We start from the raw sequence: 57,671 nt of genomic DNA, 5'->3' as shown, positions 1-57,671 counted from the left end.
TGTTCGCGCCGGTCAGGGCCTTGGGCCTGGTCGTCATCTGGGACGACGGCGACGACAGCCACAGCGAGCTGCACGCCCCCCAGCCGCATGCCCGCGAGGTGCTGCTGACCCGCGCGGCACAGCACGGCTGCGGGTTCCTGCTGGGCGCCTGGGGATGCACGGTGGAGGCCGCCCAGCTGGTGGCGAGCGGCTGGGCCAGGCCGTTGGTGGCCGACCGGGAGCGCGCCCGCCGCGCCGCGCCGCTGGTGCGCACCGTCCAGGACACCGACCTCGCCCGCGACGAGGCGGCCCGGGTGGCCCGGCTGCCCACCCTCGCCTGGCAGGTCGCCCGGGACGGTCTGACCCGGGGCCCGGTGCTGGTGCAGGTGCCCCGACGGGGGTACGTGCCGCGACTGGCCTGCGAGCGCTGCCGCACACCGGCCCGCTGCGTGCACTGTGCGGGTCCGCTGGAGGCGCAGCAGGGAAGTGGCCCCACGGGCGCGGGCGGGGGCGGTGGTGTCCCGCAGGCGGGGGCGCTGCGGTGCGGCTGGTGTGGGCGGGCTGAAGGTGCCTGGCACTGCCAGGAGTGTGGCGCGGTCCGGTTGCGCGCGCAGGTCGTCGGCGCGCGGCGCACGGCTGAGGAGCTGGGGCGGGCGTTTCCGACGGTGCCGGTGCGCACGTCGGGGCGTGAGCAGGTGCTGGACACGGTGCCCGACACGCCCGCGCTGGTCGTCAGCACCCCGGGTGCGGAGCCTGTCGCCGACGGCGGGTATGCGGCGGCGCTGCTGCTGGACGGCTGGGCCATGCTGGGCCGCCCCGACCTGCGGGCGGGCGAGGACGCGCTGCGCCGTTGGATCGCGGCCGGCGCGCTGGTGCGCGGCCAGGAGGCGGACGGCACGCTCGTGATCGTTGCCGAGGCCACCGCGGCCCCGGTGCAGGCGCTGGTGCGCTGGGACCCGGTCGGCTACGCGGTACGGGAGCGTGCGGAGCGCGCGGAGCTGGGTTTTCCGCCGGTGTCCCGGATGGCGTCGGTGACGGGCCCGATGGCGGCGGTGTCGGCGTTCCTCGCCGAGGTGGAGCTGCCGGCGGAGGCGGAGGTCCTCGGCCCGGTCCTGCTGCCGCCGACCGAACCGGGCCGGCCGCGCCGCACCGGCGCCCCGCCGCCGGGGGAGCAGTGGGAGCGTGCCCTGGTCCGGGTGCCGCAGGGCAGGGGTGCCGCACTGGCCGCCGCCCTGAAGTCGGCCCAGGTGGCCCGGCTGACGAAGACGGCCCGCACGGCGGCGGACACGGTACGGATCCGTGTTGATCCGCCGGACATCGGCTGAGGCGCCGGGTCGGCGTGCTCCTGCCAGGAGGTGCCGGGGTTCACGTCCACCGCCCGGCAAGCCGAGGAGCGCGCGGCGGCCGGCACCGGGAAGGAGCGGAGCGTTGGCGATCCGCGTTCACCCGCTCACCCGCTCACCGGGCCGGCATCCGTCACCGACCGCCTGACCATCCGGCCGACTGCCCGACTGCCCGACTGCCCGACTGCCCGACTGCCCGACTGCCCGACTGCCCGACTGCCCGACGGTCGACCACTTGGCTGGCTGGCCCGCCCGATCAGCCGTTTCGCGGGCCGGGGAAGACGCCGGGTCGGGCCTCGTCGCGCGTTCCGGGGTTGCCGGTGCCCGGGGTGCCCGTTCCGGGACCGCTGGGGCCGGGGAGGCCGGGCGGCCGGGTGCGGGCCGCGGGAACGGCCGGCAGACCGCTGCCCACGGGGAGCGGATGAGTGGCCGAGCCCGGGGTCTGGGTGCCGCGCTCGGCCTCGGCGGCGGCCTGGGCGGCCGTGGCCCTGCGGGCGCCGTAGCGGCGGTGCACGGCCTGCTTCGTCACCCCCAGCGCCGATCCGACCGCGTCCCACGAGAAACCGAGCGAGCGGTCGAAGTCCACGGCGGCCGTGACCAGGGTCTCGACGCTGTCCCGCAGCTCCTGGGCGAGCCGGACGGTGGGGGCGGGGGCTCGTCCGTAGACGACGAATCCGGTGGCGGGACCCGAACGCCGTGGACGGTAGACGTTGCCCAACTGGGCGGTGAGCGTGCGCAGGGCGTCCACCTGGCGGCGCACCCGCTCGATGTCCCGCACCAGCAGATGAAGGCTGGCCCGGGCCTGGGCGTCGTGAGTTGCGTGGTCGGCCATGAACAAGCCTCTCAAAGCAGGCGTGGAAAAACGTGGGGCTAGGAGCAGGGCCGCCGGACGGCTCGCGGTCAACTCCGTCTTGACCAACGCGCCACCGCGTGAGTGGTCACGCTGTCGGCGCAAGACAGTGCGGTTCGGCTGGTCGGACCGACACGACCGGGTCGGCGGACCGGTGCGTCTCGCGGGCCGGACGTCCGCGGCCCGCGCGCAGGGGTGCGGCGTGCCGAGACGCCCAAGTTCCCGCAGGACGGCGCCCTCTAGACTGGTGCGCTGCTTCGGTGCTTCCCATCCGACCGACGCCCGCCCACGATCCCCGCCCGAGAGGCGACAGCCACTGATGAAGCTCGTCTTCGCCGGCACCCCCGAGGTCGCCGTTCCCGCTCTGGACGCCCTGATCGCTTCGGAACTGCACGAGGTGGCGGCGGTCGTCACCCGTCCCGACGCGCCCGCGGGGCGTGGCCGGAGGCTGGTGCCCAGCCCCGTCGCCGAGCGTGCCGAAGAGGCCGGGATCGAGGTGCTGAAGCCGCACAGGCCGCGTGACGAGGACTTCCTGGCGCGGCTGCGGGAGATCGGGCCGGACTGCTGCCCGGTCGTCGCCTACGGCGCCCTCCTGCCGCGGGTCGCGCTGGACGTTCCCGTGCACGGCTGGGTCAATCTGCACTTCTCGCTGCTGCCCGCGTGGCGTGGCGCGGCACCCGTGCAGCACGCCGTCATGGCGGGCGACGACATCACCGGCGCGGCCACCTTCCTCATCGAGGAGGGCCTGGACTCCGGCCCGGTGTACGGCACCATCACCGAGCAGGTGAGGCCCACCGACACCAGCGGCGACCTGCTCACCCGGCTCTCGCTGGCCGGCGCCGGGCTGTTGGTGGCCACCATGGACGGCATCGAGGACGGCAGCCTGAAGCCGCTGCCCCAGCCCGGTGAGGGCATCAGCCTCGCACCGAAGGTCACCGTCGAGGACGCCCGGGTGGACTTCGACGCACCGGCACTGCGGGTGGACCGGGTGGTGCGCGGGTGCACGCCGGCGCCCGGCGCGTGGACCGTCTTCCGCGGCGAGCGGCTCAAGCTGGTGCAGGTCACCCCGGCACCGGACCGTACCGACCTCGCTCCGGGGGAGCTGGCGCCCGGCAAACAACACGTGTACGCGGGCACCGGCTCGCACGCGGTGGAACTGCTGTGGGTGCAGGCGCAGGGCAAGAAGCCGATGCGCGGTGCCGACTGGGCCCGCGGGGTGCGCATCGCCCCCGGCGAGCGGCTCGGCACCGGCGACGTAGGCTGAACGCGGCCACCGGGAGAACGCAGCCACCGGCCGCTCGCCCGCGCTCCCCCCACTGCCCGAGGGGCCCACTGCCGTGAAGGGCATGGGTGGCACCCCGTGACGGCCGTGGGCGGCACCCGGAGCACCCCAAGCCGCACAAGCAGAGCACCCCGAGCAGCACCCCAAGCAGCGGAGCACCTTTGAACGACCAGCCACGCCGGCGCCCCCACACCGCGCGCCCGTCCTCGAAGCCGTACCGCCGTCCGAAGAAGGACCCCGTACGGATCCTCGCCTTCGAGGCGCTGCGGGCCGTCGACGAGCGGGACGCGTACGCGAACCTCGTGCTGCCCCCGCTGCTGCGCAGGGCGCGCGAGAAGGGCGATCTGGACGGGCGGGACGCGGCCCTCGCCACCGAACTGGTCTACGGCACGCTGCGCCGGCAGGGCACCTACGACGCGATCATCGCGGACTGCATCGACCGGCCGCTGCGCGAGGTCGACCCGCCGGTGCTCGACGTCCTCTCGCTCGGCGTCCACCAGCTGCTCAGCACCCGCATCCCCACCCATGCCGCGGTCTCCGCCTCCGTGGAGCTGGCACGCGTGGTGCTCGGCGACGGGCGCGCCAAGTTCGTCAACGCCGTGCTGCGCAAGGTCGCCCAGGACGACCTGGCGGGCTGGCTCCAGCGGGTGGCGCCCCCGTACGAGGACGATCCCGAGGAGCACCTCGCGGTCGTGCACGCCCACCCCCGGTGGGTGGTCTCGGCCCTGTGGGACGCGCTCGGTGGCCCTCGTGCGGGCATCGAGGAACTCCTCGAAGCCGACAACGAACGGCCCGAGGTGACGCTCGTCGCCCGCCCCGGGCGGGCCACCACGCAGGAACTGCTGGCACCCGACGAGCAGGCGGCGCAGCCGGGCCGCTGGTCGCCGTACGCCGTCCGGCTCACCGAAGGCGGCGATCCGGGCGCGCTGGACGCGGTCCGTGAGGGGCGCGCCGGCGTCCAGGACGAGGGCAGCCAGCTGGTGGCGCTGGCCCTGGCGGCGGCGCCGCTGGAAGGACCTGACCGGCGCTGGCTGGACGGTTGCGCGGGCCCCGGCGGCAAGGCCGGCCTGCTCGCGGCGCTGGCCGCGGAACGCGGTGCCGCCCTGGTCGCCGCCGAGCGGCAGCCGCACCGCGCCGGCCTGGTGGCACGGGCGCTGGCCGGCAACCCCGGCCCGTACCAGGTGGTCACCGCCGACACCACCCGCCCGCCGTGGCAGCCCGGCACGTTCGACCGCGTGCTGGTGGACGTGCCGTGCTCGGGCCTCGGCGCGCTGCGCCGCCGACCCGAGGCCCGCTGGCGCCGCCGCCCAGCGGACCTGGAGAGCTTCGCCCCCCTCCAGCGCGCCCTGCTGCGTACCGCACTGACGTCCGTACGCATCGGGGGCGTCGTCGCCTACGCGACCTGCTCACCCCACCTGGCCGAGACCCGGGCCGTGGTCGACGACGTCCTCAGGCACCACGCCACCGCCGAGCCCATCGACGCCCGCCCCTTCCTGCCCGAAGTCCCCTCCCTGGGCAACGGCCCCGACATCCAACTCTGGCCCCACCTCCACGGCACCGACGCGATGTACCTGTCCCTCCTACGCCGCACGTCCTAACCCCCGCCCCCGCCGCCCCGGCAGCGCGGTTGCGTCCGAAGGACGCGGTGGTGGTGGGGGGCGCGGGGAACTGCGCGACAAGCCACGACGGGTCCGTGGTCGTGGGCCACTGTCCTCAGGGGCTGCCTCGGCCGTGTCCACCCACCGGCAGGTGGTGGCGTGGCCCGCGCCGGCACGGGGTGGTTGCGTCCGAAGGACGCGGTGGTGGTGGGGGGTGCGGGGAACTGCGCGACAAGCCACGACGGGTCCGTGGTCGTGGGCCACTGTCCTCAGGGGCTGCCTCGGCCGTGTCCACCCACCGGCAGGTGGTGGCGTGGCCCGCGCCGGCACGGGGTGGTTGCGTCCGAAGGACGCGGTGGTGGTGGGGGGTGCGGGGAACTGCGCGACAAGCCACGACGGGTCCGTGGTCGTGGGCCACCGTCCTAAGGCGGCTGCCCCGGTCATGCCCCCCACCGGCAGGTGGTGGCGTGGCCCGCGCCGGCACGGGGTGGTTGCGTCCGAAGGACACGGTGGTGGGGGGCGCGGGGAACTGCGCGACAAGCCACGACGAGTCCGTTGCCGTGGGCCACCGTCCTCAGGGGGCTGCCCCAATCATGCCCCCACCGGCAGGTGGCGACCGCGCCCGCCCAGCCACGCCCCACCCGACGGCCGCACCCCGAGCCAGCAGCCCCGACGCCAGCCCGGCCCCCCCCAGCCGGGACCGCCGCCAAGCAGGCGGTCACGGCATGGCAGGCTTGAGCCATGGACGCCCCGCAGATCAACCCCAGCATTCTGTCCGCCGACTTCGCGCGCCTCGCCGACGAGGCGCGCGCCGTGCAGGGTGCCGACTGGCTTCACGTCGACGTGATGGACAACCATTTCGTGCCCAACCTGACCCTGGGCGTCCCCATCGTGGAATCGCTGGCCCGGGCCACGGACACCCCCCTCGACTGCCACCTGATGATCGAGGACGCCGACCGCTGGGCGCCGCAGTACGTCGAGGCGGGCGCATCCTCCGTCACCTTCCACGTGGAGGCGGCCGCCGCGCCCGTGCGCCTGGCGCGCGAGATCCGTGCCAAGGGCGCACGCGCCGCCATGGCGCTCAAGCCCGCCACACCCGTCGAGCCGTACGAGGACCTGTTCCCGGAGCTCGACATGCTGCTGATCATGACGGTGGAGCCGGGCTTCGGTGGCCAGGCCTTCCTGGACATCATGTTGCCGAAGATCCGCCGCGCCCGTCAGCTGATCGGCAAGCACGGGCTCGACCTGTGGCTCCAGGTGGACGGTGGTGTCTCGGCGAGCACCATTGAGCGGTGTGCGGAGGCCGGCGCCGACGTCTTCGTCGCAGGCTCTGCCGTCTACGGCGCGCAGGATCCGGCGGACGCGGTGCGGGCGCTGCGCGACCAGGCCGCCGGTGCGATGTCCACGGCATCCTGGGCATGTGGCCACTGAAGCGTACGGTGCGCACCGCGCACCGTGACGCGGCCACCTGGACAAGGGAACGTGAACGCCACACGTCAAGGCTGATCGACTGCTGCGGATCTGGAAGGATGAACGGCGAATCCAGGGTGTGAAGACGTTGAGAGCAGTTGTCAGCAGTAAGGAGATCGCCGTGTCCGGCATGTCGGCAGGGCGGCCGGCTCTGCGGATGGGACCCGCGGAGCTGGTACAGGCGGCGGCCATGGCCCGCCGTTTCTATCTCGAGGGCAAATCCAAGATCCAGATCGCCGAGGAGTTCGGTGTGAGCCGCTTCAAGGTGGCGCGGGTCCTGGAGACCGCTCTCGAGCGTGATCTCGTACGGATCGAGATCAGGGTGCCCGCGGAACTCGACGCGGAGCGCTCCGACGCGCTGCGCGCCCGCTACGGCCTGCGGCACGCCGTGGTCGTCGAGTCCCCGGCGGAAGCCGACGAGTCGCCCGACCCGGAGAACCTGGGCGAGGTCGCCGCCGACCTGATGGTGGAGCTGGTCACCGAGGGCGATGTGCTGGGCCTGGCCTGGGGCAGGTCGACCATTCACATGGCCGCGGCGCTGGACCGGCTGCCGCCGTGCACCGTCGTGCAGCTCACCGGGGTCTACGACGCGGGGACCGCGGAGCGCGGCTCCGTGGAGGCCGTGCGCCGTGCCGCGCAGGTCTCCGGCGGCGAGGCCCACCCCATCTACGCGCCGATGCTGCTGCCCGACTCGGCCACCGCCGACGCGCTGCGGCACCAGACGGGCATCGCCCGCGCCTTCGAGTACTTCGACAAGGTGACCGTCGCCTGCGTGTCGATCGGTTCCTGGGAGGCCGGCATCTCGACCGTGCACGACATGCTCAGCGAGGAGGAGCGCGCCCACTACGCCTCACTCGGGGTCGCGGCGGAGATGTCGGCCCACCTCTTCGACGCCCAGGGCCGCCGGGTCGGCCGGGACCTGGGTGAGCGGTGCATCACGGTGGAGGCGGACCGGCTGCGGCGCATCCCCGAAGTGGTCGCCATCGCGGGCGGCCACCGCAAGGGTGCCGCCATCGACGCGGTGCTCCGCTCCGGCCTGGTCACCAGCCTCGTCACGGACACCACGGCGGCGGACTATCTGATGACCACCGGCGAGGTGCCGCAGCCCGCGCTGGACCGCACGGACCCGGACAGCGACGCCGCCTGACCCCGCACACCCCGGGCGGTACATCACGCCGCCTCGGGGTGGGCAGGTGCCGACAGCCAGCCAGCCAGCCACGGACGACGGACGAGGCTGTCACGACACCGACACCGACACCGACGACGGACGACGGACGACGGACGAGATGATGCACAGATGACCGACGTGGCGTTCACCCCGGTTCTCGAGGCGGTCCGGGCCACCGGCTGGACCAGTACCGTTCTGGACCTCGACGCGGTCACCGGCAAGGCCGCCTTCCTGGACCGGTGTGCCCGCGCCCTGGAACTACCCGACTGGTTCGGGCACAACTGGGACGCCCTCGCCGACTGCCTGCGGGACCTGTCCTGGCTCCCCGTGGCACGCGGACGGCTCCTGCTGGTCTCCGGCTGGCAGGCGTACGCCGCGGCACGGCCCGACGAGTGGGCCACCGCCCAGCAGGTGTTCGCGGAGGCGGAGGCCTACTGGAACGGGCGTGCCGAGGGGTTCGCGGTGCTGCTCACGGTGGCGGGCGGGCCCGCTTAGAGCTCGCCGCTGCTCCCGGCCGGGCCGCGGCCACGGCGGGTGCCGGTGGCCACGACCCGGGTCGGACGAGACATGTGGTGCACGGTGCGGTTCCGAGCGTCTCCCGTCAGGGGTTCTGCGTGATCAGGTGCGCCTTGAAGCCCTCGCCGTAGCTCGACGTCGGGGTGCCGCTCCAGTCGTCGATGAGCACGTTGCCGCCACTGCACCCCCACGGGTTCCAGGTCCAGGCGGTGTAGCCGACCCCGTTGGTGTCCGCCCAGTCCGTCACCTTGTCGATGTAGTCGTGGGCGCAGCTGTCCTGGCCGATCTCACCGGCCTGCACCGGCACCTGCGCCCCGACCGTGCCGATGGTGCTGTCCCAGCACGAGGCGGTCACACAGGCGTTGAAGTTGTACGAGTGCCAGGAGGCCATCACGTTGCCGGCGGGGTCGTCGGGCTGGTAGGCCAGCCACTGGCTGAGGTCGTTGGTCCAGGTCAGACCGCCCACCATGATCACGTTGGTGGCGCCGGTGGCGCGTACCGTGTCGACCAGGGTCTGCATGCCGGCCACCTGGTAGTCGATGCCGGTGCACGTGCCGCCGTCCCGCAGGCAGGTCCATGCCTCGGTGGCATCGGCCCAGTTGTTGGCCGCGTCCGGGTACGGCTCGTTGAACAGGTCGAAGACGACCGCGTCGTTCCCCCGGAACATGCCAGCCACCTGGGACCAGAAGTCCGGCGTGTACTGCATGTCCGGCATCGGCTTCTGGCAGGTGGCCTTGACGTCCGAACAGCCCGCGCCGTTGCCGGTGTACTGGCCGTAGGTCCAGTGCAGATCGAGGATGACGTTCATGCCGTTGGACACCAGCAGGTCCACGTAGTCGTGGACCGCCTGCTGGTAGGCCGTGCCGCTGGTGTCGGACGACGGGGCGTCCGAGGTGCCCAGCCAGCACTCCTCGTTCAACGGAATCCGGACCGTGTTGATGTGCCAGGGCTTCATCGCCTCGACGGCGGCCTGGTCCACCGGTCCGTCGAAGATCTCCTTGCCCTGCATGCAGCCGAACTCGCCACCGGACCGGTTAACTCCCAGCAGGCGGGTGGTGGCGTTCGCCGAGGTGACCAGATGGTTGCCCGACACCTTCAGCGCGGGCGCAGCGGTGACGGCCTCGGCCCGCTGGGACGCCGCCCCGGACAGCGGCGAACCGGCCGCCGTGGCCGGTAGTGCCGCCCCGATCGCCCAGCTCAGCAGCAGTACTCCGACGGTGCTCAAGGCCGTTAAGGCCTTTCGATGATTCATCGCGTCTCCATCGCGTTGACTCGTGATCATGGGCCCGCCCCGGGATGTACTGGCGGGCACAGTGCCGGACTTAACCGTTTAAGTCAAGGGGTCGCGTCATCGGGGTGGAGAGGTGGTTCGGATCGGCGGGAAGGTGGTGGGGGCGGCGGGGCGGTGCCGAGCGCCCCCGATCCGGGGGTTGCCGGCGGCCTGGAGCGGTGAAATTTCCCGGGACTGGTGATTCGCCCGGACCTTCATGTTCGGGTAATGTCTTGATGTAAGGCAGGTTTTCTGCCCCGACACCGGCAGGAGAGCCCCCGTACCTCAGAAGGACCAGGGAACACGGGGGCTTCTTTCTGTGTCCTTGCGGGATGACCTGCGCCGTTTCGCTTGAAAAATGTGAGACTTATGCATTTCCTGGAGCCCGGCACCGGTCGCTACGTATCGTCGCCTCCGGTTTCCTACGACCTGACGTACGACGACGTCTTCATGGTGCCCGGCCGCTCCGCCGTCGCCTCGCGCCAGGACGTGGACCTGGCGGCGCCGGATGGCACCGGCACCACGATTCCGCTGGTCGTCGCCAATATGACCGCGGTCGCCGGCCGCCGGATGGCCGAGACGGTGGCCCGTCGCGGCGGTCTCGTCGTCATCCCGCAGGACATCCCGATCGAGGTGGTCGCCGATGTCACCGCCTGGATCAAGCAGCGCCACCACGTGCTGGACACCCCCATCGTGCTGGCCCCGACCCAGACCGTCGCCGACGCCCTGGCCCTGCTGTCCAAGCGCTCCCACAACGCGGGCGTCGTCGTCGACGAGGACCACCGCCCGCTCGGCGTGGTCACCGACGCCGACCTGAGCGGCGTCGACCGTTTCACCCAGCTGTCCGAAGTGATGTCCCGGGACCTGCTGTTGGTGGAGGCCGACGTCGACCCCCGTGCGGCCTTCAACCGGCTGGACGCGGCCAACCGCCGCTACGCGCCCGCCGTCGACGTGGACGGCCGGCTCGTCGGCATCCTCACCCGCAAGGGCGCCCTGCGTGCCACGCTCTACACGCCCGCCACCGACGCCGGTGGCGCGCTGCGCATCGCCGCGGCCGTCGGGATCAACGGCGATGTCGCGGGCAAGGCCAAGCAACTCCTGGACGCCGGTATCGACACCCTCGTGGTGGACACCGCCCACGGCCACCAGGAGTCGATGCTCGGTGCGCTGCGGGCGGTGCGCGCACTCGACCCGCAGGTGCCCGTCGTCGCGGGTAACGTGGTCGCCGCGGCCGGTGTCCGCGATCTCATCGAGGCCGGTGCGGACATCGTCAAGGTGGGCGTCGGCCCCGGCGCCATGTGCACCACGCGCATGATGACCGGGGTGGGCCGGCCGCAGTTCTCCGCCGTGCTGGAGTGTGCGGCCGAGGCCGCGAAGTACGGCAAGCACGTCTGGGCCGACGGCGGGGTGCGGCACCCGCGCGACGTCGCCATGGCGCTCGCCGCCGGAGCCTCGAACGTCATGATCGGCTCGTGGTTCGCCGGCACCCTCGAATCGCCCGGAGACCTCCAGCAGGACCCCAACGGTCGGCTGTACAAGGAGTCCTTCGGCATGGCGTCGGCACGTGCGGTGCGCAACCGCACGGCGGAGGAGTCGGCGTACGACCGCGCCCGCAAGGGCCTGTTCGAGGAGGGCATCTCCACCTCCCGGATGTACCTGGACCCCGAACGCCCCGGCGTGGAGGACCTGATCGACTCGATCATCGCGGGCGTCCGCTCGGCCTGCACCTACGCCGGGGCCGCGTCCCTGGCGGACTTCGCCGAGAAGGCCGTCGTGGGCATCCAGAGCGCCGCCGGCTATGCGGAGGGCCAGCCGCTGCACGCCAGCTGGACCTGACCGTGCGGCGACCGGCGTTGCCCGTCTGGGACAGTGCCTAGAGCGACACCGGTCGCCCACCGCGGCCTTGCAGGCGGATCGAGGCAAGCGTGCCGCAGACCAGCGCCGTCGCAAGGAGCGTGCCGCAGGCGGACGCCACGGTGTGCGGCTCACCGGCGAGGGCGGCGTGCAGCCCTTGCGCGGCCCAGTAGCCGGGGGAGAGCGGTGCGACGCCCGCGATCCAGTGCGGCAGGTCGCCGAGCGGGACCAGCGCGCCGCCGAGGCTGCTGAGCAGCATGCCGCCGATGTCGTACGCCGCCGACAGCGCACCCATGCTGCGGGCCAGCACGCCGAGCAGCGCGCCGAGGCTGAGCAGGGTGCAGCTCCAGCTGAGCAGGACGCCCAGCAGCATCAGCGGATGGTGGACGCCGAGTCCGAAGGCGCACACCCCGAAGCCGAGGACGAGAAGCTGCTGGACGAGCAGCACGGCGAAGACGGGAACGGCCTTGCCGGCGAGCAGCTCCGCAGGCCGGACGGGCGTGGCGCGCAGCCGGTCCCAGGTCCGCCCAAGCCGCTCGCTGAGGATGGCGTTGCCCGAGATGCTGAGCGCGAGCAGCGAGAAGGTGACCAGCGTGCCGACGACCGCCTGCTCCGTGCCCGCCGCACGGCCCTGTGCGGTCAGGTAGAGCGGGCGCAGCAAGGTCAGGAAGACCAGCGGCAGGACCATCCGGCTCAGCAGCGGACCGGGTTCGCGCCGCATCAGCAGCAGCGTGTGGCGTACGACGGCGCTCGTCCGTGCCGCGGAGTCATGCGACCACACCACCGGCCGTCACCTCCTCTTCGTTGGCCGTGGCCGCCAGGGAGCGGTAGAGGTCGTCCAGGCCGGGGCGGTGCACGTCGACGGAGACGGGGGTGCGGCCGGCGGCGATCAGGGCGGCCAGGTCGGCGCCGGGATCCCTCGTCGACACCCGCAGCTCGCCCTCGGCCGGGTCGGCGAAGACGACCCTCAGCTCGCCGGGCAGGTGGTGGGTGAGCTCCTGCTGGGTACCGCGCGCGATGATCCGTCCGGCGTGTGCCAGCGCCAACGTGGCATCGAGATCGACCAGTTCCGGCAGGTAGTGCGTGGTGTAGAGGACCGCGGTGCCGGACGCTGCGCGGGCCTTGACGGCCGCCAGCAGGGCCGAGCGGGTCTCCGGGTCGGCGCCGGCGGTCGGCTCGTCCAACAGCAGCAACGGCGGTGACCCCACCATGGCGGTGGCCGCCTGCACCCGGCGGCGCTGCCCACCGGACAGCACGCCCACCGGCCGGTCCGCAAGCCCGGACAGCCGGAGCTCGTCCAGGACCCGGGTGATCTCCTGCTCCCGACGCCGCCCGCGCAGCCCGGCGAGCCGGGCGAACAGCCGTACGTTCTCCCGCACGGTGACGCCGTGGTACAGCGCCACCTCCTGCGGGGCCAGACCGAGGAGGCGCCGCGCGGCGTGCGGGGTGCGCAGCGCGTCGTGCCCGCCGACGGACACCCGGCCCGCGTCGGGGCGTACGAGACCACTGACGGTCTCGACGAAGGTGGTCTTGCCGGCGCCGTTGTGGCCGATCAGGCCGACGATCTCACCGGGGGCGACCTCCAGGTCGAAGCCGTCCAGCGCGACATGTCGGCCGTAGCGCTTCACCAGACCCGCTGTGTTGAGCATCCCGCCTCCCTGCGGAAATCGTGAGGCAGCCGCACGGCGCTCGCACGCCGCGGCTCGCGCCCCGGCCACGTGGCCAGGAGAGCCCGTCCACCCGGCCGCACGCAACGCCTCCCTTGTCTACGCCGTATACGTCTACACTGTAGACGCATGGGTGGCAGACGGGAAGAGATCCTGGACGCGGCGCTGGCGATCGCGGACGAGCGTGGCCTGGACGCGGTCTCGATGCGTGCGGTGGCCGAGCGCGTCGGGGTGACACCGATGGCGCTTTATCGACATGTGAACGACAAGGCCGCACTGCTGGACGGCCTGGTCGGGCGGCTGCTGGCCACCCTGCTGCCGCCGGACACCGGCCGGGAGCAGCCCTGGGACCGACGACTCGTCGCCCTTGCCCGGGCATGTCGGGAGACGACGCAACGTCATCCCTGGGCGGCGCACCTGCTGTTCTCGCGGCCCGCCGTCACGCCCGAAGCGGTGCGTGCCGTGGACGTCATCTACTGCGCGCTCATCGAGGCCGGGGTGCCGGACCGTGAAGTACCCCGACTGGAGCGTCTCACCAGCACGTTCGTGATCGGATACGCCCTCTCCGAGGCGTCCGGCCGCTTCGCCCCCGGCACGCTCGACCCGCGTGGCCGCCGTGCCCGGTTGCCGGCCGAGGAACTTCCCGGCCACCACAGGCTGGCGCACTGGCTGGATCGGTCCGTCGATTTCGGCGCCGAGTTCGAGGCCGATCTCGACGACCTCCTGCGGCTGGTCGAAGCGGCGGCCAGGAGGCGTGACTGAGCGACCCGTGCGCGCGGTGCGGTCGAGCCGGGTCAGTCGGCGGGCGCCGGCGCCGGCACGGGCGGGTGCCGGTGGGGGAGGGGGAGCGGCGTCAGCAGCATGCGGCCGATCAGTCCCACGGCCGCGTCCAGCCGCCCGGCGAGATCGTCGGCCAGTGCGGGGGTGTGCCGCAGCGCCCAGAGTGCACGCGCCGCCGACCAGGCGCCGTCCCGGGCCCGTTCCAGGCTCCAGCAACCCAGCAGATGCGTCAGCGGGTCGGCGACCTGGAGCAGGTCGGGGCCCGGCATGACCTCTTCGCGGATGCGCTCTTCCAGGGTGACCAGGAGGTCCCCGACCCGGTCGAACTCGTCCTCCAACTCATCCGGGGTGCAGTCCAGCGCCTGGCAGGCGTCGACCACGGCCAGCCCGAGGTCGTGGCCGATGTGCGCGTTGATGCCCGCGAGCGCGAACTGGAGCGGGTGGATGCCGGGGCGGTGGCGGTACCGGAACAGCGGTCGCCAGCAGGCGGGCGGGCGCTGGTCTGCCGCGTCGGCGGCGATGGCCGCGAGATAGCGCCCGGCGAAGCAGACGTCGAGTGTGACGGCGTCGGCCCGGTCGCCGAGCCGGCCCTTCTCGACGCGCTGGGCGACGGCCTCGGTGACGGAGAGATAGACGCGGTTGAAGACCGCTACCCCGTCGTCGGGCGGCCAGCCCGTGGACAGCGCGCGCAGCCGCGCGATCACCTCGCCGATGCCCTGTTCGTGGGCCGTGGACTGCTCCGGGTACGCCATGCGGGTCAGCGTCCCAGCATGCCGGGGAGCGTGCGGCGCACTGGTGCGGACTTCGCCGGAACGGGGGAAGGCGGTCGCCCGGCGCGCGGAGGTGCGCAGGGTGGTGCGGTGCCGGTGGGCCAACGCTCGGGAGCGGTCGACCCGTTGCTCACCGCACTCATCCATGAATCGATGCACGGCCATTGTCACGTGAATCAGGCCCCTTTACGCTCGCACGGTCCAATTCATGAATGATGTTCACGGACATGACCATCTGGTGAGCGGGTGGCGCTGTCCGTGCCCACCGTCATCAGGCTTGAAGGAGACCTCGATGAGCGGAAGATCCCCCCGGCGTCCGGCTGCCGGCATCGCGGCGGCGACCGCGGTCGCGCTCGCTGCCCTGCTCCTGCCGATGTCGTCGTCCGCCGCCGCGCACGACCGCCAGGCCGCCCCAGCGGCGACCGTCCCGCACACCGCCGTGCTGGACGGCGCCCGCCTTCAGCAGACCAGAATCCGGCTCGCGCACGGTGATCCCGCGCTCCGGCGCGCCCTCGACGACCTGACCGCACGCGCCGACGGCTGGCTCGACCAAGGCCCCTGGACCGTGGTCGACAAGCCGGAGCCGGCGCCCGGCGGCGACCCGCACGACTACCTCAGCCAGGCCCCGTACTGGTGGCCCTCCCAGCCGAAGACCGACGACAACCCGCACGGTTGCCCGTACGTCCAACGCGACGGCGAGCGCAATCCCGAGGTGGACACCGGTACCGACCGGCCCGACGTCGGCAAGGTGTTCGACTCGGCGTACACGCTGAGCCTCGCCTGGTACTACACGGGCAAGCCCGCTTATGCGGAGCATGCCGCGGACATCCTGCGCACCTGGTTCCTCGATCCGGACACCCGGATGAACCCGAACCTGAACCACGCGCAGTTCATCCCGTGCAAGTACGACGGCCGGTCCATCGGCATCATCGACTTCTCGCAGGAGTACACGAGCGTGGTGGACGCCGTCGCCCTGCTCGCCACCGGAGCGCCCGGCTGGACGAAGGACGACGCGACGGCGATGTCGGGCTGGCACAAGGACTTCCTGAACTGGCTCGTCACCAGCGACTTCGGCAAGGAGGAGGGCGCGGCAGAGAACAACCACGGCACCTTCTACGACATGCAGGTGGCCGCCCTCGCCTACGCCACCGGGGACAGGGAACTGGCCCGCACCACGGTGCTCGACGCGCGCACCAAGCGCATCGACGCGCAGATCGCCGGGGACGGCAGCCAACCGCAGGAACTGGCCAGGACGCGCAGCTGGCACTACTCGACCTTCGACCTGGTCGCGTACACCCGGCTCGCCCAGATCGGCCAGCACGTCGGTGTCGACCTGTGGCACTACCAGGGCCCGGACGGCCAGAGCCTGTTGAAGGCGGTCGACTTCCTCCTGCCCGCAGCCACCGCCGCACAGCCGTGGTCCTACCCCGAGCTGGAGTTCTACCGGTACGCGGCCAGCGACATCGTGCACGCGGCAGCGGACGCCGGGGACACCGCGGCCCAGGCCGCGGTACCCGACCTCCAGTCCCCACCCGGAGGCGACCTGTGGCCCCTCAGGCCGGCCCCGGAACAACTGGACTCCATCGCCGGCTGACCCGGCCACCGGAAAACCGGTCGGGCGCCGAAGGCACCCGCCAAGGGGCGCGGGGAACTGCGCGCCCAGCCCAGAACGGGCCGTCAGTTCACCACCGTCCCAAGGAGGCATTTCCATCGGATTCAGGCCACCGGCCTGACCGCAGTGGTGCGCGCCCCGTCAGGGGCGCAGGCACACCCCGTCACCCACGAGGCTCCGCAGCCGCCGCCCCGGTCGCGACCGTGGCGGCCCGGCCGGAGTCCGTCCGCATCACCCTCGCCCCCGCGATCAGGCCGCACGCGAGCAGCGTGACCAGACCGAAGGACACCACCAGGTTGGTGGTCTGGGCGATGGCGCCGATCGCTGACGGGGCGACGAGCCCGGATGCGTACATGATGGTGGCGACGCCGGCGATCGCCTGGCTCGGGTTGGTTCCGCTGCGCCCCGCCGCCGCGAAGACCAGCGGCACGATCACCGCGATACCCAGCCCGGTCAGCCCGAAGCCGACCATGGCGACCGCAGGGTGCGGCGCCAGCACCACGAGCACCCCACCGACCGTGGCGCACAGCCCGCCGCCGCGGGTCGCCCGCACCGGTCCGAACCGGTTCACCAGCCGGTCCCCGGAGAGTCGCGCCACCGCCATGGTGAGCGTGAAGCCGGTGGTCGACGCGGCGGCGACCGAGGCGGTGGTGCCGAGGTGGCTGTGCAGGTAGACCGCGGACCAGTCCAGGCTGGCGCCCTCGGCGAACACCGCGCAGAAGCCGATCGCCCCGATCAGCAGCGCGGACCGCGGCGGCAGCGCGAACCGCGGCGGGGGCTCCTCCTCCGGTTCGGGGTGCAGATCGAGCACCCACCGGCAGGCGGTCACGCCGATCAGCGTGAGGAGGCAGGCCGTCAGCACGTGGTGCAGCCGGGCGTCGGTGCCCAGGTGCGCGGCGAGGGTGCCGCCCAGCGAGCCGAGCAGGGCGCCGGCGCTCCACATGCCGTGCAGCCCCGACATGATCGACTTGTCCAGCCGGTTCTCGACCTCCACGCCGAGCGCGTTCATCGCGACATCGGCCATGCCCAGGGTCGAACCGTAGATGAAGAGCGCCGCGCAGAGCGTGGGCAGGTTCGGTGCGAGCGAGGGCAGGGTCAGGCCGATCAGCCACAGCGACAGCAGGCCGCGCAGGGCCGCGCGGGTGCCGAAGCGGTGGGACAGCCAGCCGGCGCACGGCATGGTCAGGGAGGCACCGATGGCCGGGAAGGCCAGCGCGAGCCCCAGCCCGCCCGGGCTCACCGAAGCATGGTCCTGGATCCACGGCACCCGGGTGGCGAACGAGCCGGTGATCGCACCGTGCATGCAGAACACCACGGCCACGGCGTACCGCGCGTGCCGTACGCTCCGTGCGTCATGGGCCGCCCGAGCACCCGTGTCACTCATGTCCCGACCCTTCTGCCTCTGCCCTGCGCCCTGCTTCTGCTCTGCCTCTGATCTGCGGCCGTCCGGCGCGTGGGCCGTGTGCGAACTGATCAAACCTGCGGGGGCGTTGCCTCGTCACCCGCGGGTTCTTCCCTGCGTGTCGGCCCGGGGCGCTAAACTATCAGGAACCCTGCCTGATAAATAGTGCACCGACCGGGAGACGTGAGCGCCCGCGCCCGCGGTCCGTCATGGCGGACCGGTACGGTCGTCGCTCCGGCGAGGCAAGGCGGGGCGAACCCGCCTGAAGGGATCCGACATGCCCGCATCACCGAGCACGGCACGGGCGATCAACGACCGGCTGGCGCTACGCCTGTTGGAGCGTGAAGGCCCGCTGACCGCTGGACAGCTCAAGCAGCTCACCGGACTCTCCCGGCCCACCGTCGCCGACCTGGTCGAGCGCCTCCAGGACGGCGGACTGATCACGGTCGTCGGCGAGGCCGGTGCACGCCGCCGCGGCCCGAACGCCCGGCTCTACGGCATCGTGGCCGACCGCGCGCACCTCGCCGCCGTCGACGTGCGGACCCAGGGCGTCACCGTCGTCGTGAGCGACCTGCTGGGCGGCCGGCTGGCCGAGGCGTCCCTGCCGGTGCGCGCCGACAGCCGCACCGCGGCCGCGGTGGCCGGCGCCGTACGCCTCGTCGAGGACACCGCGGCGCGGGCCGGCGGCCGGCCGCTGCACTGCGTGGGCATCGGCGCACCCGGCCTCATCGACCCCGGCACCGGCGAACTGCGCCGCACCACGGGCCTGCCCGCATGGCACCGCCGTCTGGTCACGGCACTTCAGGAGCGCCTGCCCGCACGCGTCATCGTGGAGAACGAGACCAACCTCGCCGCCCTCGCAGAACAGCGCGCCGGCGCCGCCCGCGACCGTGACACCTTCGTGCTGTTCTGGCTGGGGCACGGCGTGGGCGCGGCCGTGGTGCTGGACGGCGCCCTGCGCCGCGGGGCGTCCGGCGGCGCCGGCGAGCTGGGTTTCCTGCCGGTGCCGGGCACCGCCGGGTTGCCGTCGGCCTCGGGCTGCGACGACGGTTTCCACTCGCTGGCCTCGTCCGCGGCCATCGCCGACCTCGCCGCGCGGCACGGGCTGACGGCCGCCGAGGAGCCCCATGAGCCGCCCGCCGCCGCCCTGGTGCGGGGCGCCGTGGCCACCGGCGCCCATGACTTCCTCGACGAGCTGGCAGGCCGGCTCGCCCTCGGTGCCGCAGCGGTGTCCGCGGTCCTCGACCCCGGCTGCGTCGTGCTCGGCGGCGAGGTCGGCCACGCGGGCGGCCCCGAACTCGCCGTCCGCGTCGCCGATCACCTGGGCCGTCTCTCGCCGCTGAGCACGGACGTGCGCGCGAGCGAGCTGGGCGGCGGCGCGGTGCTGCACGGCGCGCTGTTCACGGCACGCGAGGCGGCACAGGACGACCTGTTCCCTCGCCAGGGCGGGCCGGACGACGTGGGCGTGACACGGCCCGACGCAGGCGAGCGCAGACCGGTCGGCTGAGCGTACGGCGAACGGCAGCGGACGCGGGGGCGCACGCCGGTGCGCCGAAGCGTCCCGACTCACTCCTGGGTGCCGAACCGCCTTGCCAGATAGTCCTCGAACGTTGCCTCGCCCACGGCCTGCCGCGGCGCGAGATGGCCACCGTTGCGCATGCCCTGGTAGCCCTTGCCGAGGAGGGGCACCGAGACGACGGGGCGGCGGCGGCCGGTCGCCCGCAGGTAGGCGCGGGCGAGGGCGGGCAGGCCGAGCACCTCCGGTCCCGCCATGTCGGGCACCCGGCCGGCCGGTTCCCCGGTGGCCAGGTCGGCCAGCCGGTCGGCCACCTCAGCGACCTCGATCGGCTGGTCGCTCACCCCGGAGGGCAGCAGCATCACCGGAAGCTTGGCCGCCGCCTGGAGCAGGGTCACCACCAGGTCGTGGAACTGCGTGCTGCGCAGCACGGTCCACCCGATCCCGGACTCCTCGACGATGCGCTCGACGGCGAGCTTCGCGCGGTAGTAGCCGATCGGCACCCGGTCCACCCCGACGATCGAGATGTACACCAGATGGCCCACCCCGGCCGCCCGCATCGCCGCGACGAGACGGCGTGCCGCCTGTTCGTCCCCGCGCGGCCCGCTGGCGCAGTGCACCACGACGTCGGCACCGTCCAGCGCCGCGGCCAGGCCCGTTCCCTCGCGCAGGTCTACGGGGTACCGCGGGGAGTGCCGGCTGAGCACCCGTACGTCGTGGCCCCGCTCCGCAAGGCGCCGGGTGACCGGTCTGCCGAGCGTTCCGGTGCCGCCCGTCACCACGATCGTGGTCATCGCCTTCTCCAACCCCCTTCGAACGAACCGGCGTTGCCGGAGGGCCGCCCGGACCCTCACGGCGCCGACTCCCGGTCTCCTCATCCCAAGACCGGCGAGCGGCCGTGGATGTGACAGCCGGCCCGGACCTGTAGGGGACCCGCGCAGCGGGGAGGGGGCACCCGGCGGCGTCAGAGGCGCTCGCCCGCCAGCTGGCGGGCCACGTAGGCCAGCTTGTCCGGGTTCACCACGGCCCGCATCTCGGCGATGACGTCGTCGCGCAGCTCGAACGTGGCGACCGCGATCAGCTGTGCGTCCTCCCGGATCAGCAGCCCGGGCGCGCCGTTGACCTCGGTGATCTGGAAGTCCATGCCGCCCGCGAACTTGATGGCACCGCCGGCGAGGAAGCGCACGACCTTGGTCCTCCCCTCGATCGGCCGGCGCCCCGCCCTGGCCTTGCCGCCCCCGTCGCCCGACCAGGTCACGTCCTTGGCCAGCAGCGTTTCGAGCCGGCTCAGGTCGCCGTCACGTGCCGCCGCGAGGAACGACTCGACCAGGGCGCGCAGCCGCTCCGGCTCGGCGCTGAAGCGTCGCTCGGGCGCGGCGACGTGCGCGGTGGCGCGGCGGTACAGCTGCCGTGCGTTGGCCTCGCTGAGGTCGAGCGTCTCGGCGACCTCCCGGTGGCTGTACGCGAACGCCTCCCGCAACACGTACACGGCGCGCTCCACCGGGGTGAGCCGCTCCAGCAGGAGCAGCAGCGCCGTGGAGACGGCGTCGCGCTGCTCGACGGACTCCAGGGGCCCGAGCGCGCCGTCCGCGGTGAGCACCGGCTCCGGCAGCCAGGGGCCGACATAACGCTCCCGCCGGGCGCGCGCAGAGGTGAGACGGTTCAGGCAGAGCCGGGTGAGCACCGTCGTCAGCCACGCAGCGGGCTGCTCGATGCCCTCACGCTCGGCGCCTGCCCCGCTGCCTGACGGGTGCGGGCGGTGCCCCCAGCGCAGATACGCATCCTGCACCGCGTCCTCCGCCTCGGCGGCGGAACCGAGCATGCGGTAGGCGAGGGAGAACAGCCGAGGCCGGTGGGTTTCGAACTCTTCCGCAAGCGCAGTGGTCACGCTGCCAGCGTGCCAGAGGAGCCCGACAGCCGCGGCGGCGGGCGACGCCGCGTCACCGTCGCCGAGGGCCGCCGGCCGTCGCTGTGTCGCACGGGGCGCGGCCCTGGCCGTGGCACCAGGCACGACCGGGTGGTCTCGCGGTGCGCCGGGCTGCTCCGGGTGACTGTGAGTGAGCCCACAGGGGCGGTCCGGTTGGGTCGCGGTCGGACGTGGCAGACTGGGTGCGAACCACAAGCAGCGCACTCCGGGGTCGGTGAAAGTCCGAACCGGCGGTTATAGTCCGCGACCCGGTCGCCTCCAGCGACCGGTTGACCAGGTGAAATTCCTGGACCGACGGTGAAAGTCCGGATGGGAGGCAGTGCGCGGCGGGCGGGCGCTTACGTGCACGCCGCCAGTGGTCCGTGGCCCGTGCGACGGGTCGGGACCCGGCGTCGGCTGCGCAGGAAGGCCCTCGTCCGTTGATCTGTGTCGTCATCGACACGCCCCGGAGTCCGTGCCCGAGAGGCAGGAGGACCCGGTGGCCACCGCAGCCGAAACCGCCGCGATGCGACGCGCGATCGAACTCGCCGCGCTCGGCCTCGGCTTCACCCGCCCCAATCCGGTCGTCGGCTGCGTCCTGCTGGACCCCGCAGGGCACGTGGTGGGCGAGGGCTACCACCAGCGCGCCGGCGGCCCGCACGCCGAGGTGCACGCGCTGCGCGCGGCCGGCGCACGGGCCCGCGGCGGCACCGCCGTCGTCACCCTCGAACCCTGCAATCACACCGGCCGCACCGGACCCTGTGCCCAGGCCCTCATCGACGCAGGTCTCGCCCGCGTCGTCTACGCGGTCGCCGACCCCGACGCCACCGCCACCGGCGGTGCCCGGACGCTGCGCGCCGCCGGCGTCGACGTGGCGTCCGGCCTGCTCGCGGACGAGGCCGAGGAGGGCAACGCCGCCTGGCTGACCTCCGTACGCCGCGGCCGCCCGCACGTCACCTACAAGTACGCCGCCACCCTCGACGGACGCATCGCCGCCGCCGACGGCACCAGCCAGTGGATCACCTCCGAAGCGGCCCGCGCCGATGTGCACCGGCTGCGCGCCGTGAGCGACGCGGTCGTGGTCGGCGCCGGCACCGCACGGGCCGACGATCCGCAGCTGGCCGTCCGCGGCGTCACCGGCGCCCTGCAACCGCTCCGCGTGGTCGTCGACGGCTCCGCCACCGCCGTCAAGCCCGGCGCCCGTGTCCTGGACGACACCGCGCCGACGCTGGTCGCGGTCGCCGAGCACGCCGACACCGCCCACCTGGACGGGCTCTGCGACGTGCTACGGCTGCCGCGCACCACCACCGGGCACGGCGAAGGGGCCCACCGCGGCTTGGACGTGGTCGCCCTGCTGGCCGCCCTGCACGCCCGTGGCATCCGCTCCGTACTGCTCGAAGGCGGGCCGACGCTCGCCGGGTCCTTCGTGGCCGCAGGCGTCGTCGACCGCGTGGTCGGCTACCTCGCCCCCGCCCTGCTCGGCGCCGGGCCCGCCGCGCTGGCGGGCGCGGGAATCCCCACCCTGACCGGCGCGTTGCGGCTCGACATGACCGAGATCGTCCGCATCGGGCCCGATGTACGCATCACCGCCACCCTTCCCCCGAAGGAGTCCTGAAGTGTTCACCGGAATCGTTGAAGAGCTGGGCGAGGTCACCGCCGTCGACAACCTCGGCGACGCCTCCCGCTTCAGGCTGCGCGGACCCGCCGTCACGGCGGGCGCACGGCACGGCGACTCCATCGCCGTCAACGGCGTGTGCCTGACGGTCGTGGACCTGACGGGTGACGAGTTCACCGCGGACGTGATGGCGGAGACCCTGAACAGGTCCAGCCTCGGTGCGCTGCGGCTCGGCTCCCGGGTCAACCTGGAGCGGCCCACCGCCGTCGGCGGACGGCTCGGCGGCCACATCGTGCAGGGCCACGTCGACGGTGTCGGCACGCTCCTGGAGCGCAAGCGCTCCGACAACTGGGAGATCGTCAAGATCGAGCTGCCCGTCCCGCTCGCCCGCTACGTCGTCGAGAAGGGCTCCATCACCGTCGACGGCGTCAGCCTCACCGTGGTCGACGCCGGCCCCGACTACTTCACCATCAGCCTCATCCCCACCACCCTCGCGCTGACCACCCTCGGCATCAAGGAACCCGGCGAGCAGGTCAACCTCGAAGTGGACGTCATCGCCAAGTACGTCGAGCGGCTGCTGGCCGCCGAACGGTCCACCGCCACCGGCACGGCACCCCACCAGGACGGTCAGACGAAGGAGTCGGTGAAGTGAGCGCGGTCGACTGGCTCAACTCCGAGGCGTTCACCGCCGTCGGACAGCACATCATCTGGTCCGACCTGGCCGGCAACACCATCGGTCTGATCGCACTCGCCCTCGGCTGGCTGCGTTCCGTGTGGACCTGGCCGGCCCAACTGCTGTCCGCGGTGATCCTGATCGCCGCGAACATCTCCGTCCAGCAGTCCGGCAGCGTGGGCAAGCAGCTGGTGATCATCGTGACGGCGGTGTGGGGCTGGCAGCAGTGGACGAGCGGCCGGCGCCGGAGCGAGGACGGTGAACTCGTCATCCGGTTCGCCTCGTGGCGCGAGCGCGGCCTGCTGCTGGCCGGCGCCGCCGTCGGCACCCTCGCCGTCGGCGGCCTGTTCACCGCCTACCCGTCGCTGTCCTGGAACCCGTGGCCGGACGCCTACGTGTTCGTCGGCACGCTGGTCGCGATGGTGGCGCAGGCCCGCGGCCTCGTCGAGTTCTGGTTCGCCTGGCTGCTCGTCGACGCCGTCGGCGTACCGCTCAACTTCACCAGCGGACTCGCCTTCTCCGGACTCATCTACCTCGTCTACGGCGCCCTCGTCCTGTGGGGCATGCGCGCCTGGTGGCTGCGCTCGCGGCAGACGGCGCAGCCCGCCCTGGAAGGAGCCCCCGCATGAGCACGGCACCCATCCGGCACCCCGCCGCCGACCCCGCCGACCACGCCGCCCCGGCACCCACCGGCCTCGACCCCGTCCCGCAGGCCATCGCCGACATCGCAGCGGGCCGCCCCGTGGTGGTCGTCGACGACGAGGACCGCGAGAACGAGGGCGATCTGATCGTCGCCGCCGAGCTGGCCACCCCCGAGATCGTGGCCTTCATGATGTCCGAGTGCCGTGGCCTGATCTGCGCACCGATGGATGCGGCGGACGTCGACCGGCTCCAGCTGCCGCAGATGGTCGAGCAGAACACCGAGGCCCTGAGGACCGCTTTCACAGTGTCCGTCGACGCGTCCGCCGAGCACGGCGTGACCACCGGGATCTCCGCGGCCGACCGGTCCTGCACGCTGCGGCTGCTGGCCGACGGCACCCGCCGGCCCGGCGACTTCGTGCGGCCCGGCCATGTCTTCCCGCTGCGCGCCCGCCCCGGTGGAGTGCTGGCCCGGGCCGGCCACACCGAGGCCGCGGTCGACCTGGCCAGGCTCGCCGGGCTGCGCCCCGCGGGCGCCATCGTCGAGATCGCCGGCGAGGACGGCACCATGCTCAGGCTGACCGAACTGATCCCGTTCGCCCGCAAGCACGGCCTGACGATCATCTCCATCGCCGACCTGATCGCCTACCGGCGCGGCATCGAAAGCGCGCCTTCGCCCGAGCAGGAAGCCCTCCCGCCCGAGCCCAGCGTGCACCGCGAGGCGGCGGTACGGCTGCCCACCGCCACCGGCGAGTTCACCGCCTACGGCTACCGTTCCGGCCTGGACGGCGTCGAGCACGTCGCCCTCGTGCACGGTGACCTCGCGGACGGCGAAGAGGTCCTGGTACGGGTGCACTCCGAGTGCCTCACCGGCGATGTGTTCGGCTCGCTGCGCTGCGACTGCGGCCCCCAGCTGCGCGCCGCCATGGCGCGGATCACCAAGGAGGGCCGCGGCGTCGTGGTCTACCTGCGCGGCCACGAGGGGCGCGGCATCGGACTGCTGTCCAAACTGCGCGCCTACGAACTCCAGGAACGCGGCCGCGACACCCTCGACGCCAACCTGGAGCTGGGGCTGCCCGCGGACGCACGCGACTACGGGGCGAGCGCGCAGATCCTCGCCGACCTCGGGGTGCGCAGCGTCCGGTTGATGACCAACAACCCGGACAAGACGGACGCCCTCGTCGGCCACGGCATCCACGTCGCCGGCCGCGAGCCGATGCCCGTCCAGGTCGGCGAGCACAACCTGCGCTACCTGCGCACCAAGCGCGACCGCATGGGCCACGACCTGCCCGGCCTTGACGCCCCCGCCATGGCCGCCTGCGGCAACCAGTGACGGCACCGGGCAGCCCGGCACCCCGTCCCCTCCATCCCCCCATCCTCGTATGCATCACCCCGGCACCAAGGAGAACAGCACGTGAGCGGCAAGGGCGCACCCGAAGTGAGCGTGACGAACGGCAGCGGCCTCAAGGTCGCCGTCGTCGCCGCCCAATGGCACGAGAAGATCATGGACGGTCTGCTGGACGGCGCCCGGCGCGCCCTCGACGAGCTCGACATCGCGGACGCCACCGTGCTGCGCGTGCCGGGCAGCTTCGAGTTGCCGGTCGCCGCCCGGGCGCTTGCGGTGCGCGGCTACGACGCGGTGGTCGCCCTCGGGGTGGTCATCCGAGGCGGCACCCCGCACTTCGACTACGTGTGCCAGGGCGTCACCCAGGGCCTGACCCAGGTCTCCATCACCACCGGCGTGCCCATCGGCTTCGGCGTGCTCACCTGCGACACCGAGGAGCAGGCCCTGGAACGCGCCGGCCTGGCGGGCTCCAACGAGGACAAGGGCCACGAGGCCGTCACAGCGGCCGTCGCCACCGCGGCCACCCTGCGGAGCATTCCCGGGGCCTAGGCCCTGTCGTCAAACTCCCGTCTGCCCGGCGGCGTCATGCACGCCCTCTCGCCGCACCGGGCACAAGCCCACGTACTCCCCCACTGCCTGAACGGCGTGGGAGGTGCCCCCATGCGTACGCGGACTCGCGCCCGGCACTCCCCCAAGCTCTTCGAGCAGGGGGGACCCCCAGAACACGCACTGGGGGTACCGCCCACGCCCTTCAGGCAGTGGGGGAGCCGCCGGGCCGCCCTTCGGGCAACGACGGGAGTTTGACGACAGGACCTAGCACCCGCCCGACCGTCGGCGGGGGCGAGGGGGAGTGACCACACCGGCCATCGCCGTGAAGAGGGCGTGGCAGGGCCGCGTAGAGTAGGGGCCATCATGTCCAGGAAGACGTTCGAGGAGCTGTTCACCGAGCTCCAGCAGAAGGCCGCCCACGGCGACCCCGCCACCTCCCGCACCGCCGAGCTGGTCGGTAAGGGAGTGCATGCGATCGGCAAGAAGATCGTCGAGGAGGCCGCCGAGGTGTGGATGGCCGCCGAGCACGAAGGCGACGCCGCCACAGCCGAGGAGATCTCGCAGCTGCTCTACCACCTCCAAGTGATGATGGTCGCCCGCGGCATCAGCCTCGACGACGTCTACGCCCATCTCTGAACGGCCCGGCCGCCGCGCCCGCCCGGCACCGCCGCCCGCCCGTCCCCGTGGCACCCCCGCACCCTTCCCCCGTTCGCATCCCTTCCGTTCGAAGCCCCTTCCCGCAAAGGAATCCGAGCTCATGCTGCGCATCGCCGTCCCCAACAAGGGTTCACTCTCCGGGCCTGCGTCGGAGATGCTCCATGAGGCCGGGTACCAGCAGCGACGGGACTCCAAGGAACTGGTGATCGTCGACCCCGCCAACGAGGTCGAGTTCTTCTACCTGCGCCCCCGCGACATCGCGATCTACGTCGCCTCCGGCCGCCTCGACATCGGCATCACCGGGCGTGACCTGCTGGTCGACTCCGGAGCCGAAGCCGAGGAGATCCTGGCGCTCGGGTTCGCCCGCTCCACGTTCCGCTACGCCACGCGGCCCGGCACGGCGTCGGACGTGAAGGACCTCGCCGGCCGGACCATCGCCACCTCGTACGAGGGCATCGTCGCCGGCCACCTCGCCGACCAGGGCATCGACGCCGCCGTGGTGCACCTCGACGGGGCGGTGGAGACCTCCGTGGAGCTGGGCGTCGCGGACGTCATCGCGGACGTCGTGGAGACCGGCACCTCGCTGCGCAACGCCGGCCTGGAGGTCATAGGAGAGCCGATCATGCACTCCGAGGCCGTCGTCATCCAGGCACGCAGCTCGCGTGACGCGGCGCGCTCCGGCACCGAGGACCAGCCCAAGGTGGAGCAGTTCCTGCGCCGTCTCCAGGGCGTCCTGGTGGCCAGGACGTACGTGATGATGGACTACGACTGCCGCGCCGAGCACCTGGAGCAGGCCGTCGCCCTCACCCCCGGTCTGGAGTCCCCGACCGTCTCCCCCCTGCACAACGAGGGCTGGGTCGCCGTGCGCGCCATGGTGCCTGCCAAGGGCGCGCAGCGCATCATGGACGACCTCTATGCGCTGGGGGCGCGGGCCATCCTGACCACGGCCATCCACGCCTGCCGCCTGTGACGACCACCGCGCAGCCCTCCCGGGAGCATCCGTCATGACGGACCGAACGACACCCGACGCCGCCCCGCCGGAGCGCGTCCTGCCGGGGCCCGGGGCCCCGGAGCTGCCGGCGCTGCCCGTCACCTTCCGGCCGGCGCTCACCCGTGCGGTCCTGCTGATCGGCGGCGGCGCGCTCTTCGTGGTGCTCACCGTCATCGCCCTGCTGCTGCCTTCGGTCGGCCCGGGGGAGAGGCTCAGCTTCGTCCTCACCGGGGGAATGCTGTTCGCCGCACTCGTCCTGCTGAGCAGGCCGAAGGTGGTTGCCGACGTGACCGGTGTCACGGTCGTCAACATCGTCAGCAGCCGCCGGCTCGACTGGGCCGAGATCCTGCACGTCACCCTGCGATCTGGTGACCCCTGGGTGTTCCTGAACCTGAGCGACGGCACCAGCCTGCCCGCCCTCGGCATCCAGCCCGGCCTCGCGAAACGGCGCGCCCTCACCGATGCCCGCGCCCTGCGCGCCCTGGTGGACGCGCACGGCGCCGCCGACCAGGGACCCGGCCACTGAGACGGCCTTTCGACGCTTGCCGGCGGGCGGGCCCGGACCCGCCGTATTCCCGCTGTGCTCGGCCTGTGAGAAAGATCAGGGCAGGCTCAGGGAGCGCTCACACTGACGCGGGAGCCGCTGTCTTGATTAATCTGGTGGTGGAGGCGCGTCTCGCGCCCCTGCCCCCGACAGCACACCGGTGGTGCGCGGGGGCTCCTGCTGAACAAGGAGTGACTTCCTCAGGCGATGGACGGTTCGTCCTGTAGTACCTGCGCCGCCCCCACCTGCCCCCACTGCCTTGAAGGCGTGGGTGCGGGGACCCCCCAAGCCCGTTCAGGGCATGGGGGAAGTAGCCCCAGCACGGACCGCGTCCGGTGCGACACGGAGGCGGCGGCATGATCATCCCCTTGCTGCTCCTCGGAGCAGCCCTCGTCCTCATCCTGGCCAACGGGTTCTTCGTCGCGGCCGAATTCGGTCTCGTCACCGTGGAGCGGGCCGACGCCGAACAGGCCGCCGCCGGCGGTGACCGGCGCGCTCGCACCGTCGTCGCCGCCCTGAAGGAGCTGTCCTTCCAGCTCTCCGGCACCCAACTGGGCATCACCATCACCTCCCTCGTCGTCGGCATGCTCGCCGAGCCGGCGCTCGCCGAGCTGCTCACCGGCCCGCTCACCGCGGCCGGCCTGCCCGACGGCGCCGCGCCCGGGGTCTCCGTCGTCGTCGGCATGCTGCTGGCCTCCGCGATACAGATGGTGATCGGCGAGCTGGTGCCCAAGAACTGGGCCGTCTCCCGGCCCCTTCAGGTGGCCCGTTTCGTCGCCCGGCCCCAGTACCTCTTCGCCCGGCTGCTGCGCCCCGTCATCGCCGCCCTGAACACGGTCGCGAACCGTCTGGTGCGTGCCCTCGGCGTCGAGCCCGCCGACGAGCTGGTCTCCGCGCGCACCCCCGACGAACTGGTCTCGCTGGCCCGCCACTCGGCCCAGGCCGGCACCCTGGAGCAGGACACCGCCGACCTCTTCGTGCGCACCCTCTCCCTCGGCGAACTGGCCGCCCAGCACGTCATGACACCGCGCGTGAAGGTCAGCGCCCTCCAGACCTCCGCCACCGCCGAGGACGTCGTCAACCTCACCCGCGCCACCGGCCTGTCCCGTTTCCCCGTCTACCGGGAGCGCATCGACGAGGTGGTGGGCATGGTGCACCTCAAGGACGCGCTGGCGATACCCGCCCAGGACCGGCTGCGCACCCCTGTGGAACGCATCGCCCAGGCACCGCTGCTGGTGCCCGAGACCCTGCCCGTGCAGCCGCTCCTGGCCCGGCTGCGCAGCGAACAGCCCATCGCGGTGGTCGTCGACGAGTACGGGGGCACCGCGGGCGTCGTCACGCTGGAGGACATCGTCGAGGAACTCGTCGGCGAGGTGCGCGACGAGCACGACCGACAGGACGCACCCGACCTGGCCACCGCCCCCTCCGAGGACGGCCGGCCGGCCTGGGAGGCCGACGGCAGCTGCCGCGTCGACACCCTGCGCCGCATCGGCCTCGAGGCACCCGAGGGCCCGTACGAGACCGTGGCCGGCCTGGTCGCCGACCTGCTCGGCCGCATCCCCGCCCCGGGAGACCGGGCCGAACTGCCCGACTGGCGGCTGACGGTGCGTCAGGTCGGCCACTATCGCGCGGAACGGGTCCGGCTGGTCAGGACGACGGAGCCGACCGCCAAGGGTGACACGGACGGTCGGGACCGGGACCGTAGGGAATCCGGCGGCGGTTCCGGGCGGCGCGCCGATGCGGGCGCGGATGCCGCTGTGGCCGCTGCGGCGAAGGGGGCGGCGCGATGAGCCTGCTCCAGCTGCTGTTCGCCGCCCTGCTGGTGCTCGCCAACGGGTTCTTCGTCGGTGCCGAGTTCGCCATGGTGTCGGTGCGGCGCAGCCAGATCGAGCCTCCCCCGGGACCGGAGGAACCCGGGAAGCGCGCCCGCGCGGCGCGGGCCCGCCAGGTGCTGCACGGCCTGGAGAACCTCCCGCAGATGATGGCCGCCGCGCAGTTCGGCATCACCGTCTGCTCCCTCACCCTCGGCGCCGTCGCCGAGCCGACCGTCGCGAGCCTGCTGGAACCGGTGTTCGCCGCCGTCCGGCTGCCCGACGAACTGGTTCACCCGCTCGGCTATGTCCTCGCACTGGTGTTCGTGGTCGCCCTGCACCTGGTGATCGGCGAGATGGTGCCGAAGAACCTGGCGATGGCGGCGCCCGAGAAGGCGGCGCTCTGGCTCGGCCCGGGACTCGTCGCGTTCGCGCGGCTGTGCCGGCCGGTGACCGCGGCGCTCGGCGCCTGTGCCCGCGGGGTGCTGATCCTCTTCCGCGTCGAGCCGAAGGACGAGGTGGCGGCCGTCTTCACCAGCGAGCAGCTCAACCGCCTCGTGGAGGACTCCGGTCAGGCGGGCCTGCTCGACCCCGAGGAACAGGAGAGGCTGGAGGACGCGCTGGAGCTGGGCTCCCGCAAGGTCACGGATGTGCTGCTCGATCCGGCGTCCCTGGTGACCGTGGACCCCACGGTCACCCCCGGCCAGATCGTCGCGCTCACCGCCCGCACCGGTTACTCCCGTTTCCCGGTGAGCACCGACGGCCGCGCCTTCATGGGCTATCTGCACGTGAAGGACGTGCTCGACCTGGAGGACAGCGAACGTGCCGTGCCGCAGCACGTCTGGCGGCCGATGACCACGCTGGGCGCCGAACTGCCCCTCGACGACGCCCTGACGGTGATGCGCCGCGCGGCGACCCACCTCGCCCAGGTCGCCGACGCGTCCGGTCGGGTGGTCGGCCTGGTGGCCCTGGAGGACGTCCTGGAACTCCTGGTCGGCGAGGTACGCGACCCGGCCCACCGCGACCCCGACAGCCCGGAGCCCACACGAGACGCAGAGCCCCGGAGCGAGGCGATGGCGGGCTGACACGAGCAGCCCCGAAGGGCGCGGGTGGAGATGCCCGCGCCCTTCTCGGGGTTCTGGCGAGGTGACGCGTCAGGGATCTGGGGAGGTGACGGGAGCGCGGGGACAAGGGCGCCGCCCACGCCCTCAGGCCAGTGGGGGAGCGGGCAACGGGTCATCGGCGCGCGATGTGGCCGCCGTCGACGACGAGCGCGGTGCCGGTGGTGAAGGCGGCGTCGGTGGAGCGCAGCTGCCGGCGCGGCACGGAACAGGACGCGGCGGCAGGCTGCGGCGGGCTGGGGCGCTCAGGAGCGTCGGCCGAGAGGATCATGTGGGCATGGGCTCGGCGTAGTGCCGGAACGTGCCGCGGTCGGTGTGGATGGCGTACAAGCGCTCGGCGAGCGCGTCGGGGCTGGAGTGCTCGGCGTCGGGATGGATCGCGCCGGGGACGATGAGCTGGGCGGCGTGGATGTTCTCGGGTGCGAGGGCGTCGTGGAGCATCGCCGCGTAGGCGCTCTCGGCGGCGAACGCGACCGAGGTGCCGGCCACGCGGGGGTTCGGGCGTGCGGCGCTGCCGCCGTTGACGAACAGCAGCGTGCCCCGGCCCAGCTCCCGCATCCCGGGCAGGACGGCGTGCACACAGGCCATCGACCCCTTGACGGAGAAGGCCAGCGGGTCGTCAAGGTCGGCGGCGGTCGTCTCCAGGACCGGCTTCATGAAGTCGCTGCGGGGCGCCGGGCTGAACTGGAGGACCTCGATCGGCCCCAGCTCCCGGGCCGCTGCGTCCAGGGCCGCGGTGAGGGAGGCAGGATCGAGGACGTCGGCGGTGAAGCCGCGCGCCCGGATGCCGTCACCGTCGAGTTCGCCAGCGAGGGCGCCGAGGCGGTCGGTGTTGCGGGAGAGGAGGGCGACGTGGTGGCCGGCGGCGCCGAAGCGGCGGGCGGCGGCCAGCCCCAGTCCGGGGCCGGCGCCGACGAGGGCGAACGTGGTCACGGTTGACCTTTCGGGTGAGGGCGGTGCGGGGACGCAGGGCCGGGCGGGCCGGGTGTCAGTCGGTGGCCGGGGCGGCGGTGTACTCGTCGTCGGTGACGGGGTGCAGCCAGTGCACGACGGCGTGGTCGTCGTCGCCCTCGTTGATGGCCAGGTGGACCATCAGCCGGTTCGGGGCGGCGCCGTGCCAGTGTTCCTCATCGGCCTCGAACAGGACGCGGTCGCCAGGCCGGATGACCTCGACCGGTCCACCGCGTCGCTGGCACAGGCCGACGCCCTCGGTGACGAAGACGGTCTGACCGAGCGGGTGGCGGTGCCAGTGGGTGCGGGCGCCGGGCATGAAGTGCACCAGGGAGGCGGTGACCCGGGAGGGGGCTGGGGCGGCGGCGACAGGGTCGATGTAGACGTCGCCTGTGAACCAGTCGGCGGGGCCCTTCGCGGTGTCGATCGAGCTACGGGTGATCTGCACGGCAGTGCTCCTTACGGGGGTGGCGGACGGCAGGACAGGGCTTGAGGAGGGTTTTGATGGCGCGGCGCTCCTCCATAGCCTGGTAGCCCTCGGAGACCTGGTCCAAAGGCAGGCTGAACGAAGACCCCCAACCGACGATCACGCGCTTCCTTCGTCCCCCGCGGGGGACCCATGAAGGGGTGCGGGGAACTGCGCGGGCAACCCACCACTGGCTGATGGTCGGGACACGACCGAGGCGCCCCTTCGGACCGGTCGCGGCCCGTGGGCCGCGCTGTGACCCGGTGCCCGGAAGCCCTGAGAAGGGCCGCGAAGGGCGGAGAAGTGCCGAGAAGGGCTGAGCCAGGCCGCCAGCGCCTGCTACAGGGCCGTGGGGCCGCCGGGGCCCCGCCCCGACAGAACCTCCCCGTACGCCTGCATCAGATCCGGCAGCCGCAGCGTCGCGAGGTCGGCGCGTCCGGGCGTGCCGGTGTAGCCGGAGAGGCGTAGGTCCCGGTAAGCGCAGCTCTTCTCGTACAGGGTGCGCAGGAAGCGGCCGTTGCCGAGCTCGTCGATCCAGCCCTGGTCGACGACGTGCCCGGCGATGGCGCGCAGTTCGTCCAGGGCCTCCTCGTCCCAGGAGTCCCGGTTCTCCGCGGCCAGCACTTCGCCGATCGCGGTCAGTTCGAGGGGGCGGTAGGAGGGGAAGTCGACGCGGGTGGTGAAGCGGGACGACAGGCCCGGGTTGGCGGCGAGCAGCCGGTCCATGCCCTCCGGGTAGCCCGCGAGGATGACGACCAGGTGGTCGCGGTTGTCCTCGGCGCGCTTGAGCAGGACCTGGAGCGCCTCGTCGCCGTAGGCGTCGCCCTTGCCGTAGCCGGTGTTGGACAGGGCGTACGCCTCGTCGACGAAGAGGACGCCGCCGATGGCCGAGTCGATGAGTTCGTTGGCCTTGACCGCGGTCTGGCCGAGGTATTCGCCGACGAGGTCGGCGCGCTGGGCCTCCACGAGGTGGTCGCCGCCGAGCAGTCCGAGCGCGTAGAAGACCCTGCCGAGGATGCGGGCGACGGTGGTCTTGCCGGTGCCGGACGGGCCGGAGAAGACGAAGTGGCGCTTGGGGGGCTGCACGGGCAGGCCCTGGCCGGCGCGCAACCGGGCCATGTTGAGCTGTGCGGAGAGCGCCTTGACCTGCCGTTTGACGGGCTCGAGGCCCACCATGCGTTCCAGCTCGGCGATCGCGGCGGCCAGCAGCGCGGGGTCGGCGGGCCCCGGGGGTGGCTGTGGCGGGCTGGCCGGCACCGGCACGACCGCCTTCTCCCGGATGCCGTCGGTGTGCTTGGGCGGCAGGGGGGCGCTCGGCGGCTCCGGCTCGCCGAGCCGCACGTCCCGGCCCTCGACGCCGTACAGCGGATCGGCGCCGTCCGCCGTGTCCTGGCCGACACCGGCGAGGGCGATGGCGGCGACGTCCGCCGACTCGTCGTACCCGTCGCCTTCGGATATCGCGGCGAGCCGTGCCGAGGTGTCCATGAACGCGGGGTCCACCCGGTGCACGGCGCGGTACAGGGGCAGCGCCGCTGCGCTGCGGCCGGTGCCCTCGTGGGCGCGGGCGAGCCAGTAGCGCAGCTCCTTGCGCTGGGGCTGCTCGCTGCGGCAGCGCATCAGCGCCGCGGACAGCAGCGGCTCCGCCTGGCCGTACATGTCGAGCCGGACCCGCGCCATGCCGCCGAACAGGCCGGCCTCGATGCCGAGCATCGGGTCGTCGAGCAACGGGTCGGTGTGCCGGACGAGTTGCTCCCAGTCCTTGACGAGGTAGGCGCGGCAGGCGTGCAGGAAGCGCACCTGCCCGTCGGTGTCCACCGGTGGCAGGGAGGCCAGGGCGCGGTCCAGTTCGGGGACGTGGCGGCCGTCCAGCCAGTGCGAGGCGTGCGCGAGCAGCAGGTCGCGCGGCGACTCCAGGACCGGCTGTACCCACCAGCCGAGCCAGTACCAGGAGTTGAGGGTCCTGCGGTGCCGGGCGCGCTGCTCGCCGAAGCGCTCGCGGTGCTGGTACATCCGCAGCAGGGCCGGGGTGATGTCGACACGCAGGGCGTGCAGGCCCAACCACCCGTCGGCCATGCCGGGGTCCAGCCGCACCGCGGTGCGGAACTCCTCCTCAGCCTGCGGATACGCGCCCATCGTGTAGGCGTCGACCCCCCTGAGCCAGGCAAGGTCGGCCGGGGCTGGTGAGCCCTGCATGCCGAAGTCCATCACGTCCCCCACAAACCGTGCCCCCGTGGTGTGCCGTCGGGTTGGTGCCCGCCGGCTCCCTCGCCGAACCGCCTGGCCGTGGACGGGAATCGACTGGCATGCGCTGTGCGGCCGTCGGTCGCCGCCTGGGTCACCTGCACCGAAAGCATCGTACCTGCGGCGGTGTGGCGGGCCGAAGAGCGGCGCAATGTGGGAAGGGCCGCGTTTGAAGCGATTCCCGGCGTATCCGGACCCTCGGGCGGAGCGGGACGCGCCGGGTGTACGCGCAGAAAGGGAGGGGGAGTTGGTGACCGAGCGTGAAAAAATGCGCCGGGCGCGCACCGGATAAGTGGGGTGCAAGGGACAGAACGAAGCCCCCGATCACGGGGGAACAACCGGGGGCTTCGCGTCTGCCGGGCCCTCGAAAGGGCCGCACTGAGAACGTAAGACCTGTAAGGCCCCGTGGTCAAGCCGAGTTGGCCGAGTTATGGAAGTCGTTTTCCAAGCGCTTAGTTCGCCGCGGTCTGATCATTACTCTGGGTGAGGTCCCAGGCCGGCTTCATGGGCGCCGTTACCGGGCGAACGCGTGCCGGCGGGCCCCGGCAACACCTCGTACGCCATGAGGCGCGTGGACCCCGGGAGTCGCTCGGTACCGTTCGGCCCCACCGCCTCGCCCGAGGCGTGCCCTACCGCCTCGTCCGAAATCCGCCCCACCACATCGTCCGAAACCCGCCGTACGGCTTCGTCCGCAGCGTGCCCGGGCGCGCTGTCCGTGCGGCACTGCTGCCGTACGAGGTACTGGGCGAAGGGGCGGGACGGGTCGGCGGCGAAGTGGGCGCGCTCGGCGGCGGTCCAGCCGTCCCAGAAGGCGGTCAGCGCCGGTCCGTCCCGCCGCCGGCCGCGTCGCCAGGCCTCCTCCCGCGGCAGTTCCATCCAGAGCAGCCGGGCCAGCCAGGGGCGCAGCGCGGCCCGGCCCGCCCCGACGCCCTCGACGAGCACCACCGGCGCGGCCGGAAGCGTCAGGGGCGCTCCGAATGCGCGCGCGTCCCAGTCGTAGGGGCGATAGTGCGCCGGCTCGCCGCGGCTCAACGGCTCGATCACCTGCCGCCGCATGCTCCCGGTCCACTCGAAAGGCTCCGCGTGCGTGGCGAGCGCATCGAGATGCAGCACGGGGGCGCCGCCGAGGGCGGTGGACAGCAGGGCGGCGAAGGTCGACTTCCCCGATCCGGCGTGCCCGTCGACGGCGATCAGGCGGCTGGCGCCGCAGGACGGGGTGGACCGCCGCAGCGTGTCGGCGAGGCGGGGGAGCGGGGGCGGAACGATCACTCGATCCAGCGTACGCCCGGGCGCATCGGCGATGGCTTGCACGCCCGAGCGCTCGAGCGCCCGAGTCTTCGACCACTTGCGCGCCCCCGAACGGGCGACCAGCCCCCCGCCCCCCTTTCGCCGCCACAGGTAGAGGCCAATATTGGTGGCCGTCCAAGTGCCGTGGACGCTGGCAGAAGCCGGTCGGGAGCGTTCATAGTGGCCCCACACCGTCCACCGTGGCCGCAGCATGACCGTCCCGAGGGTCGATCCCAAGGGATCACGCCGACTGGGGGTTCCTCGTCCTATGACCAGATCAGCCGATACACCACACGGCACACCCGACACTCCGGCCGGCACTTCCGGCGCGCCCGTCGACGCGCCGACCGGCGCTCCCACCGCGTCCCGGCGCACCCTGCTGGCCGCCGCCGCGTCCCTGGCCGTCGCCGCCACCGCGGGCACCGCCGTCCCCGCCGCAGCGGCCTCCCGTACGCAGGCGCAGGCGGGCGGGCACCGAAGTCACACGCACCCGTGCAAGAAGGAGACGGCCAACCCCCTGGTGGACTATCACGCCTGGACCTCGTCCAGCGACTGGCGCAGCGGTACGGCGGAGGGCACCGAGGCCGCCTCCGGCACCCGGCCGGGCCTGACCCTCGCCGCATCCGTCGGCACCACCGACTACACCGACCCGCACACCGGCACCACCGCCACATGGGAGTACGCCCGCTGGACGTCGCCCGTGTACGAGCTGACCGTACCGGCCACGGAAGCCATCGCCTCCTGGAACGCGCACACGCCCAAGGGCACCTGGCTCCAGATCGAGCTCCAGGGCAGCTACTCCGACGGCACCCAGACCCCGTGGTACGTGATGGGCCGCTGGGCCTCCGGTGACGAGGACATCAAGCGCACCTCGGTCGACGGCCAGTCCGACGACCGCAGCAGCGTCTACACGGACACCTTCTCCATCGACGACCCGTCCGCCGGCCTCCGGCTGGCCTCCGCCCGGCTGCGGCTGACGCTCTACCGTGCTCCGGGCAGCACGGCCGCTCCGGTGGTGTGGCGGGCCGGCGTGATGGGCTCGGACGTCCCGGACCGCTTCGAGGTGCCCGCCACCACGCCGAGCGTGGCCAGGGAACTGGCCGTGCCGCGGTTCTCGCAGAACATCCACGCCGGCGAGTACCCGGAGTACGACGGCGGCGGCGAGGCCTGGTGCAGCGCCACCTCGTCGTCGATGGTCATCAAGTTCTGGGGTCGCGGGCCCAGCGCCGCCGACATGGCCTGGATCGACCCTTCGTACGCGGATCCGGAGGTGGACCAGGCGGCCCGCTACGTGTACGACTACCAGTACGAGGGCTGCGGCAACTGGCCCTTCAACGCCGCATACGCGGCCACGTACCCCGACTTCCAGGGAGTGGTCACCCGGCTCGGCTCGCTGACCGACGCGGAGCGGCTGATCGACGCCGGGATCCCCATCATCACCTCCCAGTCGTTCCTGGCGAGCGAGCTGACGGGCGCGAACTACGGCACGTCCGGGCATCTGATGGTGATCGCCGGCTTCACCCCGGAGGGTGACGTCGTCGCCAACGACCCCGCCTCGTCGAGCGACGACGCGGTGCGCAACGTCTACCTGAGGCGCGAGTTCGAGAACATCTGGCTCAGGACCAAGCGCTACGACGACAAGGGGAAGGTCAAGAGCGGTACGGGTGGGGTGTGCTACCTGTACTTCCCGGCCGATCCCACGGCAGCCCAGCTCGCGGCTCTGGAGGCTGTCGGGGTTCGCTGAACCGCCGGGGGACGTTGGTCCGTGTACACCTCACCCATCACCTGACGGCCGCCGCCGTCGAAGCGGGTAGCGGGTAGCGGGCAGCGGGCGGCTGGCAGCGGGCCGCCGGCCGTCGTCTCGCCGACGGGGAGAGGGCATGGTTGCCACGACCTCTCGCCGTCGCCAGCGGATCCGCGAGCGGTGCCGTACCCCGCCTCGGGAGCGGGTACGGCACTGCCCGCCGCGGACTCGTCCTCGCCGTCAGCTGGGCTTCACCAGCGGGAACAGGATGGTTTCGCGGATGTTCTTGCCGGTGATGGCCATGATCAGGCGGTCGATGCCCATTCCCATGCCGCCCGTGGGAGGCATGCCGTACTCCAGGGCGCGCAGGAAGTCCTCGTCGAGTTGCATGGCTTCCAGGTCGCCGCCGGCGGCCAGCAGGGACTGCTCGGTGAGGCGGCGGCGCTGCTCGATGGGGTCGATCAGCTCCGAGTAGGCCGTGGCCAGTTCGGCGCCGAAACCGATCAGGTCCCACTTCTCCGCCAGGAGCGGCTCGGAGCGGTGCTGGCGGGTCAGCGGCGAGGTCTCGACCGGGTAGTCCATGACGAACGTGGGCTGCATGAGGGTGTGCTCGACGAGCTCCTCGAACAGCTCCTGGACGAGCTTGCCCTGACCCCACTTGGAGTCCCATTCGACCTCACGGGCGTCGGCGAGCTTGCGGACGCTCTCGATCGGGGTGTGCGGGGTGATCTCCTCGCCGAGCGCGTCCGAGACCAGGCCGTAGACGGTCTTCCGCGGCCATTCGGCGATGCCCAGGTCGTACTCGACGTTGTCGTGGACGACCACGGTCGTGCCCAGTGCGGCCATGACGGCCTGCTGAGCCGAGCGCTGCGTGAGGTCGGCCATGCCGTTGTAGTCGAGGTAGGTACCGTAGGCCTCGAGCATCGTGAACTCGGGGTTGTGCGTGGAGTCCGCACCCTCGTTCCGGAAGTTCCGGTTGATCTCGAAGACCTTCTCGATGCCACCGACGACGAGCCGCTTCAGGTACAGCTCGATCGCGATCCGGAGGTACAACTCCATGTTGTAGGCGTTGATGTGGGTCTTGAACGGTCGGGCCGCCGCGCCGCCGTGGATCGGCTGGAGCATCGGCGTCTCCACCTCGAGGTAGCCCTCGGAGTGCCAGAAGTCCCGGATCGCCCGTACGGTGTCGCTCCGCAGGTGGGCCATCTTGCGGGCCTCGTCGTTGACGATGAGGTCGAGATAGCGGTAGCGGACGCGCGCCTCGGGGTCGGTGAGCCCGGCGTGCTTCTCCGGTAGTGGCCGCAGGCACTTCGACGTGATCGCCCAGCTCTCCGCCATGATCGACAGTTCGCCGCGCTTGGACGAGATGATCTCGCCCGTCACGCCGACATGGTCGCCGAGGTCGACGTCGCGCTTCCACGCCGCGAGCGCCTCCTCGCCGACGCCCGCGAGCGAGATCATCACCTGCATCTCGGCGGTCCCGTCCCGCAGAGTGGCGAAGCAGAGCTTGCCGCCGACTCGTGACAGCATGACCCGGCCCGTGATTCCGGCTTTCTCCCCGGTCGCAGTGTCGGCGTCCAGCTCGGGATACTTCGCCCGGATTTCGCCGATGGTGTGCGTGCGCGGGTAGGTCACCGGCCACGGTTCGACGCCGTTCTCACGGAGCCGCGCCGCCTTCTCCAGGCGGACGCGCATCTGCTCCGGGGCGTCCTGGTAGGTCTCGTCACTCATGGCGTCAAGGATAGGCGGCATCGAGCCGCGACTCCGTCGCGTTCAGTGGCCGGTCCCCTTCCTCGCGTTCCTCGCGCTGTCCTTGGCGCTGGGAGGGTTTTGGCAGGTTTCCGGTGCCGGTGCCGGTGCCGGTGCTGGTGCCGGTGCCGATGCTGCGGCGGACGGTAGCTGGAAGCGGGGGAAGTGCTGGGAAGTGCCGGTGAGATGCTCGCGTCAGGGGCGGCCGAGATCCGTGGTGAAGGTGTCGGGCCGGGTCGCGTGCCGCAGCACCAGGATGGCCACCGCCATCGCCAGGACCAGTGCGACCAGCATGAGGATCTCCACCCCCTGCGGCTGCCACTGGAAGGACCGCTCGGTCTGGGCGGTGACGATGAGGATCTTCCGGACGCCCGCGATCAGGCCGACGACGAGGAAGGGCTCGGCGTTCAGCGTGTGGTTCCTGATGGTGAGACGGACGGTGTGCAGCAGCTCGGCGACGATGAACAACACCAGGCTGTTGTCCAGGATGGCGAGCACGATCGCCAACTCGTGATAGGGCCCGCTCACCGCGTCGACCACGTCCTTGACGACGTCGGCCAGCAGAAGGGCCCCGACGAGCACCAGCAGCACCGCGACGATCAGGTGGATGACGTCCTCGGCGCTCTGGAGGAGCCGCTGGACGCGGGGGGCGACGGGCGTGGGGGGTGAGTCCGGCACAGACGGCAATCTACGATCGCCGGAGCACTCCTGCCGTGCTGCACGGCCGCCCGCGGATGGAGGAGCCACGAATGGCCCAACCCCCGGGTCCCGGCTCGGTCCGGCGGGCAAGGCCCGGTCCGGCGGGCAAGGCCCGGTTCGGCTCGGCGGTCGGCGGTCGGCGGTCGGCGGTCAAGGCCCGGTCCGGTCCAAGTCCGTGCTCGGCGGCCGGTGGTCCGCCAGGCCAGGCGCCCCGGCACCGTACCCGCCCGGCCGGGATCGATCCCAGAATCCGGTGCAAGCTCGGCCAGCCGCCCGCGGGGGACGTCGGGAACCGGTCTGGCAACTTCCCGCCGGCCACCTCCCCTTTCCCCTTCCGGCCGGCTCCCCTTCCGGGCAGCTCTCCGGCGCCCGAATGCTTGACCGTCCGCCCCGACGCCTGGCACCGTTCCCATCTGGTATCGATTGCATAGCGCCCCAGGGAGCGGAAAGTGCTGGTCGGAAGCGATGTGTTCCTCTTCCGGGACACCTGCAACGTCTACGTTCTCAGGTCCGGCCGGCAGGCTGTGCTGATCGACTTCGGCAGCGGCGACGTCCTGGACCACCTCGCCGGCTTCGACGTCGACGAGGTCACGGACGTGCTCATCACCCATCACCACCGTGACCAGGTCCAGGGCCTGGCCCGCGCCGCGGCGGCCGGAATCCGGATCTTTGTGCCCCCGGTGGAGAAGGACCTGATCGCCGGCGTCGACGAGCACTGGCGCACCCGCCGTGTCGAGAACGACTACGACGTCCGCCAGGACCGTTTCTCGCTGCTCTACCAGGTTCCGGTCACCGGCACCGTCGCGGAGTACCGCACCCGGCGCTACGGCCCGGTGGAGGTCTACACGCTGCCCACCCCGGGCCACACCGTCGGTTCCGTCAGCTACTTGGTGGACCACGGCGGTGCCCGGCTCGCCTTCGTGGGCGACCTGGTGCACGGCGAGGGCCGGCTGTGGTCGCTCGCCGCGACCCAGTGGTCGTACACCGGTTTCCACGGCAATGCCGGCAAGGAGGGCGTGGCCGCCACGATGCTCTCCTGCCAGCAACTGCTCGACCACACCCCCGGCACGCTGCTTCCCTCGCACGGCGCTGTTGTCACCGACCCGCCGCGGGCCGTCGCCCGGCTACGCGACCGGCTCCAGGCGCTGCTGGGCATGAGCCGGAGCGCCCCCTTCGACCCGGAGCGGATGCTCCAGCAGCCCTGGCGTGAGGTCACCGGGCCGCACCTGCTGCGCAACACCACGTCGATGGCCAACTCCTACGCGCTGCTGTCCGACGACGGCACCGCGCTGCTGCTGGACTTCGGCTACGACCTGACCACCGGCCTTGCCGGCGGCCAGGACCGCTCCGCGCGCCGCCCGCTGCTCGCCTCCATCGAGGCACTCCGCCGTGACCACGGCATCGACACCGTCGAGGTGGCCCTGCCCACCCACTACCACGACGATCACGTGGCCGGGTTCAACCTGCTGCGCGAGGTGCACGGCACCGAGGTGTGGGCGCCCGCGCACATCGCCCCGGTGCTCGCCGCGCCCACGTACTGGGACCTGCCCTGCCTGTGGTACGACCCGATCCCCGTCGACCGCGAACTGCCCGTGGGCCGGCCGGTGCGCTGGCGCGAGTACGAGATAGGCGTGCACGACCTGCCCGGCCACACGCTCTACGCCGCCGCGTACTCCTTCACCGCCGACGGCCGGCGGACCATCGCCACCGGTGACCAGCAGACCACCGAGTGGGAGCCGGGACTCAAGCCGGAGATCCTCAACTACCAGTACCGCAACCGGTTCCGCATCGACGACTTCACCCGCAGCGCCGAGCTGTACCGCATCCTGCGGCCGGAGCTGATGATCAGCGGCCACTGGTTCCCGTACGAGGTGACCGACGCCTACCTGGACATGCTGCTGGACAAGGGCCGGGAGCTGGCCCGGCTGCACCGGGAACTGCTGCCTGGGGACCTGGACTTCGAAGCCGAGGGCTTCGCCGCCCGGATCTTCCCCTACCGCAGCGTGGTCGAGCCCGGCGGCACGGTGCGCCTGGAGGTCGAGGTACGCAATCCGCTCCCGGGCGCCGAACCCGCCGAGGTCCGCCTGGTGGTGCCCCCGGGCTGGCGGGTCCAGCCGGATCCGGCGACGACCACGCTCGGCGGGCACGAGGAACGGCGGGTCGAGTTCGTGGTCACGGTGCCCGAGGCGGGGCCCCCGGCGGAGCGGCTGCGGGTGGGCGCGGACCTGACGGTGGGGCAGCTGCGGTTCGGACAGCAGGCGGAGGCCCTGGTGAGCGTGCGGTGACAGAGCCCACGACAGTGACTGAGCCCACGGCAGTGATCGAGCCCACGACGACGAGGACCCCGCAGAGCGATGCGGCGGCGAAGGAGATCACGGTGACGGCAGGTCCGGGGGCTGCGAGGGCAGCGGCGGAGACGGCGACGGTGGCGGCGAGGGAGGGGCAGCCCGGGACGCGGGCACCGTCGGGCCCGGACGGCGAGGTGAGCGCGCACCGGTCCGCGGACGGCACGATCACCGTCACGGCGCCCGGCTACCGGCTCACGGTGGCCGCCGACGGCGGCACCGCCCGGCTGTCGAGCGGCCCCGGTCACCCCGTGGAGCTGCAACTCCCGGGCGCGCTCGACCGTACCGGCGCCGTCGACGAGACGCTCTCCGTCGCGCCGCCCGCACTCGTGGCCTCGGAGGGCTGGCCGGTGATCACTGTGGCCCGGCGCAGTACGGCGTGGCGGCACGCCGAGACCCGGCTCGTGTGCACCGCGGACGGTTGCGAGGTCAGCTGGCTGGTGCGGGGGAGCGGCGACCTGGAGTCCGCGGCGCTCTTCGCCACCCGCTCGGTGCTCGGTGGCCGGGGCGGTGGACTGCGGCCCAGCGGCCACGACTGGCACACGCTCTTCACGCCCAACCCCGGGCCGCCCCGCCGGCTCCTGCGCGGCGCCGGCGAGAGCGCCGTCCTCGGAGCGTGCGGGGACGCCCGTCCCGGCCGGGGGCACTGGTTCTTCACCCCGCCACCGCTCTGCCTGGCCCTCACCGGCGAGAGGCTCCCGGACGACGCCGACCCGGCGGAGCACGCCGCCGGCACCTGGTGGACGCTCGGGATCGGCGCGCCGGTGCACCGGCTGACCTTCACCCAGGCCCGCTACGTACCGTCCGACCTGGGCTGGCACCTGTGCCTGGACTACGAGGCGCACACCCGGGTCGACGGCGACTTCCGCACCCCCGCGGTGCTTCTCTCACCCGGCCACCCGGACCCGTACGCGGGGCTGCGGGCACACCTCGGCTGGCTGCGGGCGCACGGCTTCGTCCCGGAGCCGGAGCCGGAGCCGGAGCCAGAGCCGGACTCGGAGTCCGAGCCGGAGCCGGAGCCGGATCGGGTCGCCGGCCCGGTACCGGCGGGATCGGCAGCACCAGCGGTCCCGGCGGCACGTCGAGCGGCCGTCCCTGATCCGGACCGAACCCGTGGGGACCGAACTGACCGGACCGACCGAACCGACCGGGCTGACCGTCCTGACGGCCCTGGCTGGACCACCCCGACCGCGCAGCCCGGCGGGCGGCAGCGCCCCGCCTGGTGGTCCGAGCCGATGTTCTGCGGGTGGGGCGCGCAGATGGGGCGCGCCAGGGACACCGGCCGCCCGGCACCCGAGCTGAGCACCCGTGAGGAGTATGACGCGCACCTGGCGGTGCTGGCCGAGCACGGCCTGGTGCCCGGCACCGTCGTCATCGACGACAAGTGGCAGCGGGCCTACGGTTCCTGGGAGCCCGACCCCGGCAGATGGCCCGACCTGCGGGGTTGGATCGCCGCCCGGCACGCCGCCGGGCAGCGGGTGCTGCTCTGGTGGCGCGCCTGGTCCACCGAGGGCGTCCCGGACGAGCTGTGCGTCCGCACGCCCGACGGCCACCCCGTCACCCTGGACCCCGACCACCCCGGCGCCCGTGCCCTGCTCACGGAGAACATCCGCCGGCTGCTCGCCCCGGACGGCCTCGACGCCGACGGGCTGAAGATCGACTTCACCGCCGACACCCCGTCGGGCCACTCCCTCACCGGCACGGGGCCCGGCTGGGGCATCGCGCTGCTGCACACCCAGCTGGCCACCCTCTACCGGGCGGCGAAGGCGGCGAAACCGGATGCCCTGGTCGTGACGCACACGCCACACCCGTCGTTCGCGGACGTCACCGATATGATCCGGCTCAATGACATGCTGCGACTCGACGACCCGGACCCCTGGGCCCCGCTCGTGCCGCAGATGCGCTACCGCGCGGCGGTCGCCGCGGCGTCCTGCCCGGGGCTGCTGATCGACACCGACGACTGGTGCGCCCCCGACCGTGCCCAATGGCGTGCCTACGGTGCCGTGAAGCGGCGACTCGGTGTTCCGGCACTGTACGTGACCACCCAGCTCGACCGTACGGGCGAGCCGTTGGAGGAGTGCGACTACGCGGCGCTGCGCGCCCAGTGGTCCGAGCAGCGCACGGGCCGCCGGGACTGAGCGCGCCGGGTGAACGGCCGGACGGGCGGACCGGACGGCGCCCGCGGACCGGACGAGCCGGCGCACGCCGCTCGGTCCCCCGGGGTGACCAGGGAAGCGGCCCGGGGCAGGCAGGAGAAGGCAGGGAAAGGGCGGGAAGCGACGGATGGGCAAGGGCAAGCGGACCCGGGTCACGCTCCGCCAGGTGGCGCAGGAGGCGGGCACCTCCCCGTCGACGGCCTCCCGTGCGCTGGCCGGCAACGGCTACGTCGCACAGGCCATCAAGACACGGGTCGAGGCGGCCGCGGCACGGCTCGGTTACGTGCCCGACGTCTCCGCGCGCACCCTCAAGGGCCGCTCCAGCCGCCTGGTGGGCCTGGTCGTCTCCGATCTGCGCAACCAGTTCTACGCCGCGCTGGCCGCCGGCGTCGAGCAGTCCCTGGCCGCCGCCGGCCACCAGATGGTGCTGGTCGACGACCACGGCGACGACGCCCGTGCGCTGGACGGCGCCCGTGCCTTCCTCGCCATGCGGGCGGCCGGAGTGCTGCTCGCACCCGTCGGCCGGCAGGCCACCGAACTCCTCGTGGAGCACGGCACCCCGGTGGTGGAGGTCGACCGGCGCTCCGGCGCGCGCGGCTGCGACGCGGTCACCATCGACAGCGAGCGCGGCGCACAGGCCGCCGTCACCCACCTGCTCGACCTGGGCCATCGGCGGATCGCGATGGTCCTGGACGAGACCGTGTGGGACACCGGGCGCGACCGGCTCAAGGGCTACCGCGCCGCACACCGCGCCGCCGGGGTGCCGCTGAGCCGGCGGCTGGTGCTGGACCTCGGGCTGCGCCCCGCCGACCCCGGCGCCGACATCGCCGCCTTCCTGGCCGCCGAGCCCGACATCACCGCGGTGTTCGCCGCCAACAACGTGGTGGCCGAGGCCGTCTGGCAGGAGTTGCAGCGCCGCGGCAGCCCGGTGCCGAAGGACTGCTCCGTGGTCTCCTTCGACGACCTCACCTGGATGCGGATGGTCGAGCCCGGCCTGACGGCGGTGCGGCAGCCCGTCTACGAGATGGGCCGGCGGGCCGCGGAGCTGCTGCTGGCCCGGATCGCGGGCGAGCAGGGCCGGGCCCGAACCCACACGCTCCAGCCGGAGTTCGTGCCGCGCGGCTCCACGTCGGCCCCCGGCAGACCTCACTAACGCCGCGCCACCAGCACGTTCTCCGCCGCGGGCGGCACCCTCGGCGGGCGTGCAACCGGCCGCAACGAGGCGGCACATCGAGCGCGAACGGTGCCGGCGGGATTTCCCCCAACCCGACAGCGCGGGTCTCTTGACCCCCGTCATGCATGTGGCTACGTTCTCATGTGGGAACGATGCCACATTGTGTGACGGCCGGTGCGGCGCGCCTCGGCGACGCCGTTTCCGGCCGTCTTCCGTATCGCACGTCCCCACCCGTGTCCTTCGTTCGTTCCTTGCACCGGCCGGCGAGAGACGGGGTCTCGGGCATCGTCACGACAGGACGGAAGGGCTGCATGACGCACGACCACAACGCCGGGCCGCAGGGGGACACCAGCGGTGCGCCGGGCGTGCTCGCGCTGGACATCGGCGGCACCAAGCTCGCCGCGGGGGTGGTGGGCGCAGACGGTCGCATGTGGTCCTTCGCCAGCTGCCCGACCGGCGTCGAGGACGGGCCCGAGGCCGCGCTGCGGCGGCTGTTCGAGCTGGGCGAGAAGGTGCTCGCCGACGCGGGGGCCGCGGCCGGGCAGCTGCTCGGCGTCGGCATCGGCTGCGGCGGCCCGCTCGACCCGTACACCGGTGTCCTCATCGGCCCGCCGCACCTGACCGGCTGGACCGACATCCCCGTCACCGACCTGGCCGGCCAGCGCTACGGGCTGCCGGCCGTGCTGGACAACGACGGCACGGCCGGCGCGGCCGGCGAATGGCGGTTCGGCGCCGGCCGCGGCTGCCGCACCCTGCTGTACCTGACGGTGTCCACCGGCATCGGCGGCGGTGTCGTGCTGGACGGCCGCACCTACCGCGGCGGTGCCGGCAACGGCGGCGAGCCGGGACACATCACCGTCCGCTCGGGCGGGCGGCGTTGCAGGAGCTGTGGCCGGCAGGGCTGCCTGGAGGCGTACGCGTCCGGTACGTCGATCGCCGAGCGCGCCGTCGAGGCCGTCGCCGCCGCCCGCGCCCGTGGCACCGCCACCGTCCTCGACCGGCCCGGACCGCTCACCGCCGAGGACGTGGACGCCGCCGCCCAGCAGGGCGACCCGGTCGCCACCCAGGTGTGGACGGAGACCGTCGACACCCTCGGCAGCGGCCTCACGTCGCTGGTGAACGTCTTCGAACCGGAGCTGGTGGTGCTCGGCGGTGGGGTGACCCGCTCCGGCGACCGGCTCCTGGAACCCGTACGACGGCTGGTCGCCGCGCAGGCCATGGGCCCCGCGGCACGCACCGCCCGGATCGTGGTCGCGTCCGGCGGCGACGCGGCCGGAGTGCTCGGCGCCGCCGCCATCGGCCTGGAGCGCCTGGCGGACGCCTGACCCGCCGCCACCCCGCACGACCCACCCCACACCACCCGACCCACCCCGCTCACCCTCGCACCCCCTGGAGCACCGGCACCATGCACGATGCCCTCGACCGTCAGCTGGCCGACCATCTGCACGCCGCGGAAGGCACCCGGCACCTGCTGCCCGTCCTCGACCGGGTCGCCCGCGACCTGATCGACGTCTACGCCGGGGACGGCCGGCTGTACACCTTCGGCAACGGCGGCAGCGCCGCGGACGCCCAGCACCTGGCCGGTGAGATGATCGGCCGCTATCTGCGCGAGCGCCGTCCGCTGGCCGCGGTCGCGCTGACCACCGACCCCTCGGTGGTCAGCTGCATCGCCAACGACTACTCCTTCGAGGACCTCTTCGCCCGCCAGGTCGAGGCGCTCGCCCGGCCCGGCGACATGGTCGTCGGCTTCACCACCTCGGGTCGCTCCCCGAACGTGGTGCGCGGCCTGGCCGCCGCGCGCAAGGCGGGCGCCCGCACCGTGCTGTTCACCGGTGGCGGTCACGACCCCGACAGCATGCCGCTACCGGCCGCCGAGCACGCCGACCACGTCCTGCCGGTACCGGCCACGGCCACCGCCCGGATCCAGGAGATGCACCTGCTGCTGCTCCACCTGCTCAGCGAGCGCGTCGACGCCTGGGCCGCCGGATGCGACCCCGACGACCCGCACGGACGCACCCCTGACCGCCCGGAGAGCCGGACATGACCCAGCCGAACCACGCACGAAACCAGACGGAAGCCATGGACACCGGACGCCGACCCTTCGCCAACCCCGGCTCGCGCGAGCGCACCCTGCACCTGGTGGGCAACGCCCACATCGACCCGGTCTGGCTGTGGCGCTGGCCGGAGGGGCTCCAGGAGGTGCGGGCCACCTTCCAGTCCGCGGCCGACCGTCTTCAGGAGTACCCCGACGCCGTGTTCACCTGCGACTCCGTCATGTACCTGGAGTGGATCGAGCGGCATGACCCGGAGCTGTTCGAGACCATACGCAAGTACGCCGCCGAGGGCCGCTGGCAGGTCATAGGAGGCTGGTGGATCGAGCCGGACTGCAACATCCCCTCCGGCGAGTCCTTCGTCCGCCAGGCCCTGTACGGGCAGCGCTACCTGCTGGAGAAGTTCGGCGCCGCCGCCACCGTCGGCTCCAACCTCGACCCGTTCGGGCACAACGCGATGCTGCCGCAGCTGCTGCGCAAGGCCGGCATGGACGCCTATGTCTTCCTCCGCCCCGGCCCCCACGAGCAGGCGCTGCCCGGGCAGTTCTTCCACTGGCAGGCCCCGGACGGCTCCCGGGTGCTCGCCTACCGGCTGCCGCACGAGTACTGCAGCCCCGGCCAGGACATCGGCGGCCACCTCGACAAGGCGCTCGCCATCATGCCGAACGACGAGCCGGAGCTGATGGTCTTCTACGGCGTCGGCAACCACGGCGGCGGCCCCACCAAGGCGAACCTGGACAGCGTCAAACGGCTCGATGCGCTGGGCGGCCTGCCCAAGCTCACCCTCAGCCACCCGGAGGCGTTCTTCTCCCGGGTCCGTGACCGCGCCGACATCCCCGTGCACGCCGGGGAGCTCCAGCACCACGGCCCCGGGTGCTACTCGGCGCACTCCGGCATCAAACGCTGGAACCGGCGTGCCGAGAACGAGCTCCAGCGCGCCGAGAAGTGGGCCGTCGTCGCCCGCGCGCTGACCGGCCAGGCCTATCCGCACCGGGAGCTGACCGAGGCCTGGAAACTGGTGCTGTTCAACCAGTTCCACGACATCCTCGCCGGCACCTCGCTGCGCTCCGCGTACGAGGACGCCCGCGACGACTACGGCCGGGCCCGCTCGCTGGCCGCCGAGGTCTTCAACACCTCCGTGCAGGCCATCGCCCGCCGTATCGACATCCCGCTGCGCGAGGAGACGGTGCCGCTGGTCGTCTTCAACCCGCACCCGTGGGAGCTCACGGCGGACGTGGAGGCCGAGTTCGGCCGGGCCGCCGTCAGCCGCCTCACCGACGAGACGGGCACCCCGGTGCCGCTCCAGCAGATCCGCTCCGAGGCCAGCATGAACGGCAGCCGCGGCCGCATCGCCTTCCGCGCCACCGTCCCCCCGCTCGGCCACCGCGTCTACCACCTACTTCCCGGAGCACCGGACGCTCCCGGACCGGCCCCGGTCACCGCGACGGGCACCACCCTGGAGAACGAGCACCTCCGCCTCACCGTCGACCCCGCCACCGGCTGGCTCAACTCCCTGTACGACAAGGACGCCAAGGTCGAGCTGCTGCCCGAGCGGCCCGGACGGCACGCCGTCGTCATCGACGACCCCTCCGACACCTGGGGCCACCGCGTCCGCGCCTACGACCAGGTCGCCGGCGCCTTCGACTGCCGCCGGGTGCGCATCACCGAGCAGGGCCCGGTACGCGCCGCCCTGCGCATCGAGAGCGGCTACGGCCACTCCACCCTCGTCGAGGAACTGGTGCTGTCCGCCGGATCCCGGCAGGTCGAGGTGCGCGTCACCGTGGACTGGCACGAACAGCTCAAGACGCTCAAGCTGCGCTTCCCCACGGCGCTCACCGGGGTGACGGCCACCCACGAGATCCCGTACGGCCACATCGAGCGCACCCCCGACGGCACCGAGGAGCCCGCCCAGGCCTGGGTGGACGTCGCCGGAACCCTCCCGAACGGCCGGGCCGCCGGACTCGTCGTCGCCAACGACGGCAAGTACGGCCATGACGTGACGGGCGGCGAGATCGGGGTGACCGCACTGCGCAGCCCCGCCTACGCCTGGCACGAGCCGCACCGACTCACCGACGACGGCATCTACGACTACCTGGACCAGGGCCGCCAGGACTTCCGACTCCTACTCCTCCCACACGCCGGCGACTGGCGGACCGCCGACCCGGTGCGCCGCGCGGCCGAGCTGAACCAGCCCGCGTTCGCCCTGCTGGAGACCTTCCACACCGGCCCGCTGGCCCAGCGCACCGGGCACGCCGACGACGGCGGCTCCAGCATCGTCGTCACCGTTCTCAAGGGCGACGAGGACGACTCCGGCGACGTGGTGCTCCGCGCCTACGAGTCCCAGGGCCGCGCCACCCACGCCCACATCACCCTGCCCATGCTCGGCAACCGAGCCATCGAGGACGACTTCGGCCCACACGCGATCAAGACCTACCGGGTACCGGCCGACCCACAGCGCCCGGTATCGGAGCTGAACCTGCTGGAACGCCAGCAGCCAGGGGAGGACGAGGGCCCGTGACGGCCCCGACCCCGTCGACCCCCCCGCCCCCGCCGCAGGGCGCCGCAGGCGCCACTGAGGGGCGCGGGGAACTGCGCGAGCAACCCTCCACCGGCCGGGTGGTCCGGAGAGGACAGGTATCACCCCTCCCGGCCGGGGGCTGGGGAGGTCGAGGGGGCGCGACGGCGCCGGACACCTTGGACGTCCCGGAGGGCGCCGCAGGCGCCACTGAGGGGCGCGGGGAACTGCGCGAGCAACCCTCCATCGGCCGGGTGGTCCGGGGACGACAGGTATCACCCCTCCCGGCCGGGGGCTGGGGAGGTCGAGGGGATGCGACGGCGCCGGACACCTTGGACGTCCCGGAGGGCGCCGCAGGCGCCACTGAGGGGCGCGGGGAACTGCGCGAGCAACCCTCCATCGGCCGGGTGGTCCGGAGGGGACAGGAACCACCCCTCCCGGGAGCTGACACCGGCGACGACCCGAAGGGTCGAGCACAACAGGCCAGCGCAGCGCCCCCGCTGGACAGCGCCTGGCAACTACGCCCCTGCCTCGGCGACACCTGGCGCTGGATGTCCGGACCGGGCCGACCACCCGGCGAGCCCGGGTGGTACCCCGCCCGGGTGCCCGGCACGGTGCTGGACGACCTGCACCGCGCCGGCCAGGTACCCGACCCGTTCACCGGCACCCGTTCCCTGGAGGCCGAGTGGGTGCCGCAGCGCACCTGGCTCTACCGCAGGCCCCTCACCACCCGACCGCTCGCCCCCGGTGAGCGGGCGATCGTGCGCTTCGAGGGCGTCGACCACGAGGCCACCGTGCTCGTCGACGGGAAGGAGATCGCCCGGCACGCGGGGATGTTCGTGCCCTTCGACGTGGACGTCACCGACGCCGTCGCGGACGGCGGCAGCCATCTGCTGGCCGTCGCCGTGCACCCGGCGCCACCGAACGAACCGCAGGTCGGCCGCACCGACCGGGTCCGGGTGCACAAGAGCCGGATGAGTTACGGCTGGGACTTCTGCCCCCGCATGATCCACCAGGGCATCTGGAAGCCGGTCACCCTGGAGATCACCGGGCCGCTCCGGCTCGTCGACGCCCGCATCGGTGCGCTGCCCGACGAGGCCGGCCGCACCGGACACCTGCGCGTCGACGCCGCGGTGGCGGCCGGTGAACCCGGGCAACTGCACGCGTGCGTCCGGGCGCCCGGCGACGGGGCCGTGGTCGCCGAGGGCACGGCCGACGTGCCGGCCGGTGCGACCGGGGCCACCCTGGACCTGACGGTGCAGCGGCCCCGGCTGTGGTGGCCGGCGGGGCACGGCGCACAGCCGCTGTACACGGTGGACGTCACCCTCCGGGACCGGGCCGGACGCACCGCCGGCTCCCGACGTACCGAGACCGGCTTCCGGCGCGTGGCGCTGGTGCCCAACCCCGGCGCCCCACGGCACGCCCTGCCGTACACCCTCCAGGTCAACGGCCGCCGCATCTACGCCAAGGGCTGGAACTGGGTGCCGATGGACGCCCGGCACGGCGTGCCCAGACCCGCGAAGCTGGCGCACCTGCTGGGGCTCGCCGCCGACGCGCACGTCACCCTGCTGCGGGTGTGGGGCGGCGGCCTGATCGAGACGGAGGACTTCTACCGCACCTGCGACCGGTTGGGGCTGCTGGTGTGGCAGGAGTTCGCGCTGTCCAGCTCCGGGATCGACAGCGTCCCGTCCGCCGACCCCGACTACCTGGCGCTGATGGAACGCGAGGCGCGTGCCCTCGTCCCCGCGCTGCGCCACCATCCCTCGCTCGCGGTGTGGGGCCCCGGCAACGAACTGCACGACACCGCGGCCGAACGCCCGCTCGCCGAGGCCGACGCGCCGGTGATCAGGACCCTGGCGTCGGTCGTCGCCGAACTCGACCCGGACCGCTGCTGGCTGCCCGGTTCGCCGTCGGGGCCGGCCTTCCTCAACCGCGCCGACCTGGTCGCCGCGGCACCCGACGACCAGCACGACGTGCACGGCCCCTGGGAGCACCAGGGCCTCGGCGCCCACCAGCGGCTCTACGACGGCGCGAGCTGCCTGCTGCACACCGAGTTCGGGGTGGAGGGCATGGCCAACCGGCGCACGTTCGAGGCCGTGGTGCCGCCCGCCGACCGCCGCCCCACCGGCCGCGCCAACCCGGTGATGGAACACCTCGGCGCCTGGTGGAACAACACCGAACTGGTATGCGCCGCCTTCGGCCGGCGCGTCGGCCCCGACGACCCGGACGCCATGCGCCGGGCCAGCCAGCAACTCCAGTACGACGGCCTGCGGTACGCCACGGAGGCGCACCTGCGACGTGCGCCGCGCAGCAGCGGCGCCATCCCCTGGCAGTTCAACGAGCCCTTCCCGAACGCCTGGTGCACCAGCGCCGTGGACCACCGCGGCGATCCCAAGCCCGCCTACCACGGTGTCCGGCGCGCCTACCGGCCCGCCCACGTGTGCGCACGGTTCGCCACGCAGGCGTGGGGCGGGCACGAGGCGTTCACGGCCGACCTGTGGTCCTGGCGGCAGGACGGCACCCCGGAGGGCAGCACCGTCACGGCCCGGCTGCTCGGCGCCGACGGCGTGCTGCACGCGGAGGTGGCCCTGCCCGCCGGCCGGCCGAACACTCCAGGACCGCACAACGGCGTGCCCGCGGCACGCGCGGGCCGGTGGCGGACGGCGCTGCCGCGCCTCGCCGACCACCTCTTCGTCCTCGATCTCGCCCTGCGCGCCCCGGACGGTGCCCTGCTCGCCGACAACCGGTGGGTGCACAGCACCACGGCCGACCTCGCACCCCTGTGCGACCTGGCCGAGGCCCGTGTGACGGTGCGCACCGAACCGGACCTGACCGCCGTGCACCTGGCGCACACCGGCGGACCCGCGGCGCTCGGTCTCTACCTGACCGACGCACGCGAGTACACCGCCCCGGGCTGGGCGGTCTTCGCCGACAACATGATCGACCTGCTGCCCGGCGAAACCGTCCGCATCCCCGTGGCATGGCGCGACGCACCGCAGGCGGGACGCACCGTACGGCTGGAAGGATGGAACATCCGTGCCACCGAACTCAGCTGACGCCCGGCCCGGTACAGCCGACGCCGGCACCCCGAACCCGGTCGACGTGACGTCACCCCCGGGCGGCGTACCGCTGCGCGACCCCGCCCGGGGCGAGGCGCTGCTGCCCTACCTCGTGGCCCTGATGGAGCCCGACGGCACCCACCGTGCGGTGGCCGCCGAGGGGCGGGAGCCGCGGCCGGACGGCGGCTGCGAACTGCGCGGCACCGCGGCCGGCTTCACCGTCCGGCTCCGGCTCTCGCCCGCCGAGCCGGACGGCACCGGCGGCGCCCTGCGGCGCGAGGCCGAACTCACCGTGCGGCGCACCGCACCGGAGCCCGCGACCGCCGGTCTCCGCGTCGAACTGCGGCTCGGCCGCACGGCGGATCCCGGCTGGCTGATCCCCGGCGTCTTCTACGGCGCGAACCGGCTGCCCGACTGCGCCCGCCGCTACCCACGCTACGAGCCGGGCAGCCACGACCCGGCGGGCATGGTCGCCGACGCCTGGGCCTTTCGCGCGGACCGCTGCGCCACGCCCGCCGTCTTCGCACGTGACCGGCTCGGCGGCGCCGCGCTGTCCGTCGCCGAACAGGGCGACCTCGGCGAGCAGGGCGTCGGCTTCGCCCTGCTGCCCGGCGGGCGACCCGCACTGCGGCTGCACGCGCCCTACCGCGAGGAACCCGTCAGCTACTACGGCTCCGCCACCCCGCGCCCTGCGCAGGCCCCGATGGTCACCTGGCAGCCGGGCGACACGCACACCCTGCGCTTCACCCTGCACCTCCTGGCCGCCGACCCGCACGCCTACGCGCCCGTCCTGCGCGCCGTGCACCACCGCACCCCCACCGCGCCGGAGCCGGCCGCCTGGGTCGGTCTGGACGAGGCCGCCGAGCTGGCCGCGCACGGGCTGCACCGCTGGCACTACCGGCCCGATCCGCCGGTGCTGCTGGAGACCGCGGCCTTCGACCGGGAGGCGCTGGGCGAGCGCGGCGACCGCCCGGCGATGCACGTGTCCTGGGTCAGCGGCACCCCATATGCGCACGCCCTGCTGCTGCACGCCCGCCGCACCGGCGACGCCGAGCAGGCGGCGGCCGCCGTCGGCGTGCTGGACCACATCGCGGGCAATCTCGCACCCGGCGGTACGTTCTGGGGGCAGTGGGGCGCCCGTAACGGCTGGAGCGCCGGCTGGACACCGGACCCGCACCGGCTGCACGCCCGCACCCTCGGCGACGCCACGCTGTTCCTGCTGCGTGCCCTGCGCGCCGAACGCGCCCGGGGCGTCGACCACCCGGCGTGGGAGCACGCCGTGCGCTCCAACCTCGCCGTGGCGCGCGCCGGGCAGCACGCCGACGGCCGGTTCGCCGCCGCCCACCACAGCGACACCGGCGCGCCCCTCGACCACCAGGGCGCCGCCGGGCTCGCCTGGATCGCGCCGCTGGTCGAGGCCGCCGCCGCGTTCGGCGACGACGCGCTGCTGGCCGCCGCACGCCGGGCCGGGACCGGGTACGCCGACGACGTGCGCGCCGAGTTCCTGTGCGGCGCACCGGAGGACGTCTCGCTCGCCCCCACGTCGGAGGACGGCTACAACGCGATCATCGCGTACACGCTGCTGCACGAGGCCGACCCCGGCACGGCGCGCTGGCTCGACCTGGCCCGCCGGGCGGCCGACTGGACGCTCACGTTCCGCTACACCTACGACGTCACCTTCGACGCGCACACCCTGCTCGGCCGCTACGGCTTCCGTACCCGCGGCGGCGACCAGGCGTCCCCGTCCAACCAGCACCTGCACGCCTTCGGTTTGATCTGCCTGCCCGAGACGGTACGGCTCGCCCGGCACCTCGACGACCCGTACTACGCGGAGTCGGCACGGGAGAACCTGGACTGCTTCCGGCAGTTCGTGGCACGCGCCGACGGGGACTTCAACGCCTACCGCGGCATGGTCAGCGAGCGCTTCTACCAGACCGAGTGCTTCCAGGCCAAGGGCATGCTGCTCACCCTCTCGCACGCCTGGTCGGCCGGGGTGTTGCTGTACGCCTGCGAGATCGCGCGTGACCTGCCCGAGTTCAAGGAGCGGTCGTGAACCACCGGGACGCCGACCGGCACGGCACCGGCGCCGACCGGCACACCGCCGGGTCGGGCCGGCCCGCGCTGGCCGGTCTCGACGTGGGTTCCACCCGTGTCAAGGCCGTGGTCTGCACCCCGGACGGCACCGTGCTGGCAGCGGCCGAACGGCGCACCCCGCTCGGCGAGGACGCCACCGGCGCGCTGGTGACCGCGGCCCTCGCCGCGCTCGCCGAAGCGGTGGCGGGCGCCGGGCGCACGGTGGTTGCGGTGGGCCTGACCGGCATGGCGGAGACCGGTGTACCGCTGGACGCGGACGGCAGGCCCACCGGGCCGCTGCTCGCCTGGTCCGATCCGCGCGGCGACGCGGAGGCCGCCGCTCTCGTGCGCGACGCGGGCGCCGCCGCCCTGCACGCCACCACCGGGGTGCGGCCCTCCGCGAAGGTCCCGCTGGCGAAATGGTGCTGGCTGCGGGCGCACCGTCCCGAGGCGTTGCGCAACATGGCCGTGTGGTCCGGCGCCGTCGACCTGGCCGCCCGTGCGCTGACCGGAACCACCGCCACGGACGTCACCTTCGCCCAGCGCACCATGGCCTTCGACGTCCACCACGGCCGCTGGGACCCCGCACTCGCCGCACTCGCCGGACTGTCCGTCGACCGGCTGCCGCGCGTGTGCGCTCCGGGCGAGCCGGCCGGCCGGGTCACCGAAGACGGCGCCGCACGGGTGCCCGGGCTGCGCCCCGGCACGCCGGTCGTGGTCGCCGGCCACGACCACCTGGTGGGCGCCTGGGCGGCCGGTGCCCGAACCCCCGGCGACCTGGCCGACTCCATGGGGACCGCGGAGGCCGTCCTCACCCTGACCGGTCGCCCGCCGGACGCGCCCCGGGCGCTCGCCGAGGGCATGGGCTACGGGCGGCACGCGGACGGCCGCACCTGGTACGTGATCGCCGGCACGGGCAGCTGCGGCGCCCTCGTCGAATGGTGCGCCGACCTGCTCGGACTGCCGTCGGGCGGGGAACGCCACGCACGGTTCGGTGCACTGCTCGCGGCCGCCGGGCCGGGACCGACCGGCCTGATCGTCGAGCCGTACCTGTCCGGCCGCAGCGCCCCCGCCCCGGACCCGCAGCGCCGGGTGGCCGTGCACGGCCTCGGACCCGGGGACGGCCCTGCTCGGCTTGCGCTCGCCGTCGTGGAGGCCACGGCCTACCAGGCCCGTTGGATGGCGGAAGCGCAGTCCGTGCTGACCGGGGTCGCGCCGCGCGAGACGGTCCTGCTCGGCGGCCCGGTCGCCCAGCCGCGGTGGCCACGTGTGAAGGCCGCGGTCACCCCCTGGCCCGTGCGGGTGCTCGCCGAGCACCGGGCACCCGCCGTGGGCGCCGCGCTGCTGGCCGCCACCTCCGCCGGCCTGCCCGAGCCGGCGCCCCTCGGCACGGCGCGGCGGACACCGGGCGAGGACGCGGACCCGGCGGGGTACGACGCGGTGTACCGCGAGGCGTTCCTGCCGGCGGTGCTCGCCGCACCGCCCGACGGCGCCCGCCCGCCGGACCGCACGGCTCCCACCCCGAACCCGCCGGCGTCCCCCGCCACGGACGACCGGGGCGGCGGCACCCGACGCCGCACGCCAGACCCTCGGACCGCCACGACAGCGCACCGCACAGAGCACCCGGAGCACCCATGACCACCAGCAGCCAGACCACCCGAACCGCCCCGGTGGGGGCGCTCGCCCGGCCCACCGGGACGTTCGCCATGGTCGCCATGGACCAGCGCGACTCGCTGCGCACCATGATGATCGAGCGCACCGGCCAACCCCGCGAGCGCATCGACGACGCCACGATGACCGACTTCAAGCTGACCGTCGCACAGGCCCTGGGCCCGTCCGCCTCGGCGCTGCTGATCGACCGGCACTACGGCTTCCGGGAGCTGATCGCCCGTCAGGTCCTGCCGGGCGGCTGCGCCCCGGTGCTCGCCGTGGACGTGCTCACCCAGGAGCCCGGGGGACCGGTCACGGACACCGCCCTGGACGAGACCGTGGATCCGCGTGCCGCGGCCGCCGACGGGGTGCGGGCGCTGAAGCTGCTGGTGATCTGGCGGCGCGACGGCGAACAGGACCGTCGCATCGCCCTGGCCGCGCGCTTCGTGGAGCTGTGCCGCGCTGCGGGGCTCGCCTCGGTGCTGGAGCCGGTGGCCCGGCCCACCGCCGAGGAAGAGGCCGACGGCACCTTCGTCCTCAACGACGCCATCGTGGCGGCCGCCAGGGAACTGGCGCCCCTGCG

General features: G+C 73.2%; 45 protein-coding genes, 1 pseudogene and 1 riboswitch (2 of these 47 cut by a window edge). Of the genes and pseudogenes, 31 read left to right on the top strand and 15 right to left on the bottom strand.

The annotated features are described in order from the left end of the window. A protein-coding gene (locus NQO67_RS34385; protein ID WP_374119229.1) for a primosomal protein N' crosses the window boundary here: on the top strand, positions 1–1,304 show its 3' portion. Its footprint begins 934 nt before the window's first position; 1,304 of the gene's 2,238 nt are visible here — the last part of the coding sequence; its start codon lies beyond the left edge, outside the window; its stop codon occupies positions 1,302–1,304. A gap of 274 nt (positions 1,305–1,578) precedes the next feature. On the opposite strand, the gene NQO67_RS34380 is transcribed toward NQO67_RS34385, so the two are convergent. Continuing rightward, entirely contained in the window at positions 1,579–2,154 is a 576-nt protein-coding gene (locus tag NQO67_RS34380) for a hypothetical protein (protein WP_255954321.1), read from the bottom strand. Positions 2,155–2,491: 337 nt separating this feature from the next. On the opposite strand from NQO67_RS34380, the gene fmt reads away from it, so the two are divergent. The 5 genes from fmt to NQO67_RS34355 all read left to right on the top strand — a co-directional run bounded on the left by fmt (position 2,492) and on the right by NQO67_RS34355 (position 8,185). Beyond that, positions 2,492–3,436 (top strand): methionyl-tRNA formyltransferase, encoded by a 945-nt coding sequence (gene fmt / locus NQO67_RS34375; RefSeq protein WP_255954320.1) that lies wholly within the window; start codon positions 2,492–2,494, stop codon positions 3,434–3,436. A gap of 179 nt (positions 3,437–3,615) precedes the next feature. Next, a complete protein-coding gene (locus tag NQO67_RS34370) occupies positions 3,616–5,052 on the top strand; it encodes an RsmB/NOP family class I SAM-dependent RNA methyltransferase (RefSeq protein ID WP_255954318.1) in 1,437 nt (478 codons plus the stop codon). Between the two features lie 741 nt (positions 5,053–5,793). Further along, positions 5,794–6,483 carry a ribulose-phosphate 3-epimerase gene (rpe, locus tag NQO67_RS34365; RefSeq protein ID WP_255954316.1) on the top strand — a complete coding sequence of 230 codons (690 nt, stop codon included), beginning with the start codon at positions 5,794–5,796 and terminating at the stop codon, positions 6,481–6,483. A gap of 169 nt (positions 6,484–6,652) precedes the next feature. Further along, positions 6,653–7,669 (top strand): sugar-binding transcriptional regulator, encoded by a 1,017-nt coding sequence (locus NQO67_RS34360; RefSeq protein WP_255954392.1) that lies wholly within the window; start codon positions 6,653–6,655, stop codon positions 7,667–7,669. A 150-nt stretch (positions 7,670–7,819) separates the two neighbouring features. Further along, complete coding sequence (locus NQO67_RS34355; RefSeq protein WP_255954315.1) at positions 7,820–8,185, top strand: barstar family protein; 366 nt, start codon at positions 7,820–7,822, stop codon at positions 8,183–8,185. A gap of 106 nt (positions 8,186–8,291) precedes the next feature. Here the strand turns inward: NQO67_RS34355 and NQO67_RS34350 are convergent, their stop codons facing one another. Beyond that, positions 8,292–9,458: a glycoside hydrolase family 5 protein gene (locus tag NQO67_RS34350; protein WP_255954314.1), complete on the bottom strand. Its 1,167-nt coding sequence runs from the start codon at positions 9,456–9,458 to the stop codon at positions 8,292–8,294. Between the two features lie 387 nt (positions 9,459–9,845). Between NQO67_RS34350 and NQO67_RS34345 the strand changes: the two genes are divergently transcribed. After that, positions 9,846–11,312: a GuaB1 family IMP dehydrogenase-related protein gene (locus tag NQO67_RS34345; protein ID WP_255954313.1), complete on the top strand. Its 1,467-nt coding sequence runs from the start codon at positions 9,846–9,848 to the stop codon at positions 11,310–11,312. Between the two features lie 37 nt (positions 11,313–11,349). Here NQO67_RS34345 and NQO67_RS34340 read toward each other — a convergent pair whose 3' ends face one another. Further along, positions 11,350–12,114 (bottom strand): ABC transporter permease, encoded by a 765-nt coding sequence (locus NQO67_RS34340; RefSeq protein ID WP_255954312.1) that lies wholly within the window; start codon positions 12,112–12,114, stop codon positions 11,350–11,352. Next, positions 12,098–12,979 carry an ABC transporter ATP-binding protein gene (locus tag NQO67_RS34335; RefSeq protein ID WP_255954311.1) on the bottom strand — a complete coding sequence of 294 codons (882 nt, stop codon included), beginning with the start codon at positions 12,977–12,979 and terminating at the stop codon, positions 12,098–12,100. The genes NQO67_RS34340 and NQO67_RS34335 overlap by 17 nt, the downstream gene beginning before the upstream one ends. A gap of 147 nt (positions 12,980–13,126) precedes the next feature. Here NQO67_RS34335 and NQO67_RS34330 point away from each other — a divergent pair, with 147 nt between their 5' ends. Next, on the top strand, positions 13,127–13,759 hold the full coding sequence (locus NQO67_RS34330) for a TetR/AcrR family transcriptional regulator (RefSeq protein ID WP_255954310.1): 633 nt from the start codon (positions 13,127–13,129) through the stop codon (positions 13,757–13,759). Between the two features lie 32 nt (positions 13,760–13,791). Here NQO67_RS34330 and NQO67_RS34325 read toward each other — a convergent pair whose 3' ends face one another. After that, entirely contained in the window at positions 13,792–14,529 is a 738-nt protein-coding gene (locus tag NQO67_RS34325; RefSeq protein ID WP_255954309.1) for a DUF5995 family protein, read from the bottom strand. 310 nt (positions 14,530–14,839) lie between these two features. On the opposite strand from NQO67_RS34325, the gene NQO67_RS34320 reads away from it, so the two are divergent. Beyond that, a complete protein-coding gene (locus tag NQO67_RS34320; protein WP_374119228.1) occupies positions 14,840–16,141 on the top strand; it encodes an alginate lyase family protein in 1,302 nt (433 codons plus the stop codon). Positions 16,142–16,322: 181 nt separating this feature from the next. Here NQO67_RS34320 and NQO67_RS34315 read toward each other — a convergent pair whose 3' ends face one another. Then, on the bottom strand, positions 16,323–17,543 hold the full coding sequence (locus NQO67_RS34315) for an MFS transporter (protein WP_255954308.1): 1,221 nt from the start codon (positions 17,541–17,543) through the stop codon (positions 16,323–16,325). Positions 17,544–17,838: 295 nt separating this feature from the next. Between NQO67_RS34315 and NQO67_RS34310 the strand changes: the two genes are divergently transcribed. After that, on the top strand, positions 17,839–19,068 hold the full coding sequence (locus tag NQO67_RS34310; protein WP_255954307.1) for an ROK family transcriptional regulator: 1,230 nt from the start codon (positions 17,839–17,841) through the stop codon (positions 19,066–19,068). Between the two features lie 59 nt (positions 19,069–19,127). Here the strand turns inward: NQO67_RS34310 and NQO67_RS34305 are convergent, their stop codons facing one another. Further along, positions 19,128–19,871 carry an SDR family oxidoreductase gene (locus NQO67_RS34305; RefSeq protein ID WP_255954306.1) on the bottom strand — a complete coding sequence of 248 codons (744 nt, stop codon included), beginning with the start codon at positions 19,869–19,871 and terminating at the stop codon, positions 19,128–19,130. A gap of 170 nt (positions 19,872–20,041) precedes the next feature. Next, the gene (locus NQO67_RS34300; protein ID WP_255954305.1) at positions 20,042–20,965 is read right to left on the bottom strand and encodes an RNA polymerase sigma-70 factor; all 924 of its coding nucleotides are present in this window, start codon (positions 20,963–20,965) and stop codon (positions 20,042–20,044) included. Positions 20,966–21,200: 235 nt separating this feature from the next. Next, positions 21,201–21,331, top strand: a riboswitch (FMN riboswitch). Positions 21,332–21,482: 151 nt separating this feature from the next. Here NQO67_RS34300 and ribD point away from each other — a divergent pair. From ribD to NQO67_RS34250, 10 genes are all read left to right on the top strand, one after another. Next, the gene (gene ribD / locus NQO67_RS34295; RefSeq protein WP_255954304.1) at positions 21,483–22,598 is read left to right on the top strand and encodes a bifunctional diaminohydroxyphosphoribosylaminopyrimidine deaminase/5-amino-6-(5-phosphoribosylamino)uracil reductase RibD; all 1,116 of its coding nucleotides are present in this window, start codon (positions 21,483–21,485) and stop codon (positions 22,596–22,598) included. A gap of 1 nt (position 22,599) precedes the next feature. Continuing rightward, entirely contained in the window at positions 22,600–23,250 is a 651-nt protein-coding gene (locus tag NQO67_RS34290) for a riboflavin synthase (protein ID WP_255954302.1), read from the top strand. Further along, entirely contained in the window at positions 23,247–23,900 is a 654-nt protein-coding gene (locus NQO67_RS34285; RefSeq protein WP_255954301.1) for a nicotinamide mononucleotide transporter family protein, read from the top strand. Before NQO67_RS34290 ends, NQO67_RS34285 begins: the two co-directional genes overlap by 4 nt. Next, a complete protein-coding gene (locus NQO67_RS34280; protein WP_255954300.1) occupies positions 23,897–25,243 on the top strand; it encodes a bifunctional 3,4-dihydroxy-2-butanone-4-phosphate synthase/GTP cyclohydrolase II in 1,347 nt (448 codons plus the stop codon). The genes NQO67_RS34285 and NQO67_RS34280 overlap by 4 nt, the downstream gene beginning before the upstream one ends. Before the next feature lie 81 nt (positions 25,244–25,324). After that, a complete protein-coding gene (gene ribH / locus NQO67_RS34275) occupies positions 25,325–25,804 on the top strand; it encodes a 6,7-dimethyl-8-ribityllumazine synthase (RefSeq protein WP_255954299.1) in 480 nt (159 codons plus the stop codon). Between the two features lie 363 nt (positions 25,805–26,167). Beyond that, complete coding sequence (locus tag NQO67_RS34270) at positions 26,168–26,440, top strand: phosphoribosyl-ATP diphosphatase (RefSeq protein WP_255954298.1); 273 nt, start codon at positions 26,168–26,170, stop codon at positions 26,438–26,440. Between the two features lie 121 nt (positions 26,441–26,561). Continuing rightward, positions 26,562–27,431, top strand: a complete 870-nt coding sequence (gene hisG, locus NQO67_RS34265; protein ID WP_255954297.1) for an ATP phosphoribosyltransferase — start codon at positions 26,562–26,564, stop codon at positions 27,429–27,431. A gap of 34 nt (positions 27,432–27,465) precedes the next feature. Continuing rightward, the gene (locus NQO67_RS34260) at positions 27,466–27,978 is read left to right on the top strand and encodes a PH domain-containing protein (RefSeq protein ID WP_255954296.1); all 513 of its coding nucleotides are present in this window, start codon (positions 27,466–27,468) and stop codon (positions 27,976–27,978) included. A 374-nt stretch (positions 27,979–28,352) separates the two neighbouring features. Next, positions 28,353–29,786 carry a hemolysin family protein gene (locus tag NQO67_RS34255; protein WP_255954295.1) on the top strand — a complete coding sequence of 478 codons (1,434 nt, stop codon included), beginning with the start codon at positions 28,353–28,355 and terminating at the stop codon, positions 29,784–29,786. Next, positions 29,783–30,892, top strand: a complete 1,110-nt coding sequence (locus NQO67_RS34250; protein ID WP_255954294.1) for a hemolysin family protein — start codon at positions 29,783–29,785, stop codon at positions 30,890–30,892. Before NQO67_RS34255 ends, NQO67_RS34250 begins: the two co-directional genes overlap by 4 nt. Positions 30,893–31,043: 151 nt before the next feature. On the opposite strand, the gene NQO67_RS34245 is transcribed toward NQO67_RS34250, so the two are convergent. The 5 genes and pseudogenes from NQO67_RS34245 to NQO67_RS34225 all read right to left on the bottom strand — a co-directional run. Further along, positions 31,044–31,199, bottom strand: coding sequence for a hypothetical protein (locus tag NQO67_RS34245; RefSeq protein WP_255954293.1), 156 nt, complete (start codon positions 31,197–31,199; stop codon positions 31,044–31,046). Further along, on the bottom strand, positions 31,196–31,861 hold the full coding sequence (locus NQO67_RS34240) for an SDR family NAD(P)-dependent oxidoreductase (RefSeq protein ID WP_255954292.1): 666 nt from the start codon (positions 31,859–31,861) through the stop codon (positions 31,196–31,198). The genes NQO67_RS34245 and NQO67_RS34240 overlap by 4 nt, the downstream gene beginning before the upstream one ends. A 55-nt stretch (positions 31,862–31,916) precedes the next feature. Further along, the gene (locus tag NQO67_RS34235; RefSeq protein WP_255954291.1) at positions 31,917–32,327 is read right to left on the bottom strand and encodes a (R)-mandelonitrile lyase; all 411 of its coding nucleotides are present in this window, start codon (positions 32,325–32,327) and stop codon (positions 31,917–31,919) included. 357 nt (positions 32,328–32,684) lie between these two features. After that, complete coding sequence (locus NQO67_RS34230; protein WP_255954290.1) at positions 32,685–34,550, bottom strand: AAA family ATPase; 1,866 nt, start codon at positions 34,548–34,550, stop codon at positions 32,685–32,687. Positions 34,551–35,312: 762 nt separating this feature from the next. After that, positions 35,313–35,855, bottom strand: a pseudogene (locus NQO67_RS34225) (uridine kinase family protein); the annotation flags it as partial. Positions 35,856–36,141: 286 nt separating this feature from the next. Between NQO67_RS34225 and NQO67_RS34220 the strand changes: the two are divergent. After that, on the top strand, positions 36,142–37,617 hold the full coding sequence (locus tag NQO67_RS34220; protein ID WP_255954288.1) for a C39 family peptidase: 1,476 nt from the start codon (positions 36,142–36,144) through the stop codon (positions 37,615–37,617). Positions 37,618–37,857: 240 nt separating this feature from the next. Here NQO67_RS34220 and lysX read toward each other — a convergent pair whose 3' ends face one another. Beyond that, positions 37,858–39,348, bottom strand: a complete 1,491-nt coding sequence (gene lysX / locus NQO67_RS34215) for a bifunctional lysylphosphatidylglycerol synthetase/lysine--tRNA ligase LysX (protein WP_255954287.1) — start codon at positions 39,346–39,348, stop codon at positions 37,858–37,860. A 213-nt stretch (positions 39,349–39,561) separates the two neighbouring features. Next, positions 39,562–40,044 carry a phosphate-starvation-inducible PsiE family protein gene (locus tag NQO67_RS34210; protein ID WP_255954286.1) on the bottom strand — a complete coding sequence of 161 codons (483 nt, stop codon included), beginning with the start codon at positions 40,042–40,044 and terminating at the stop codon, positions 39,562–39,564. Between the two features lie 470 nt (positions 40,045–40,514). Between NQO67_RS34210 and NQO67_RS34205 the strand changes: the two genes are divergently transcribed. From NQO67_RS34205 to NQO67_RS34160, 10 genes are all read left to right on the top strand, one after another. Further along, entirely contained in the window at positions 40,515–42,350 is a 1,836-nt protein-coding gene (locus NQO67_RS34205) for an MBL fold metallo-hydrolase (protein WP_255954285.1), read from the top strand. Between the two features lie 14 nt (positions 42,351–42,364). Next, positions 42,365–44,548, top strand: coding sequence for an alpha-amylase family protein (locus NQO67_RS43985; RefSeq protein ID WP_305126619.1), 2,184 nt, complete (start codon positions 42,365–42,367; stop codon positions 44,546–44,548). Between the two features lie 145 nt (positions 44,549–44,693). Beyond that, on the top strand, positions 44,694–45,719 hold the full coding sequence (locus tag NQO67_RS34195; protein WP_255954284.1) for a LacI family DNA-binding transcriptional regulator: 1,026 nt from the start codon (positions 44,694–44,696) through the stop codon (positions 45,717–45,719). 332 nt (positions 45,720–46,051) lie between these two features. Continuing rightward, a complete protein-coding gene (locus NQO67_RS34190; RefSeq protein ID WP_255954283.1) occupies positions 46,052–47,065 on the top strand; it encodes an ROK family protein in 1,014 nt (337 codons plus the stop codon). A gap of 80 nt (positions 47,066–47,145) precedes the next feature. After that, positions 47,146–47,784, top strand: a complete 639-nt coding sequence (locus NQO67_RS34185; RefSeq protein WP_255954282.1) for a D-sedoheptulose-7-phosphate isomerase — start codon at positions 47,146–47,148, stop codon at positions 47,782–47,784. Beyond that, positions 47,781–50,309 (top strand): alpha-mannosidase, encoded by a 2,529-nt coding sequence (locus NQO67_RS34180; RefSeq protein ID WP_255954281.1) that lies wholly within the window; start codon positions 47,781–47,783, stop codon positions 50,307–50,309. The genes NQO67_RS34185 and NQO67_RS34180 overlap by 4 nt, the downstream gene beginning before the upstream one ends. Before the next feature lie 329 nt (positions 50,310–50,638). Further along, the gene (locus NQO67_RS34175; protein WP_255954280.1) at positions 50,639–53,362 is read left to right on the top strand and encodes a glycoside hydrolase family 2 protein; all 2,724 of its coding nucleotides are present in this window, start codon (positions 50,639–50,641) and stop codon (positions 53,360–53,362) included. Then, positions 53,343–55,418: a hypothetical protein gene (locus tag NQO67_RS34170; protein WP_255954279.1), complete on the top strand. Its 2,076-nt coding sequence runs from the start codon at positions 53,343–53,345 to the stop codon at positions 55,416–55,418. Before NQO67_RS34175 ends, NQO67_RS34170 begins: the two co-directional genes overlap by 20 nt. Next, positions 55,415–57,076: an FGGY family carbohydrate kinase gene (locus NQO67_RS34165; protein WP_255954278.1), complete on the top strand. Its 1,662-nt coding sequence runs from the start codon at positions 55,415–55,417 to the stop codon at positions 57,074–57,076. Before NQO67_RS34170 ends, NQO67_RS34165 begins: the two co-directional genes overlap by 4 nt. Continuing rightward, positions 57,073–57,671 carry the 5' portion of a hypothetical protein gene (locus tag NQO67_RS34160; protein WP_255954277.1) on the top strand. The gene runs 397 nt beyond the window's last position, so 599 of the gene's 996 nt are visible here — the first part of the coding sequence; it begins with the start codon at positions 57,073–57,075; the stop codon falls past the right edge of the window. Before NQO67_RS34165 ends, NQO67_RS34160 begins: the two co-directional genes overlap by 4 nt.

The organism is Streptomyces odontomachi (assembly GCF_024435355.1).
GTDB classification, from domain to species: domain Bacteria; phylum Actinomycetota; class Actinomycetes; order Streptomycetales; family Streptomycetaceae; genus Streptomyces; species Streptomyces odontomachi.
This window is presented reverse-complemented; position numbering and strand designations above follow the sequence as displayed.

What these genes read in the sequence shown, in the direction of transcription:
- NQO67_RS34195 (WP_255954284.1), top strand. Translation starts at nt 44,694, where the DNA reads ATGGGCAAGGGCAAGCGGACCCGGGTCACGCTCCGCCAGGTGGCGCAG.
- NQO67_RS34280 (WP_255954300.1), top strand. Translation starts at nt 23,897, where the DNA reads ATGAGCACGGCACCCATCCGGCACCCCGCCGCCGACCCCGCCGACCAC.
- NQO67_RS34330 (WP_255954310.1), top strand. Translation starts at nt 13,127, where the DNA reads ATGGGTGGCAGACGGGAAGAGATCCTGGACGCGGCGCTGGCGATCGCG.
- NQO67_RS34355 (WP_255954315.1), top strand. Translation starts at nt 7,820, where the DNA reads ATGACCGACGTGGCGTTCACCCCGGTTCTCGAGGCGGTCCGGGCCACC.
- NQO67_RS34360 (WP_255954392.1), top strand. Translation starts at nt 6,653, where the DNA reads ATGTCGGCAGGGCGGCCGGCTCTGCGGATGGGACCCGCGGAGCTGGTA.
- NQO67_RS34310 (WP_255954307.1), top strand. Translation starts at nt 17,839, where the DNA reads ATGCCCGCATCACCGAGCACGGCACGGGCGATCAACGACCGGCTGGCG.
- NQO67_RS34380 (WP_255954321.1), bottom strand. Translation starts at nt 2,154, where the DNA reads ATGGCCGACCACGCAACTCACGACGCCCAGGCCCGGGCCAGCCTTCAT.
- hisG (WP_255954297.1), top strand. Translation starts at nt 26,562, where the DNA reads ATGCTGCGCATCGCCGTCCCCAACAAGGGTTCACTCTCCGGGCCTGCG.
- NQO67_RS34250 (WP_255954294.1), top strand. Translation starts at nt 29,783, where the DNA reads ATGAGCCTGCTCCAGCTGCTGTTCGCCGCCCTGCTGGTGCTCGCCAAC.
- NQO67_RS34315 (WP_255954308.1), bottom strand. Translation starts at nt 17,543, where the DNA reads ATGAGTGACACGGGTGCTCGGGCGGCCCATGACGCACGGAGCGTACGG.
- NQO67_RS34335 (WP_255954311.1), bottom strand. Translation starts at nt 12,979, where the DNA reads ATGCTCAACACAGCGGGTCTGGTGAAGCGCTACGGCCGACATGTCGCG.
- NQO67_RS34255 (WP_255954295.1), top strand. Translation starts at nt 28,353, where the DNA reads ATGATCATCCCCTTGCTGCTCCTCGGAGCAGCCCTCGTCCTCATCCTG.
- rpe (WP_255954316.1), top strand. Translation starts at nt 5,794, where the DNA reads ATGGACGCCCCGCAGATCAACCCCAGCATTCTGTCCGCCGACTTCGCG.
- NQO67_RS34245 (WP_255954293.1), bottom strand. Translation starts at nt 31,199, where the DNA reads ATGATCCTCTCGGCCGACGCTCCTGAGCGCCCCAGCCCGCCGCAGCCT.
- NQO67_RS34345 (WP_255954313.1), top strand. Translation starts at nt 9,846, where the DNA reads ATGCATTTCCTGGAGCCCGGCACCGGTCGCTACGTATCGTCGCCTCCG.
- NQO67_RS34185 (WP_255954282.1), top strand. Translation starts at nt 47,146, where the DNA reads ATGCACGATGCCCTCGACCGTCAGCTGGCCGACCATCTGCACGCCGCG.
- NQO67_RS34260 (WP_255954296.1), top strand. Translation starts at nt 27,466, where the DNA reads ATGACGGACCGAACGACACCCGACGCCGCCCCGCCGGAGCGCGTCCTG.
- NQO67_RS34320 (WP_374119228.1), top strand. Translation starts at nt 14,840, where the DNA reads ATGAGCGGAAGATCCCCCCGGCGTCCGGCTGCCGGCATCGCGGCGGCG.
- NQO67_RS34325 (WP_255954309.1), bottom strand. Translation starts at nt 14,529, where the DNA reads ATGGCGTACCCGGAGCAGTCCACGGCCCACGAACAGGGCATCGGCGAG.
- NQO67_RS34350 (WP_255954314.1), bottom strand. Translation starts at nt 9,458, where the DNA reads ATGAATCATCGAAAGGCCTTAACGGCCTTGAGCACCGTCGGAGTACTG.
- NQO67_RS34230 (WP_255954290.1), bottom strand. Translation starts at nt 34,550, where the DNA reads ATGGACTTCGGCATGCAGGGCTCACCAGCCCCGGCCGACCTTGCCTGG.
- fmt (WP_255954320.1), top strand. Translation starts at nt 2,492, where the DNA reads ATGAAGCTCGTCTTCGCCGGCACCCCCGAGGTCGCCGTTCCCGCTCTG.
- NQO67_RS34180 (WP_255954281.1), top strand. Translation starts at nt 47,781, where the DNA reads ATGACCCAGCCGAACCACGCACGAAACCAGACGGAAGCCATGGACACC.
- NQO67_RS34305 (WP_255954306.1), bottom strand. Translation starts at nt 19,871, where the DNA reads ATGACCACGATCGTGGTGACGGGCGGCACCGGAACGCTCGGCAGACCG.
- NQO67_RS34270 (WP_255954298.1), top strand. Translation starts at nt 26,168, where the DNA reads ATGTCCAGGAAGACGTTCGAGGAGCTGTTCACCGAGCTCCAGCAGAAG.
- NQO67_RS34190 (WP_255954283.1), top strand. Translation starts at nt 46,052, where the DNA reads ATGACGCACGACCACAACGCCGGGCCGCAGGGGGACACCAGCGGTGCG.
- NQO67_RS34220 (WP_255954288.1), top strand. Translation starts at nt 36,142, where the DNA reads ATGACCAGATCAGCCGATACACCACACGGCACACCCGACACTCCGGCC.
- lysX (WP_255954287.1), bottom strand. Translation starts at nt 39,348, where the DNA reads ATGAGTGACGAGACCTACCAGGACGCCCCGGAGCAGATGCGCGTCCGC.